Source organism: Marinifaba aquimaris (assembly GCF_013328345.1).
Classification (GTDB): domain Bacteria; phylum Pseudomonadota; class Gammaproteobacteria; order Enterobacterales; family Alteromonadaceae; genus Marinifaba; species Marinifaba aquimaris.
The window spans coordinates 57,672-115,342 of the sequence record NZ_JABULX010000003.1 but is presented as its reverse complement, the minus strand read 5'-3'; the positions used below and the strand labels follow the sequence as shown (position 1 = coordinate 115,342).

Sequence of the window (57,671 nt, the reverse complement as noted above, 5' to 3'; positions counted from 1 at the left end):
CCGTCGTGGCCCATTGCGATACCGTCATCAACAGCGATAGTATTGAACTCTTTTGCTAAACCGCCCGCTTCTTCGATAGAACGAGCAACTAATTGACCTAAGTCTTTTAAATGTACGTGACCCGGTACAAATTGTGTGAATGAGTTAGCAACTGCGATGATTGGTTTTCCGAAATCACCGTCTTTAACACCCGTTGCACGCCATAGTGCACGGGCACCAGCCATATTACGGCCTTGAGTAGAAGTTGCAGATCTTAACTTTGGCATAATTTTGTCCTGCCTTTATCTGTTTTAACTGGGCTTAGCCCAATTTAATAAAAATGAATTCCGTGGTCTTACCGCTAACTTAGTTAGCAAGAGGGCATGTTTCTTCCCTCCGACAACTCTCATCGCTTTAATTAAGCAAGATAGATGAGATTTAGACAAAGCCGTCTAGCTTTGAGACCCCATGAGCTTATGAATATAAGTGATTGGGGCGAAAAGCGACGACAATGCCGTATAAATTTCAGCTATGACGCTTCTAGTCGTTGATATAGTGCAACCAACCATGCTTATCTTCACTTACACCTTTAACAAGGTCGAAGTAAGCTTTTTGAATTTTCTCAGTGATTGGGCCACGTGCGCCATTGCCCACTTCGATTTGGTCAACACTGCGAACAGGTACTACTTCTGCGGCTGTACCACACATAAATACTTCGTCTGCTAAGTATAAAGCTTCACGTGGTAATGCTTGTTCGCGTACCTCGTAGCCCATATCTTTAGCGATAGACATTAAAGTATCACGGGTGATACCTGGTAAAATTGAGGCCGTTACTGGTGGTGTAGAGATCACACCATCGCGAACGACAAATAAGTTCTCACCTGCACCTTCAGAGATACAGCCATTTGAATCTAAACCGATACCTTCAACATAGCCGTGACGCTTTGCTTCAGTTGTGATCAGAAGCGAAGACAGGTAGTTACCACCGGCTTTTGCACCTGTAGGCATAGTATTTGGCGCTAAGCGATTCCAAGAAGTGATCGCAGCATCAACGCCTTTTTCTAAGCTTTCTTCACCTAAGTAAGCACCCCACTCTAAGGCGATAACTGATACATCTAATGGTACTTTTGGCGGGTTGATACCTAAGCCATGTGCACCTAGGAAACCAAATGGGCGCAAGTAAGCATCTTTGAAACCGTTTTCACGAACGATGTCTTTACACGCTTGATTGATTTCATCTTCAGTGAAACCTAGGTCAAAGCGGTAGATTTTTGCAGAGTCGAATAAACGACGCGTGTGCTCTTTTAAACGGAAGATCGCAGGGCCTTTAGGCGTGTTGTAACAACGCACACCTTCAAAGACTGAAGTACCATAGTGGATAGCATGACAAGACACGTGAACACTCGCCTCATCCCAAGGTTTGATTTCACCATTGTGCCAAATTAATTCTGGGTTTTGTTTACTCATAGCTGGATACTTCCTAATTATGCACGGATCGCAACGGCATCGGCTGCGCTTGTTAATTCTAAATGAGCGATATCATATAACTTATCGAGCTGCTTTTGCAGTGTTTCTATTGGTCTTACACCAGAAACTGTCAATTCAATTTCAACATTTCCAGACTCGGTGCAATCAGCCACATTTAGACTTTGTAAATTAAAACCACGATGACGGACGACGCGAAGGACACGCTCTAACATTGCCGGTTGTTGTTTCGCAATAATGTTAAATGTATGACTCATTTGTTATCCCTCTATCATTTCGTGGTTAGCTTTGCCTGGCGCAACTAATGGCCAAACGTTTTCTTTTTCATCGATGGCTACATGTAATAAAAATGGGCCATCTGTATTAATTAAAGCGTCAATACCCGCTTCAACATCAAATTTGCTGTGAATCGTTTTTGATGGAATATCAAACGCCTTCGCCAGTGTTAAAAAGTCAGGGTTATCTGACAGGTTAGTCTCAGAGTAACGCTCTTCAAAAAACAGCTCTTGCCATTGTTTTACCATGCCAAGTCTTTGGTTATCGATAAGGACAATTTTAATAGGCAAGCGGAAGCGTTTAATCGTGCCCAGTTCTTGCACATTCATCATGAATGAACCGTCACCTGAAACCACCACAGACATAGTATCTGGACGTGCAATTTGAGCGCCAATTGCTGCTGGCAAACCAAAGCCCATCGTCCCTGCACCACCACTGGTTAAGTGATTGCGTGGAGAAGTAAATTGCATATGCTGTGCAACCCACATTTGATGTTGTCCTACATCACAAGATACAACGTGATCATGAGGTAATTTGCTACTTAACTGGTTTAACAAAGCCGGCGCATAGATACCTTCACCAGGCGCGTCATATCGCCATGCATGTTCAGTTTTTAAGGCTGAACACTTGGCTTGCCACTGAGCAATATCTGTTTTAACAGCTAAAGCAGGGAGTAGCTCTCTAAAGTCACCGCGAATAGCAACGTCAGGTTGGCGTAATTTGCCAAATTCAGCTTTATCTATATCTAAGTGAATGACTTTGGCATTTGGTGCGAAAGTATCTAATTTACCCGTGACTCGGTCATCAAAACGCGCACCGGTACAAATTAGAAGGTCACACTCTTGAACAGCCATATTGGTTGCTTTTGAGCCATGCATTCCCATAAAACCAATGTAGTGTGGGTAGCTAGGGTCTATCGTACCTAAACCTTTTAAAGTGGCTGCTGCAGGAATCTGTGTATAGTCCAATAGCGCATTAAGCTGCTCGATACTGTCAGCCATGCCCACGCCTCCACCAACATAAAATATTGGTTTTTTCGCAGCGGCGATCAATGCTTTTGCTTGCTCGACTAAATCAGGTTCAAATACTGGAATTTGCTTTTCTGGTATTGGGTAAGGTTCAAAATCCACTGCACCTACTTGAATATCTTTTGGAATATCAACAAGTACTGGACCTGGTCGGCCTGATTGAGCCAATTCAAACGCTTGATGTAAAGTTGATGCAAGTTCGCTGATATCTTCAACAACAAAGCTATGCTTAGTAACCGCTAGCGACATACCAAGTACGTCCATTTCTTGGAATGCATCGGTTCCCATAAGCGAGCTAAATACTTGTCCTGTGATAGCAACAACTGGAATTGAATCAAGTAACGCATCGCCCAAACCTGTCACTAGGTTGGTAGCACCTGGACCTGATGTCGCCATGCATACGCCAACAGAGTTGGTTGAACGCGCATAACCAACTGCAGAAAATGCAGCACCTTGCTCGTGACGACATAAAAAATGCTCTACTTCAGAGTCGTATAAAGCATCATAGATAGGCATGATTGCACCGCCCGGATAACCGAACACATGCTTAATACCATGTTGTTGTAAGACTTTTAGAACCAGCTGTGCGCCTGTCATTACTTTCCTTCCCGCTTATAGCTATGCAATCCACTCTTTGTTGTTTTTGTTATTCCAGAGCGATATGTATTTTTGTTTTTTTATATTTTTTAGTTTTAGAAAGACCTAATAAAAAGCCCCCCGAACCTTGCGGTGCGGGGGGCTGGTATTCGGTTTCTTTTTCTTTAGTCCGAACAAGTCCCCCGCGATGGGATAATAATGACCACCACGTTAATAATGACTAGGACTAAAGAAAGTAATTTCACAAATGCAACCTTATGCAATTTAAAGTATATAGCTTTCGCTATTTGATTTGTAATAAATAACATACGTTTGCCATTTAAACAAAATTTTACTTATAACCTTTTGTTTTAACAATTAGCCAAAGTACAGGATTAGCTAATAGAAAATTAGTTTACTGTTAGTGTTTAAATAACTCAGGTATCGCACTATATTTATTAAATCATGTGCAATTCAATTAGTTAGAACACGGAAACGAGAATGTCTGGATTAACAGTGTTTGATAAAGAGGAAGCGCTAGAGCGCTTAGCTAACAACGAAGAAATGCTCGTTATGCTACTCAAGCATTTTGAAAAAGATGTACAAGGTTGTTTTGATGGGCTGCAAACCCTGTTAGCGCAACAGGACTTCCAGCAAGCTCATACGCATATCCACACATTAAAAGGCACGGCTGCAAATTTAAGTTTAAAGCTGTTTTCTGAGACTTGTGCGGCAATTGATAATAAGCTCAGAGCAGAGCAATTGCCTAGTGATGGAGAGCTAGCTAATTTAGAGCAAGCCCAACGAGATACTTTGGCGTTAATCGCTGGGCTATAGTCTTAATTAGAAGTTTTTAAACTGAACCGGGAAGAAGCCTTCTTCATTGGCTTGTCCCAAAAAGCTTAGGCTATTGGCTAACAGAGGAGCTGCCATTTCACCGGCTTTAATTTGGCCATTGACTTCGATTTGACCAGGACTAGGAACTTGCATTTCGACATTCATCGATAAGTACTTTTCATCCCCCTTAACCTGCGCAACGATACCACCGTCGGCGCATTTCAAATCTAAATTGATATCACCTACTTCATACAGAGCATTCATCACTGATAATTCAGCAGATTTCCATTTCACTTTGCCATCCAGCTCAGCACAGTATGGCTGATCTGGTCTAAAGTGATCCAGGTCAATTCTGATCACCCCCGTAACGCTATCAATCATACTCAAGCCAAAACGCTGTTTGAACAGAGCTGCAGGAATATTAACTTTAGTCTCATCAGTTGCAAAACCACTGAAACCTAAGTAGGCAAAACCTTCTGCACTGACATGTTTAGAGCGACGTGAATTGCTAATTTTAAAATCAACACCCAATTTGCCCGTCAGTAATGCACTGGGTGAAAAAGACCAACGAACGTTTTTCAGTAATATCCCATTTACAAGCACCGCATTAAATTTACCGTCCCATACAGTGCCAGATACCATTCCTAGCTGAACCGTTCTCGGCACAGAAATTTGACTTACAACCAGGTGAGCAGGAATCGTTGCAATAAGAAAGACAAGATATAAAACGACACCCATGCCGCCGAATTTTATCCAATTCGATTTTTTCATTACTTTTCCCTACTTAGCTAACTGTAATCGACGCACATTCACTGTACCCGGAGCGTCACCAGCATTTACATCAAGCGTAGTAATTCGAATGCCTTGTTTACTGGTTAATAATTCCAGCCAAGTGATCAAAGCATTGAATTCAACAGTGTCAATTTGCACTTGTAATTCGGTTCCTTGTGGTCGAGTACCCGTTATCTTGATACCTGCTGAGCGCGCTGTACCATTGACAATCTGCGACAGTGAACCCGAGTTATTACTCTTGCCCGCTGCGTCTGCCGCTTTTACTTTAGCCGCGTTTTCTGTGACCCAAACTAGCAGCTTTTGCTTTTTGTCTAAATCAGCTTGCGCTTTTGCTGCACCGTCATTCATCGGCCCAATCACCAACTGGAAAAACAAACCAATAATTAGTACTACACTGGCTGCCAAAACTAACTGCTGTTCGCGCTTAGCAAGCGAACCATACCAAGCTTTTAATTGTTCCATTATGATGCTCTCTTGATCGTGATCGTGCCAGCAACTTGGTTACCGGTATTGTTAAGTGAGCCTTGCTCGACTGTTAAACCCTCTTTTTCGGCTTGTGTTTTAAACTTCTCGAAACTAGCAAAGTTGCTTGCAGCCGCTTGGATTCGAATTTCTTGGCGTTTGGCATCAAATCTAAAGCTACTTGGTTTTAAATCTGGCACCGCTTTAAAAGCTGATTTACCCGAGTCAATCATCGCAAATAAGTTAGCTGAATCATCGCCATCACCGACACCTGCTAATTTTGACTTCATTTGCTTTTTAATCATCGATGTGCGGATGCGTTTGCCGTTAGGGTAAACTTCTAAGAAACGCTGACGAATTTCAGCTTCAACTAACTCTGCTTCTTTTTCTAACTGCATGGTTTTCACACCTTGCATTACCAAGTGCATAACTAAAACACCTAGCAATAATGTAGCGGCGTAACGCCATACCGACAAAAATTTAAAGTGATCGGTTTTTTGCTTGTATTGACCGACTCTTAAATTAAACATGTTCTTGTTTGCTAACACATGCTCAGCTAACACCTGCATAGGCAAATCTAAATTTTGCTGTTCAAGGTCAAAACCTTCAGCTTCAAAAGGCGAGTATTGAGCAATTTTAATCGGCTGCTCAATTAAATTGCCTTCTTCATCCTCGTGTTCGCCTTTAGGCAGTAACGATAACCAAGCATCAAGTTGAGAATCGGCTAAATTAAAGCCTGAAAACTCGCCATCGCGTATTAAATATGAATCAACTAACTTCAGCACACTGACTTGCTCTGCGTGATAAGGCAGTGCGAGATAATCTGGGATCAAGTGGTGGCAAACTAAACCAGCATCGTCTAGCCAAGTTAACCACGTTTGCATTTGCTCGTGACTGCACACAGCCACGTTAAGCATGGTTTTATCATCAACGGTAACTTTATCGCCTGGAACAAAAAACAGTTCTTCAACATCTTGAGCAAACTCTTCTTCTAACATAAAAGGAAGTGCTTGAACGAACTGTCTACCTGCTTTGGCAGGCATCTCTACTTGCTTGCAAACGACTGCCTGACCAGAAACAAATGCAGTAATTGGGCGGCCACTAGCGCGTGATTGCAAACTGGCTAATTCAGCGACGTTTGCTAGCTCTCCTGAAGCGATGATTTCTTTTTCGCTACTTGACCAAACAAGCCATGGCACAGTCGCCTGCTCGTTCTCGCCAAGCCGAATAAATAATTGTTCGGACACCTTTAAACTCCAAATTCTCGGGCAATGACTTGAACTTTGCCCGCTTGGTCTACCTTAAAGCTGGTTTTCATATCAAACCAACTCCGGTTAAACTCAGTTTTTGTTATCATTCTAAAATATTGACTTTCAACACTAAATTGCGCTTTTAGCGACGGGGATATATTTGTCAAACTGCGTAACTCGCCGCTTTGCCAAAAGTCTTCTATGTCTTTATAACCAGCCTCAGGACGGCTCGATATAATGTCTCGAGCAGCCTGCAAACTTAACTTTGGTGCCAACATAGCATGCAATACTTCAGCGTTTTCAGCTGTCACTGTATTGACATTAAGCACCATATCTAAATGTGCGGGAATAATACAAATATGCTTGCTGATTTTTTGCATAATATCAGCAGTCATTCCTTCGATAATCCTTAGCTCAGATTCATCCACCATAGGGCTATTAGCCGTGATATGTGGATTGACTCTCGCTTCATAAACATAGTCTTCAGCACCATAAGTTAATGCGACTGAATCAGGATCAAGCCAATCGATTAATCCATCGCGAATCTTTTCCGCTTCATAAGTTTCAACGCCAATAGCTTCAAGTAGTGCAAGAAATTGATCTTTCACTTCCATCTTAAATTGGTCAGCCGTTTCATTCTCATTGCCACCAACTTGTGCCCTATTGCTGTTTGAAACTCGGTTATTATTGGTGTTTTCATCAATTTCTTCGTCAGCTTCTGCTTGTTGATCTTGAGCATTAGTTACTTTTTTCTTGTAAAGCGCATTGATGTTAAAACACGACTGTAAGTCTTGCACTTCACCACTTATTTGCCCTTCCTCAACAGGAAACACCATATTTTTAATCGCCCAAGCCTGATCTAAGCTAATCACACCATCATTGGCTTCGACTGATTCTTTGAGTAATAACTTAACGTATGACTCTGCCCCCATTGCATACCAATAAGCTTGCTCATTGGCAGACAAGTTTTGACTGCGTTGTATTTGCATTTGTAGACGTAGCGCCATATCACTTGCAACCACAGTCACGATAGCCACGATCAACAGAACAGTGATTAACGCCACACCTTTTTGCTTACTTTTATTCCTGTGCAGCATCATTAGCTAGCCTCTGATGGTAAAAGGAATAAACGACGAATCTCACCTACATCTTCAAGCTCAATAGTAACGGCTATCGCTGCAGGTAACTCTTTTGTTGTCCACGTTTCCAACCATTTAAATTGACGCCCTGTACTGGCTTTACCATCGTGAAACTCAAATTTAATGCCTTTTACGCCTTCCAGCAGTGTGCGATATTTAAATTCAGCACCTACAACAGGGTCGGCAAAGTCGTAGTAAATACGCTCTAATCGACCTTCAACAACACGATACCCAAAAGATTGAACTTCTGTACGCGGTAGTAAATTCATTGGGTTAATCCAACCCACTTTTCGCATTGCTAATACCTGAGAGTCACTATCGAGCAAACCATTGCCATGAGCGATATAAAACTCAACTGGTGCTTCACCATTTATCCTGACTTTGCGCTTAGTGGCTTGTCGGATATCACGCTCAAAAGTCAACATCGCACGTTGCAAGCCTTCCATTTGCTCACTGTGTTCAATACTGATTTCATTACTATCAATGACACTGGTTAATACACCTGTCGACGCTAAACCAACAATGGCAAATATTGCCACTGCGAGTAACATCTCAATTAATGTAAAACCTAAGTGCTGTTTCATCGTTCAATAACCGCTATTTCGTATTAGCAATGTAAGTGCCCAATGTGATTACTGGGCTTTTATAACCATCGTCTTCATAGACAATGACATCAACTTTAACCATGTTAGAGTCAGCTGTTTTAGTGACTTCTTGCTGCCAATAAAACTCTTCATTGGCCATCATCATTTTGCCTTTTTTATTGTTTTCTATTGGCCATTTTTTTTCTAAATTGATTTCAACCAATCGATTACTTGCAACCCATTGCGCAAACTGGTTTTGCTTCAAAACCCCTTGATTGCTGATGTGATTGGAAGAGGCAGAAATTAAGGTCACGCCCGTTAAGGCCAAAATGGCAATGGCCACCAAGATTTCTAGTAATGTAAACCCTTTTTCCTTGTTAGCCTTCATCTTCAGCCTCTGCTAAATCTTTAACTTTAAGTGGGATCACATCGACGCCAATGACCTGAAATTCAATCGGATCAGGCGAGTCAAACGTGGCAGCATAGCTAAAAGTCAGCTCAAAAGGTGTGATATCACCACTTGAGAACAGATAAACCTGCGGAATGAGCTTTTGTTTTTTACTACCATCTTCTTCTCTTTCGTCCTCATCGCCTGAGCTAAATAAATCTTCTTCACCGAGTAATGACTGATCGTCTAACCAAGGGATCTCTCCCATCGTTAAACTCATAATAATTTGCTCAGGAATTTGATATGCAGCCAGTACTGGCTCATCAGGAAAGGACATCCATTGGTTACCGTCGTAACCAACAAATTGATAACTCTCTTCATCGACTACCAAACCAATTTGGATATTATTTAGCAAGCCATAGTCGGATGCCATATGAAAAGCAGTTTGAAAACGTTTTGCTTCTTTGTATGTGCGCTCTTTTGGGTCGCTGACATCAAAAGAAAAGGAAATGGAGCTGATGAGGATGGCCATCAAAACCAGCACCAACATTATTTCGAGTAGCGTGAAGCCGCCTTGCTTATGAGAAAAACGCGACTTCACTTTAAATACCTCGTTACGACAATTCGCTAAAACAGCGAATTATTGTAAGTACTCGTCAATGTTCCAGTTACCGATATCATCTTCTGTATCGGCTTCACCATCAGGCCCCATAGAGAAGATATCTACTTTGCCTTGCTCACCTGGGCTAACTAATTGATATTCGTTGTCCCAAGGGTCTTGAGGTAAACGCTTGATGAAACCACCTTCAGGGTAATTTTTTGGAATTGGCTCAATATCAGGAATAGCCACTAATGCATCCAAACCTTGCTCCGTTGAAGGGTACTTGTGGTTTTTAAGCTTGTACATGTCTAATGCATTTTCTAATGTGGTGATATCAACCGCAGCCTTTTTGATCTTAGCTTCATCACTTTGACCAATTAATTGAGGTGCGATCATACCCGCTAAAATACCGATAATAACCAGTACTACCATGATTTCTAGGATGGTAAAACCTAACTGCTTTTTGTTGTATTTCATAAAATTACCCTTTGAAAGATCTCTTTAACCAACCATTTGGTTTAACGCCATGATAGGTTGCAAAATTGAAATAACGATGAAAAATACGATACCTGCCATCGATAAAACCATGGCTGGACCAATAATACCTAATGTTACATCGACTAGAGATTTAAACTCTCTGTCTTGGTTGTCAGCGGCACGGCCTAGCATCTGCTCAAGCTCACCACTTTTTTCACCACTGGCAATCATGTGTAACATCATAGGTGGAAATAGCTTAGTTTCTTGCAGTGCTGCTCTTAGACTCGTGCCTTCACGAACACGATCTCTAGCCTCTTCGATGACCTGTTTCATATACACATTACTCAGGACATCTCCGGCAATACGCATACTTTCAAGTAAAGGCACAGCACTGGCGGTACAAATACTTAAAGTTCGAGCAAAACGAGCCGTGTTTAATCCCCTCGCAACTTTGCCAATGAGCGGCATACCCAGTAGTGCCTTGTGATAGGCCAACTTAGGCTTAGGTTTTTGTACTACGCGCTGAAAAACAACAGCAGCTAGCATGAAGAAAACCAACATAAATAGACCGTACTCACGTAAAAAGTCACTACATGCGATCATAAATTGAGTCGTACCCGGTAAATCGGCATTCATACGCTGGAACTGACCAACGATTTTAGGCACAACGGATGCAAGTAAATAAGAAACCACCACTACCGCAACAATCATCAACATAGTTGGGTAAATGGAAGCTTGTTGGATTTGAGATTTAGTGACTTGACGTTGCTCGGTGTAATCAGCAAGACGCTCTAAAACGGTATCTAAGTGACCAGATTTTTCACCTGCAGCGACCATAGAGCGGAATAACTCATCAAAGATATGTGGAAACTCGGCCATACTATCGGCCAAGGTGTAACCTTCAGTTACCTTAGAGCGTACCGCCATAATAACGGCTTCATGACGTGGTTTGTCACATTGTTGTGCCACCGCAAGTAATGACTCTTCAATCGGTAAGCCAGAAGCAGATAGTGTAGAAAGCTGGCGAGTAATTAAAGCGAGATCATTAGCTGAAATACCTTGTTTAAATACAGACGGTGCGCCACCTTGTTTCTTTTCTTTGCTAACGGTCTCATTCAGCTCTAGAGGCATTAAGCCTTTTTCTCTAAGCTGAGCTCGAGCGCCTTTTGCAGTGTCGGCTTCAACAATGCCTTTTTGCGTTTTTCCCGCCTTATCAAGGGCTTTGTATTCAAATGCCGCCATCTAATTAACCTTCTCGCGTCACTCGAATAACTTCTTCGATTGAAGTGATACCAGCCAATACCTTCGAAGCACCATCTCCGCGAATACTTGGCGTATTTTTACGAATTGCGCGCTCAATGGCTTGTTCACCATCAGCATTGTGAATCATTTCACGTACTTCATCAGTGACAACCAGTAACTCGTGAATACCGCAACGACCGCGATAACCATTGTGATTACAAGACTCACAACCATGAGCTCGATAAATCGTTACTTTTTCGTCAGCAGGTAAGCCAAGCACGTCAAGCTCACGGCTATCAGCTTGGTGCGGCACTTTACAATCTGGACATAAAGTACGTACAAGGCGCTGTGCTAATACACCTAATAGACTTGAAGATAGTAAGAAAGGCTCTACCCCCATATCTTCCATACGGGTAATAGCACCAACTGCCGTATTAGTATGTAGCGTAGATAATACTAAGTGACCCGTTAATGACGCTTGTACGGCAATTTGCGCTGTTTCTAAGTCACGGATTTCACCAATCATTACAACATCGGGATCCTGACGTAAAATCGCGCGAAGACCACGAGCAAAAGTCATATCAACTTTAGTGTTTACTTGCGTTTGGCCTATACCTTCAAGGGCATATTCAATTGGGTCTTCGACCGTTAAGATATTGCGTTCTTCAGAGTTCAGATCACTGAGACCGGCATAAAGGGTGGTCGATTTACCAGAACCTGTCGGACCTGTAACGAGGATAATACCGTGTGGTTTTTTCAGTAAGTCGGCAAAAGTATCACAGTTGCGCTCTGTCATACCCAAGTCAGCAAGGTTTAAACGTGCGTTATTTTTATCTAATAAACGCAGTACTACACGCTCACCGTGGTTTGATGGCATTGTACTTACACGTACATCTACCGCACGACCACCAATCAATAACGAAATACGACCATCTTGCGGAATACGCTTTTCAGCAATATCAAGCTTAGCCATTACTTTGATACGTGAAACCAGCAATGAGGCTAACTTGCGATTTGGTTTAAGAATTTCTTTTAAAACGCCATCTACGCGGAAACGAATTTTTAACTCTTTCTCAAACGTTTCGATATGAATATCTGATGCACCTTCTTTAATCGCCTCAGATAGCATAGCGTTGATCAGTTTGATTACAGGCGCATCATCTTCATTTTCAAGTAAATCTTCTGTCTCAGGCAATTCATCGGCTAAGGTAAATAGATCAGCTTCATTGCCGATGTCTTCCATCAGCTGTCGAGCTTCAGACGAATCGCGTTGATAAAAGTCAGTGAGTTTAAGCTCAAAAGCTTCTGCACTGATTTTATCAAATTCGAAATTAAAGCCTAAGAAACGTTGAGCCTCTAATAGTGCGCCAAGCGTTACATCTTCACGGCAGTGCGCCAACCATTTGTTTTCAGCACCCTCTTCGCGCTCATCTTCTGGTGCTAAAGCAGGGTTGTAAACCAAAATACCGTGGCGCTTAGCAAAACCAAATGGCAGTAAGAAGCCAGTTTGCGTCTCTTCAATAAGCGCTTCATCGGTTGCCGCTAACTGAGCACTTTCTAGTGCATCAGTTTCAGCAGCTTGAAGGGTTTGCTCCGACGTCATTACTCACTACCTTCAGCTTCTTTATTCACTGGGTTACCTTGCTCATCTAAGTACTCGTGGAAGCTAGGTGGTAAATCTAAAGGATTATCCCATGCAGGAAGTACTGGTGTTTTCTTGCTGTAATCTAAGATACCAGCCTCTTCTTGGCGCTCGATTTGTTGTGCACGCATGAAGTTGTATTTAGTGTGACTAATGGTATTTTGTGTCACACCATCACGAATGATAGTCGGACGGATAAAGACTAATAAATTACGCTTGCGCTTTGTATTTGATGTCGACTTAAAGAGTTCACCAAGAATTGGGATGTCACCTAGTAGTGGAACTTTAGAAACACTCTTTTGTACGTCTTCATCGATTAAACCACCCAGTACAATAGTACTGCCATCATCAGCCATTACCGTGGTCTTAATTTCACGCTTGTTAAAAGTAACATCAACCGCGCTTGACGTACCTGCAACCGAAGAAACTTCTTGCTCGATTGTCATTTGTACGGCATTACCTTCGTTAATTTGCGGTGTCACTTTTAACTTGATACCCACTTCCTTACGTTCAACAGTTTGGAAAGGGTTATTGTTGTTAGAACTAGAAGTAGAGCCTGTGATCGTTGGTACTTCTTGACCAACCACAAACGACGCTTCTTCATTGTCCATTGTGGTTAAACTTGGCGTCGCTAGGATATTTGAGTTTGTTGAGGTTGTAACAGCTTGTACAACAGCGCCCCAACCATTCTCAATAATACCTACAGCCATACCATTGATACCACCTAAAACAGAGGCAAGCGCGGTGAAATCACCCGGAGTGTCAGGTTCGGTGTTAGTAACTGGGTCACCCTTACTGTCTAACTGAATAGTCGTTTTACCTTCAATTGGACGAGCTTGAGTCGCAGCACCAGCAATAGCACTGATTGGTGTTACACCACCATTAGTGAACTGAACCATTCCGCCATCTTCATGTGCCCATTGCACACCTAAATTTAGGCCATCAGTGTCAAAGACTTCAACGATAATTGCTTCAACCTGTACTTGAGCTCGACGAATATCCAATTGACGAATGACATCAGATAACGAACGCATCATATCTGGCTGAGCCGTAATTACTAATGCATTTGAATCAGGATGGGCTTCAATACTAATATCGCGATTATTAGTCGTTGAACGACGATTTGAACCTTTTTTAGAACCCGCTTGCTCTTCAGCCGCAAGCGTTTGACTAACACCTTGCAGAACTTTAACTAAGTCTTCTGCTTTGGCGTATTTTAAATAGTGAACCTTAGTATTACCGTTACTTTCAAGCTCGCTGTCTAAACTAACAATCATCTTACTGATGCGTTGTCTTGCCTTTAATTCGCCAGATACAACGATGCTATTTGTACGCTCATCAGCAACCACTTTTGGAATCAAATACTGAGGAGTAGAATCTTTACCGCCGCGCTTTAACATCGCTTCGATAATACGCACTAATTCGCTTGCCGATGCGTGCTTTAACTTAATGATATCTACATCTTGGTCACCCGCTTTATCAACGCGGTTGATGATTTCAACCAAACGATTTACTACGGCAGAGCGGCCAGTGATCATGATAACGTTTGACGGGTCGTAGTGAACTACGTTACCACCACCAGCTTGGTCGTTTAACTGACGAAGTAATGGTGATAGCTCTTTTACCGATACGTTGTAAACTTGTACAACACGCGTAACCATCGCATCACCTGCGCCGCCGATATCGTCATCGACAACTGGGATTGATGATGTTTTTGCATCTTTATCACGCTTAATTTTTAGCACGCCATTTGGCATTTCAATCACAGCGTAACCATAAACTTCTAATACGTTTAAGAAGAACTGGAAATACTGATCTTCACTGAGTAAGTCGTAGCTGCGAACATTAACCTTACCGCGCACGTTAGGGTCGACAATAATGGTTTTTTGCAAGTTGCGACCAACGATATTAATGAACTCATGAATATCAGTATTTTTGAAATTAGGTGAGTAATCTGCAGCGGATACGCTACTTACTGCTGAACATATAGCAACTGTTGCAGCACAAGATAAGATCGCTAATTTTTTAAGAATGCGACGTGCAAACAACGCTCTTGTCAGGTTTAGGCCCTGCTTCTTCATATCAATTACCTAGTTAAGAGAAACAAATGTTTCTATTAATTCGCCATTGCGATTTACGATTAAGCTCGCTTCGCTGGCCGTTCTTAATTCTTGCATCGCAGTCATTGCCTGCGACAAATCCGTTAGGTCATAGCCATTAATCTCAACGGCAATATCACCAGAGCGCAATCCAAACGCTTTAAATAGTTCTACACTTTTACCTGGGCGAATACGGTAGCCAATTAAATTGCCTGTTTCTCTGTCTTTAGCAGGCGTAGCTTTTATGTATTCGTTGATTTTTCCAGGGTCAGATAAAATTTCTTTGCGGTATTCATCGACTTTAGCAGCACTGGTTTTATCTAAACGTCTTTTAGTTTTACTACTATTATCGGGTTTAGTTCGATCAGCGCTCGGTTGATTTGCATTTGCTGACACTTTTTGACTTTGGGCGAGCTTAGTATATTCGGCCCCTTCCAGCATGAGTGTTTCGCGTTTACCCCTTTGCTCTAAGATAACGCGATCGGAAAAAATTTCTTTAATAACAGCACTTGTGCCTTTTATCTTCTCTTCAATACCGTAAGTTTCTTGTTGGCCTGACTTTTCAATAATGACAGCAGCCAATTTAGGATCGTTACTCGCAACCACACCGCTCAGTTTTAAATTGAGTCGAGTGATCGGCGCTTCAGTGGTCTTAGGTTTAGGGCGAGTTACGGGTTTATTGTACTGACCGAATAAATTGAGGGATTTGATGGCCGTTAAATCATACTCATCAGCAGATGATTGTGCATAGATATCAACCTGTGCACCTGTATCGATAACAGCATTACGGCTTTGGCTATCGGCAAAGAACATCCAAGTGAGCTGAGACAGCATCCAAATTAGATAGATAGCTAACACGCATTGTGCGGTAAAGCTCAATTTGACGTGATCTAGCTTCTTGTCTTTGGTCAAGATAAAGCGATCAATTTTTAGTTGGCTTGCCACTTGGGCTATTTTGGATTCTACAGACATAAATTTTTATAATAATTATTCGCGCCGACGTAAACGAAAAACAATAACAAAGAAAAATGACAAAATTACGTTAGCAACCTAATACTACGGCTTGAGCCTAGTCACAACAAGCAAAAATGCGATAAAATCACAGTATTAATTCCATACAGTGCAACGACAGATTACACATGTTAATAAATTGTTGCAAAATAAATTTTATATCAGCATGGGCAAAGTAACGAACTCTAAAGAAAAAAGCCAGTCTACTGAGGCAGTTAGGTTGGATAAGTGGCTATGGGCTGCACGTTTTTACAAAACAAGAAGCCTCGCCAGTGAAATGATCAAAGGCGGTAAAGTAAAGTATAACGGTCAGCGTATTAAACCGAGTAGAACGGTTGAAGTGGGTGCAGTTATTACGATGCAAGCAGGCTTTGATGAGAAAGAAGTCAATGTGCTTGGCATTGCAGAAAAACGTAAAGCAGCACCAGAAGCACAAAAACTCTATCAAGAGACCGAGCAAAGCTTAGCCAAACGCGAGCAACGCGCACTTGAGCGCAAAGCGGCGGTCAATATTAACCCGAGGCCATTGTCCCGCCCTGATAAAAAGCAGCGCAGACAATTGATTCAGGTAAAACACCAATTAGACAATGAATGAGAAAGCAATGAAAACACAGGATCAACTTCATAGATACCTATTTGAAAACGCAGAAGTACGCGGTGAAATTGTTCAATTAGATGAAACCTATAAAACGATGGTCGAGAACCACGACTACCCTGCACATATTCAAACTGTGCTAGGTCACTTGCTTTCTGCTACTAGCTTGCTAACCGCTACGTTAAAATTTGAAGGTGACATAGCCGTTCAAATTCAAGGTGATGGCCCAGTTAAGTACATGTCAATCAACGGCACTGACCAACAAGATTTACGCGGTGTTGCTCGTTACCATCAAGAACCAGAGTCAAGCCGACTTTCCGATGTTATTGGTAAAGGCTTTTTAGTTATTACTATTACCCCTACTCAAGGTGAGCGTTACCAAGGTGTTGTCGCACTAGAGCACGAAACGCTAGCTGAATGCTTACAATCATACTTTGAACAATCGGAACAATTAGCTACAAAATTATGGTTATTTACCGATATTCAAAATGAAAAAGCAGGCGGTATGTTATTACAAGTATTACCTTCTAACGCAGATAGCCATTTGCAAGACTTTGAACATTTAACAGCTTTAACTGATACGGTAAAAATGGAAGAAGTGCTGGATTTAGATGCTCAAGACGTGCTTTATCGTTTATATCACCAAGAAAAAGTACAATTATTTGAACCCAAAAGCATTCGATTCAACTGTGGTTGCTCTCGAGATAAAAGCTTAAATGCCATCGCGAGTATTAACGCCAGCGAACTTGAGTCGATCATCGAGGAACAAGGGCAAGTTGCTACTCGTTGTGAATATTGCTTAACCGACTACATCTTTAGTAAAGAAGATTTATTGCCTTTGTTACAAGGCAGCGACACCCAGCAATAAACACATCGCGAAACATACGCCCAGCGATTTTATTTTGACTTAGCTCAAAGCGCAATCAGTGTTGCGAGCTAAGCTTAGATTAGGTGCTTACGTGCAATAATCTTGTCATCAGTGTAAATCTGTCAACACTGGTTTCTAGTGAGTTAAAAGGCGTTGAAATTATCCCAATTTGATTTCAACTCCTACACTGCATAGTGAGTTTTAACCAACCTAACCTAAAGGTAACATTGCTATGAACACGGCGACTCATGCCTCAGCTCTATCTAGTCTTTATCTCAACTTAACTTCCGCTGACTTGGTCAGTCACGCGATCAAAAATGACGAAGGAAAACTCAGTGCCAATGGTGCATTTGTTGCCTATACAGGTAAAAGGACAGGTCGTTCGCCTTTAGATCGATTTATTGTTAAAGAAGCGTCATCAGAAGCCAATATAGATTGGGGCAAAGTCAATCGTCCATTCGATAGCGAAAAATTTACCCAGTTATGGCAACGAGTTGAAGCACATTTAGCTCACAAAAATAAATACGTTTCAGAGTTACACGTAGGGAGCTGCAATGAATATTACATCCCTGTGCAAATGACGACAGAAACAGCTTGGCACCACTTATTTGGTCGAAACTTATTTATTAGACCAGAGCACTTTAATCCACTTTCAAAAGATAAATGGCAAATACTCAATGTGCCGAGTTTTGTCTGTCAGCCAGAGCGTGACGGTACTCATAGCGATGGCGTTGTTATCGTCAATTTTGCCGAACGCAAAGTACTACTTGCAGGTATGCAATATGCTGGAGAGATGAAAAAATCCATGTTCGCCATTCAGAACTATTTACTGCCAGAACAAGGTGTTTTACCTATGCACTGTTCAGCTAACCTGGGCGAAGATGGCTCGACTGCATTGTACTTTGGCTTATCGGGTACCGGCAAAACGACATTATCAGCCGATCCTGATCGCTATTTAATTGGTGACGATGAACATGGCTGGTCAGATAAAGGCGTGTTTAATTTTGAGGGAGGGTGTTACGCAAAATGTATCGACCTATCGAAAGAAAATGAACCTGTAATCTGGGATGCTATCCGCTTTGGTGCCATTTTGGAAAACGTGGTGATGGATCAACAAGGCGTGCCCGATTATTCGGATACCAGCTTAACTGAAAATACTCGCTGTGCTTATCCACTGGAGCATATAGAAAAACGCAGTGATACTAACCAAGGCGGTTTGCCTAGTGCCGTTATCTTTCTAACATGTGATTTGACCAGTGTGCTGCCACCCGTTTCTATTCTCGATAAACATGCTGCAGCCTATCACTTTCTCAGTGGTTACACTGCATTAGTAGGTTCGACGGAGATGGGCGCAGAAAAAGGAATAAAGAGCACATTTAGTACCTGCTTTGGTGCCCCTTTCTTCCCAAGGCCGGCAAAAGACTATGCTAATTTACTGATTAAGCATATAGAAAAAACAGGTGCACAAGTATTTCTCGTCAATACTGGGTGGACAGGTGGGCCTTATGGTCAAGGTAAACGTTTTGATATTCCAACTACGCGAGCGGTAATCAGCGCTATTGTAGAAGGTAAACTAAAAGGCGTAGCAACAAAGCACCTGGATATTATGAATTTAGCCGTGCCTGTTACCGTACCCGGTGTGGATGATAATTTATTATTACCGCAGCAAACATGGCAAAATCCGGAGCAATATCCAGCTCACGCAAAAGCGCTTGCCCAGCAATTTATTGATAACTTCAAGCAGTATGAAGTCGATCCAACAATTGTAGCCGCAGGCCCTCAGCTATAATTCACAAAAGAGTCAAAGTACTGCTTTGACTCTTCATCCCTGACTGTTTATGCTTAAATAAAAAACAATAAGCATAAACTATGAAACGGAATTTCATTGCCAAACTTGCCTTCGCATTTCTAGCTATCAGTATAAGTACTGCTTGCTTTGCCGAAAAAAACCTTATTATTACGTTAGATCGCGACGACTTATTCGATTTTCACCAAGTTGTAGGATCTAAATCACCGCTAGAAATCACCAATTTCAATCACCCGAATGCAAGACGAGAAGTCGTCGATATTATCCTGCTATTGCAGGCACTCACACTGGGTGGTGTAGACGTGAACATCAAATTTGAGCAAGGTGCTTATTACGCGCGTAATTTATACTTGCTAGAACAAGGAAAGCTCGCGTTAAGCCCTGACACCGTTTGGCAACAAGACATAGATAAAATTAGTGAGCATGTCTATATTTCCGACACCATCATAGAAGATGGAGAGTTTTATGCTGGCTTTTATACCAGCCCGAATAATCATAAAGCGCTAAAAGCGAAAAGTTTAACGGACCTTAAACAGCTAAGATTCGTTTCCAATAAACATTGGTCTGCAGATTGGAAAGCACTGAGTGATTTGTCACCTATCACTCTGGTAGATGAGCCGAAATGGCTATCAATGGCGCGCTCAATTTTGCATGACCACTACGACGCGATGTTGATTTCTTTTCGCTCTGATCCCAGCCTTCAAGTCTACGTACCTGAACTACAAGCGGTGCTAGTACCTATTCCCAATTTAAAAATTCAACTCAGAGGCAGCATGCATTACATCGTCTCTAAAAACCACCCTGATGGTGCTATGTTGTTTAAAGCATTGAACAAAGGGATTGCGATGCTGAAACAGCAAGGTAGGTACAAAAAAGCCTACCAAGAGGTAGGCTTTTTCAATCAATATGCACAGAACTGGCAGCTAATCGAACCTTAATTCACAGTGATCAGCGGAAGTTTAACCAATGCCCTTAAACCACCTTCAGCTCGGTTTTCGATAATAAATAAGCCTTGATGCCCTTCTACTATCCGCTTGATGATGGCTAAACCAAGCCCAGAACCTGTACTCGCTCTCGCTTCATCACCTTGCACAAACGGCTGCATTAGCTTTTCAATTTTCTCTTCTTCTACACCAGGGCCATTGTCTTCAACAGCAAACCAGATCCACTCTTTGTCTGAACCCGATAATACTGTAACTTCACCGCCGCCATAGCGAAAAGCATTTTCAATCATGTTGTTAAGCACGCGTTTTAAACCGACGCGTTTTGCCGGTATAGGCGGGCAAGAACGCAAATCCGTTTCGATATGCTGAGCAGGCTCAAAAGAATTAACCGTTTCAGTAATCAACTGATTAATTTGTGTCACTTCAAAATGCTGATCTTCACCTACTTTAATATAATCAATGAACTGATCGATAATAGCGTTCATATCATCAATATCATTGACGATGCCATCTTTGAAAAAGTCGTCTTCAGACATCATTTCGGTCGCTAGGCGAATACGTGTTAGTGGCGTTCTTAAATCATGTGAAACACCAGCCATTAATAAAGCTCGGTCTTTTTCCAGCTGACTGATATTTTTAGACATATGGTTAAAAGACTGTGTCACCGCAACAATCTCGGATGCCCCACGCTCAGTTAACGCTTCTGGGTATTCCCCTTCTGCAACTTGTTCTGCTGCCTGTTGTAATGCTTTTAGAGGTCGGTTTAAGTGACGAGCAAAGTACCACGCTCCAGTCACAGATAATGCGCCAACGATAAGTAAGTACATAGCCAAAGGTGAAAAGTTAGTTTCATCTAAACCCGCTAGCGGAATTCTCAGCCAAATCGTTTTATCCTGAGGCGGTTTAATCCAAAACAAGTAACGTTTACCTTTGGCAATTCTCACTTCAGTTTCACCGCCGAGTAGTTCGCTCATCTCTTCAGATAAGCTTTGATAATACTGAGCGTCATTGACACCAAGCCTCACCGCTAACTCTTCTGGAAAAACATTAATACCCGTTGCATCGTAATATGCAGCGGCCATTTTAGGATTAATTTTCATCCCCAGTTGCTCAGTAATAAATGCACTTTTAACTTGTTTGGCTAATAAGTGATTAATTTGCTGGTAAGAGGGTTTAACAACGTAGTAGGCAACTGAGACGTAAGAGACAAATTGGTTGATTAGTAGGATGGCACCAATTAAAAGTATGGTTTGACCAAAGGCGCTTTTAGGTAAGTACTTTTTCATTGGCTATTGCAGTCTTATCATTATTATTTAATAGAACAAATAGAGAACCTATTTTTGATGATTCTATTTCAAAATAAATAGCTTTTAGACAAAGCTGTCAAGAAGTGAAACCCCAGTTGCTTATTTAAATCGAACAGCTGGGGTGAAGAACAAAGACAATGCCGTATAAAAGTTATTTATAACTAAACTATTGTTTTCCGTCTGGTACGAACACATACCCTAAACCCCAAACCGTTTGAATATATCTTGGGTTAGTAGGGTCTTCTTCTAACATTCTACGTAAACGCGATACTTGAACATCGATAGAGCGCTCTAAAGCAGAGTAATCTCGGCCACGTGCCAAGTTCATTAACTTATCACGAGAGAGTGGCTCGCGCGGATGTGTCACTAGTGCTTTCAATACAGCAAATTCACCACTGGTTAGCGGCATAGGCTCATCGCCATCTCTAACCATTTCACGTGTTGCTAAATTCAGTGAATATTGACCAAATGTAACCACTTGCTCTTCAGTTGAAGGCGCACCTGGTAATTCCATTGTTTGACGACGTAAAACCGCTTTAATTCGGGCAAGTAACTCACGCGGATTAAATGGTTTTGTCAGGTAGTCATCAGCACCTAATTCTAAGCCGATAATACGGTCAACTTCATCACCTTTTGCCGTTAGCATTAAGATGCTTAAATTGGTCTCTTTTTGACGTAAGCGGCGACAGATTGATAACCCATCTTCACCCGGTAGCATCAGATCTAAAACTAATAAATGAAAGTTTTCACGTTCTAACAGACGATCCATTTGTTCAGCGTCGGCAGCAGCACGTACTACAAAACCTTGCTCAACTAAATAACGCTCAAGCAGACTGCGTAAGCGCATATCATCATCAACGACTAGTATTTTAGTTGTTTCTTGTCCCATCGTTTCAGGCCTGTTTCCATTAATTGATGAATAATATAAATAACTTAGCTCAAGAACGACAAAAAAACTAACACTTTTACATACTTGTTACTTTCTTTTTGTCGGTTTGTTTATAGCTCAGATCATTTTCGCTTAAATAAGGATAAAAAAAGGGTGTTTATAAATGTGATGAATCTATAAAATAAGGCGCAATTATTATGATTTGTCGCCCACATGCACTAAGGTTGCGGCAATTATTGAACTATAAGATCAATGGAGAACAAAATGAAAGTAGCAGTTCTAGGCGCAGCGGGCGGTATCGGTCAAGCGTTATCTTTATTATTAAAAACTCAATTACCAGCTGGTTCTGAGTTATCTTTATATGACGTTGCACCAGTAGTTCCAGGTGTTGCTGTTGATTTAAGCCACATCCCAACTGACGTTAAAGTTGCGGGTTTTGGTGCTGACGATTTAGACGCTGCTTTAGCAGGTTGTGACATCGTGTTAATCCCTGCTGGTATGCCACGTAAACCAGGTATGGACCGTGCAGATTTATTCGCTGTTAACGCAGGTATTATCAAGACTTTATCTGAAGGTATCGTTCGCAACTGTCCAAAAGCTTTAGTTGGTGTTATCACTAACCCAGTAAACGGTACAGTGCCAATCGTTGCAGAAGTATTCAAAAAAGCAGGTACTTACGATAAAAACCGTGTATTCGGTGTAACTTCATTAGACGTTTTACGTTCTGAAACTTTCGTTGCTGAATTAAAAGGCTTAGACGTAAGCGAAGTTAAAGTACCAGTAATCGGTGGTCACTCAGGTACAACAATCCTTCCTTTATTATCACAAGTTGAAGGCGTTTCTTTCACTGAGGAAGAAGTTGCTGCATTAACTCCACGTATCCAAAATGCAGGTACTGAAGTTGTTAACGCTAAAGCAGGCGGCGGTTCAGCTACTTTATCTATGGGTGCTGCTGCAGCTCGCTTCTGTATGTCTTTAGTTAAAGGCTTACAAGGTGAAGAAGTTGTTGACTATGCATACGTTGAAGTTGAAGGCGGTGATGCAGCTTACTTCGCACACCCAGTTCGTTTAGGTAAGAACGGTGTTGAAGAAGTATTATCTTACGGCGAGTTAAGCGCGTTTGAGCAAAAAGCAAAAGACGACATGCTTGCTACATTAAATAAAGACATTCAAGAAGGTGTTGATTTCATCAACGCTCAATAAGATCTTTATTGATACTAAATACTAAAAAAGCCGCTTAAACGCGGCTTTTTTATACTTGAAATAGAGTAAATTTAATCTTTGTTAACGCGTTATTAACTATCTCGCTTAACAGCAATCCAAGCCAAACTCTCCAACGCAGTTTTTGCATCTGAATCAGGTAAGATAGCTAATGAGTCGACAGCTAACTTAGCATGTAATTCCGCTTTTTCACGCGTATAGTCAAGTGAACCCGTTGAACGGATGACTTCAAGTACTGGCTCTAACATATCTAAACCGGCACCATTTTCAATCACACCGCGAATGAGCTGAGCTTGTTCTTCTGTACCATTAGCAATGGCATGAATAAGCGGTAGTGTTGGTTTACCTTCAGCTAGATCATCACCCACATTTTTGCCGATTGATTCACTATCGCCTTCATAATCAAGTAAGTCATCAGCTAATTGGAATGCCGTACCTAAATAACGACCGTATTCTTTTAGCGCGTGCTCAACTTGTTCTGATTGCTCGGCAATAACCGCGGTTAATTGCGTTGCCGCTTCAAATAATTTAGCCGTTTTGCTGTAGATGACATCCATATAGGATTGTTCAGTTGTATCAGGGTCATTGCAGTTCATTAACTGCATCACTTCACCTTCAGCAATGATGTTCGTGGCATCAGCGAGTACTTGCATGATCTTCATACGCTCGAGCGACACCATCATCTGAAAAGAACGAGTATAAAGGAAGTCCCCGACTAAAACTGATGCTTGATTACCAAATAAAGCATTAGCCGTTTCTTTACCACGACGCATGGTTGACTCATCCACTACATCATCATGCAGTAGCGTAGCGGTATGAATAAATTCAATAATGGCAGCTAAACAAAACTGTTTGTCACCTTCATAAGCTAATGCTTTAGCAGCTAAAACGGTAATTAAAGGGCGAATGCGTTTACCACCACTATTGACGATATAAAAGCCCAGTTGTTGAATTAACGCAACGTCACTGTTTAGTTGATCACTAATAAGTTCATTAACCGCTAACATGTCTTTTTCGGTTAAAGATTGGATATCTGATAATTGCATGCTGAAAGGTATAAAAATCCAGAAATTGTCGAGCAAAGTAGTAATTTTGCCCGCTAAAATAAATGATGGCTCAATCTTAATCTATTTATAGTTAAAAAACAGTGCCGTAGTCGAATTAAAACACATTTATAGGTCTTATCTTTACTTAGATAACGATGACTCATCTTCTTGCAAGAAATAACTATCAAGCGTTCCCAACTGAAGCACTCTATCGTGCAACAATAGATTGCTAAGCCGTTAAATTTTTAGTCCTTAGCTGACAGAATCGCATTTGATCATAAATTGATCACAAAACATGCAAATTAATTGATCTTTTTCTTGCGATCGTTTTCGCTTTCACTTAGAATTCGCGCCCTAAATTTAAGAAATGTGCATCAAAGTAGAGAAAAATTCGATGCACGTGAGAACAATGCGGAGTTACGTAATGTACGCAGTTTTCCAAAGCGGTGGTAAGCAACACCGTGTGGCTGAAGGCCAAACTCTTCGCCTAGAAAAAATTGAAGCAGAAGCGGGTTCAACTTTAGAATTCGACAGCGTGCTTTTAGTATCAAACGGTGAAGACATCAAAATTGGCGCACCTGTTGTTGAAGGCGCTAAAGTAACAGCAGAAGTTGTTACACACGGTCGTGGTGAGAAGATTAAGATTGTTAAATTCAGACGTCGTAAGCATTCTCGCAAACAACAAGGTCACCGTCAGTGGTTCACAGAAGTGAAAATCACTGGTATCAGCGCTTAATTATAGGAGTATAACCAAATGGCACATAAAAAGGCAGCAGGTAGTACTAAGAACGGTCGTGATTCAGAAAGTAAACGTTTAGGTGTTAAGCGTTTCGGTGGTGAATCAGTATTAGCAGGTAACATCCTTGTTCGTCAACGTGGTACTCGTTTCCACGCTGGTAGCAACGTTGGTATCGGTCGTGACCACACTTTATTCGCATTATCAGACGGTAAAGTGAAGTTCGAAGTTAAAGGCCCTCAAAACCGTAAGTTCGTTTCAATCGAAGCAGCTTAATTCAGCCTTCCAGCTAGAATTTCTAAAAAGCCTCGCTTGCGAGGCTTTTTTGTTTTCTTAAATAAACAAATCATTCAATACTTAGCGCCAATTCATCAGCGCAAGTATAATTATATAAACTCCACTCTCTTTGAGGTCACTATGAAATTTGTCGACGAAGTAGATATTAAAGTTGAAGCCGGTGATGGTGGTAATGGCGTCATTAGTTTCCGCCGCGAGAAATTTGTCCCTGATGGTGGCCCAGATGGTGGTGATGGTGGTGATGGTGGTCATGTTTTTTTAGTTGCTGACGAAAACCTCAACACACTAATCGATTATCGTTTCCAGCGCTTTCACGCAGCAGAGCGCGGACAAAACGGTCAAAGCCGAAATTGTACCGGCCGTCGTGGTAAAGATTTAGAATTAAAAGTGCCCGTAGGTACACGTGCAACAGATATTGATACTGGCGAACGCATTGGAGACTTGACCAAACACGGTCAAAAGCTGATGGTGGCTAAAGGTGGTTTCCACGGTTTAGGCAATACGCGTTTCAAAAGCAGTGTTAATCGTGCTCCACGTAAAAAAAGTAACGGAACTGAAGGTGACAAACGCAATCTTCAATTAGAGTTACTGCTTTTAGCCGACGTTGGTTTATTAGGTTTGCCTAATGCGGGTAAATCAACATTTATTAGCTCTGTATCAGCAGCTAAGCCCAAAGTAGCCGATTATCCATTCACAACATTAGTACCGAACTTAGGTGTTGTTAGAGCAGGCTCTGGAAACAGTTTTGTAATCGCCGATATTCCGGGTTTAATTGAAGGTGCATCTGAAGGTGCCGGTTTAGGTATTCGCTTCCTCAAACACTTAGAGCGCTGTCGTGTATTACTTCACCTAGTTGATGTAGAACCGATGGATCAGTCAGATCCAGTTGAAAATGCCAATACGATTTTAGCTGAGCTGGAGCAATACAGCCCTGAATTAGCCGCTAAGCCAATTTGGCTAGTCTTTACTAAATCTGATTTGATGTTAGATGAAGACTTAAAGGCAAAGCAGCAAGAAGTACTAGACAACCTTGAATGGGAAGGTCCGGTATTCAGCATTTCTTCAGTAGAGCGCAGCGGCTTGAATGCGTTAACTCAAGACATTGGCCAATGGTTAATTGATAACCCACTGGTCGAAGAAGAAGAGCAAACGGAAGAAAACGTTGAGTTTAAATGGCAGTCTTATCACGATGACGTTATTGCCCAAAGTGAAGATTGGGATGACGAAGATTGGGATGATGACTGGGATGAAGACGACTACGATGTAGAAGTTGAATACAAGCGTTAATTACTCAAAAAGGCCGGTGTGATCACCGGCCTTTTTAATTTCACAATGATAAATTCATTTGTGACTTAATAAGTACAACTCTTTGCATTAACATACCCGCAATACAGCAAACCAACTGGAATAACAAATGACAATATCTATGATAGTGGCAATGACGCCTGACCGTGCTATTGGTAAAGATAATAAACTGTTATGGCATTTACCTGCCGACCTTAAATTTTTCAAAGAAACCACACTTGGTAAACCTATCATCATGGGCCGTAAAACATTTGACTCGATTGGTAGACCTCTACCAGGACGCACGAATGTTGTTGTCAGTCGTAGTAATGAACAGCCTCATCCAGATGTCGTATTAGCCAATGATTTAGACCAAGCAGTAGAAGCTTGTGGTGATGTTGAAGAGGTTATGATCATAGGTGGCGGTTTTATCTATGAAGCATTTTTACCAAAAGCAGATAAGCTGTTTGTCACTGTTGTTGATGCTGATATTGAAGGTGATACCCACTTCCCTGATTTCTTAGCTTCGGAACAATGGCAAGAAGTTGCACGTGTAGAGGGGACTGTTGATGAAAAAAATCCTCTGCCTCATACCTTCTTTACATACCAACGCAAGTAACCTATTAATCAAAGCCAAGCTAATTTGCTTGGCTTTGTTCGACCATCAGCTCAATCTGATTAATCCGGTTTTCAGTTAAAGGATGAGTCGATAAAAACTCAGGTACATCACCTGAATCCTGATAATACTCAGACATTAACTCGAAGCTTTTAATAAAGTCATCACTCGAGGCTTGAATGACAGAATCGGCCTGATGAATTTGTTCAATCGCAAAACGGTCAGCTTGGTATTCAAACTGTCTAGAATAATCCAACTGCAACACAGCCATAGGGATACCGCTAAACACACCTGAAACATCCCCCAAATCATTGAGAAACATACCAAATAGAATAAAAATGCCGAGTTGCTGCAATACATTGCGCAAACCATGACGCTGTTCCACATGACCGACTTCGTGCAGTAACACAGACATAATCCTTTCATCATCGACTAACAATTCAACCAATTCATCGGTGATCACTATATGGCCATTTGGCAAAGCAAAAGCATTAGCCTGTAAATCATTACCTTTATAAAAGTGCAGTTGATAATCATAAGGGGTATCGAGTTGACTAATATAATGCTCAAAATACGAAGCTATGGTACCTCGCTTGGTTAAACTCAGTTCACTATCAGATAAATAGTGCTCAGCGAGTAAATCGAGTGATTGATCACTGACTTGCGCCAAAATTTGTGAGGGCAATTGCTTAGCAATAGAGTCTGCCATAGCCGGGATAGCACTATTAACGAGCCACCAAGCAGTTATACAAGTAACGGCTAAGCTAGCGAGTAAATACAGCCATTTACTCTCTAAAAAATGGGATAACTTATCGATGAAAGGACTTTGTTTAGTAAAAATAGCCGCGAGTGCATCAAAGTCTTCACTGACTAGGCGAGCGCCATTTGGCAAATCAATGTATTGAGGTGTCGAGCCAATTCTCGGAGACAATTCGCACTGTTCGAGCGAAAAATAATGCGCATTATCTGCGATAATAAAATGAATCGTTTGGTCGATTTGCTGAACGGAAACAGGGAGTAGCTGCGCACTACTCCCATCAGAAAAATGAGCGTTAAAGCGCAAAATTACAGCCCTAAGCCCACTTCCATATCAAAGCCATCTGCCACTTCTTGACCAACCGAACTATTGGCTTGTCCATTGTTTGCGGCGACACTCGATAAATCGAGCTCTTTGCTCATAGTAATGTTTTTAGCTAAATAACGGTTCATGCGAATTTTCGCCCAAGGGTAAGCTAAACCTAAGCTGAAAATAATGGCTAATGTGTTAGACAACAAAATAAAGCCATATGTCCAAGGCGAGTGTGTTGTATTAATTTTGCTGTCCGCAAGCTGCGCATTATTGAGCATAAAGCGAAGAATATAGCCGTTAGCGACAAAGCCAATTGCAAACATAGCTAGATAAATGATTGGGCCTAACACTAACATCAACGCCATCACTTGACCGCCGGATTCACTCGAAAGTGCCCCTAAGCCGAAAACAGCGCCAATAACAAAACTTAAAACGACTACGACCCCAATACAACCTAAAAATAAGCCATAAAAAGCGCCCAGAGGTGGTTCAGATTTGAACTCTTGATCGCCCCAATACAAGTTATTCGCAATAAAGCACTTTTGCTGTTTAATTGCATACGGCAATAACAAACCAAAAGGCAGAACAGCTAAAATAGGTAATAATAAAAAGTACCAATATGCCTGCCCTACCTTACCCGTAAATCTAAAACGCACATGGCGATATGACAAGTTATGGTAGTTAAACTTCAAACTTGAAAGTAGAAGTAAAGGCATTAATAAAACAAGTGCGACCATAAAACCAGCTGCGGCCATTGGATAGACACTTGATAAAACGGAATAAGTAATGATAAGTGCAAATGCAATTAAACGACCTTTTAAAATCTGCATTGGGGTCGCTAGATATTGAAATTCGTGATTATCAAAAAAGGTATTACCACACATGTATTGTGATTGGCGAACTTTCGCCCATGCTGAATAAATACCAAGCGTAACAATCGTTAAAGCTAAATTAACAATCCAAATTCTAAAAAACTCTCCCGTTTTTCCTTTAAATTGAAAAGCATAGCTAGTTGAACTGTGTTGCGGTGTTAACTCACCCTGTTGTTGTGTTTCCATGTTTATCTCCTTTTTACAACTTGGTTAATTTAACAACAGATAAACCAGTGAACAAGGGGGATTTACATAACAAAGCTGAAAATAAAAAACTTCATCAAAGATAAATAAAAAAAGCGCTATTGGTAATTATTTTTTTAGATAAGATGAAATCGATTTAAACAGCTTTAAAACCTATTTCAGAAGTATTCTGTTAAAAAGGGACAAAAAACAAACAGGTGTTCAACTAAACTAATCGCTAGCTATCTGGAAAGGGTCAACCTTGCAGTCCAGTATATGGCCCAGCCGTAAGGTTTGTAACATCAACAAAGGACAAAACGATGAAAAAGATTGCTGATTTAACCGAAGTTGAATTTCGCCAGTTGCTCGACGAATACTATGCGCCTACGCCAAAGCGAAGTAAGCTGACGCCTGCGCAAGTACAAACAATTGCCCAGCAACTGAATGAAAAAATAAATGTGCCATTAGTATCTGAATCTAAAGAAGAAAAGATATTGGTCAAAGTGGTGCTAAAAGTTGATAACTACTTATACAACAACTTACCTAATGAGCTTTACGATTTAGTTCGCAGTTTAGATAAAGGCATAGATGATGAAGAAGCTAAACGTTTGATTAAACGCTTATCTGAACTCGCCAATGACTACATAGATATCCCTTACTTACCAGAAGTGGCAGAGTATTTTGCCATACGTTTTGTCATTGCCATTATCATCAATGGTGCCAGAAAGCACTGCGACTTTGCACAAGCCAGTGAGAAGGCATTGAGCATACCCGTACCAACCTCACTACCACCTCATAACCAAACCGACGATGCGTTTTTTCTCTCTCTTGCTTGATGGATCCAGTTATGCGATATACCGACCACCCGATTATTCTCAAACCTAGCAAAGTATTTGATCCACAAACGGCACTGTCATTAGCGGTCTTATGTGCCTTGTCATACAAAGAACCGACAGAAATATCGATTCAAATCAAACGTTGGAAACTAAACCAACCGACGTGCATTTCAGTGTGTAAAAGCGTTGATATTAATACTCAGTGTTTTGTCACCAGTGATAAAGACAATATCATCATCGCTTTTAGGGGGAGCCAAGAAGTACAAGATTGGCTGAGTGATTTTCAAGCTGTGCGTGATCCAGGCCCATTAAAGGGCACCAAAGCACATGGAGGTATTCAGGATGCACTTTACCCAGCCGTGATCAAATTGACCAATGCCATTGATGTAATGCGTGATAACAATCAAAAAATTTGGTTAACCGGCCACAGTTTAGGCGGTGCATTATGTTCTTTGTATGCAGGCATGCTGATTGAAAATGATTATCCTGTTTATGGTATTTATACGTTTGCCAGCCCAAGACCAGGCAACGCAGCCTTTGCTGAGCAACTCAATGCTAAAGTGTTAGGACCTCACCACAGGGTAGTGAACGAAAATGATATTGTGCCACACTTACCTCCTGAGCCTTTTTTCAGTCACCCTGGAAATCGCATTATATTAAGGACTGACTTTTCAACCGCTGAAGATGAAACAACTTGGTGGCAACAAAGGGTAAATGCGCTTGAGGTATTTGTTGAAAAAGTGACGGAGAAATTTGATGTCATTGATAACCACACTTTAATGGGAGATGAACAAAGCTATATTCCCAAGCTGGTCGCGCTGACAAAAAACCAATAATTTACCTGCTCTGGAAGTTTAGAGCAGGTGTAGTGATGAACTAAGAATGGCCTAGTTCTGATTCCATTTCTTCCATTTGCAGCCAGATTTCATCGGCTTCATGAGTCAATTGCATGTACTCTTTTAAGTCGCCGTTGCGTTGCGCAATAGATGCTTGTTGGCGTTTGAAGTCATACTTCTCTTTTAAAAAGATACTAGGGTCACCGTTAAACAAAGAATGCATAAGTTTTCTCCTGCTAGATGATATTGCTTTATACGTAGCTCTTTAAAATTAGTTCAAAACAAGACAATTTCACAGACTAAAAAACCAACAATCGACTAACCCATTATAAAACCTAAAAATATAGTTTTTAATGACCAATAGTCGGTTTTGAGCGCTAATACCGGCAGAAGAAACAGAAAAACAGCGAATTAAAGGGCTAATTTGCTTTAAATCGCTGATTTAACATGAGTTTTAAAAATGTGTAATTAGTTAAGTACTAAATGACCCAATGATTGCGCCCCATCACCCTCTAATACTTCAATTTTAATCGTGTTGACACGTTCAAGCGGAATGTTTTTTGGCAAGCCTAAGTAGTGACGTTTTAGACCGTGGCGCTTTTTTCGATCAGGGTGAATTTTGCGTTCCCATAGCTTTTCATCGTTTTGCCAAAGCGATACGCCATATACATCATTATTATCTAACGACAAGTCGATTTGCCTAACTTGAGTAGGAGCACTAGGCAAGGCAATACTAAGTGGCTTGCGCTCTTCAAGTATCACGTTACCTAATTCATTCCATCGCGCACCATTGTTTTTAATAACCGCTAATTGCCCCAATTCAGCTTGTTGACGTGGACCGGTACGATAATATTCAAAATCAACCAAGTCATTATATTGGCCAAAATTCATCGCTAGAATCGTTTTAAAACGCTGACCAGACCATAAATCGCCTTTAGTGATCACCGATAAATGCTGATAAAACTCGCCGAGATTTTCATCGGCTAACTTTTCGCTCCCCTCAAATACAGCTTGCTGATAACCCTTAGGTACTGGGCGCATATAATGGCCTATCCGCCACTTTTTCTTATACTTAGCAGGCATTCGTGCTAATAATGGATCGGCTAGGGCACAAATATCAATATTGTGTAGGTCGGGCCCTGCATACATGCCCTTATAACCGAGTTGACCACAAGTACTTTTCACATACGTAGGACCTTTTTCAGGGTTAGACAAACGCCACTCAGGTAAGTCGAGATAACGCTGACGATCACCTGATAACAAACCGTATTTCTGGTAATAAAAACCTCTTTCATCTGCAATGCCCGACTTCGCAATTTCAACATTGTGATAACTTGAATCACTCATGATCGGCGTGCTTGGCGATGCAAAGCCAATACTGGCCGCCGCTGCTGCAAATACACCTGTAGCAGCAACCGGTAGACGACCTTGTAGTGAGAGTAAAATACAACAAGTAAATAAAGGCACAGCAAAGAAACGGCCTGACATAAAGTCACCGCCGATCTTGATGATGTAAAGTAAATACAAGGCAACACCAAGCGCTATCAAACGGCTAATGGTTTGTTTGCTCATAAACGTCGTTACAAGGGCAAAAGCAATCACGATTAACGTCAGTGGGTCGCGATTAATAGAATCTAAATAATATTGGAAGCCTTGCATCGCTAGCTCACCACCTGCAATCCCCATCCCAAGCTTGGCATAAGCAGTATTAGGCAGAGGAAAACCGTAATAGAACAGCGAGATGAGAATCCAAGTAAAGACAGGAATACCGGCTAATAACGACCATTTAATAACACTAATAGGTTGGCGCAATTGGAAGGCTTTGTAAGCGAGTAAAGGTAGCGCTACCAAAATAAGATCTGGACGGGTTAAAAACATCAAGCCCGTTAGTAATGCTAGTCTAAAGTACTGCTTAATTGCGTCTTGGCAACTAAATGCTTGCCAAATAAATGTTGCGACGAGAAGCGCAGATAAAGGGTTCTCTAAACCTGATGTTGCATAATCAGTAAAAGACTTAGAAAACAGCAAAGTCACAAAGCCAATAAGTAACCACTCGGTCGACTTAGCAACTTTCTTCGCCCAAATGTACATAGCCGCAGCCAAACAGGTAAAAGCGACGATGTAAGCGGCGTAAAATACATTGCCAATTAACCAGGTCACAGCGGAAACAATCATAAACCACAAGGGGTGAGTGTAGGCTTGAGCCCGTTCACCAACGTTATAGACTGCGCCATAACCATGAACAAAGTTTAAAACCGAGCGAAAGGTAATTGCCGCGTCATCAGAAATCCAGGCCGTTCGAATAAACACCATGACAAAACACAGAGATAAGAAGACCAATAAATAGCGATATGTTGCTTGCAAATTAAAAGAAGAGTTTGCCTGTTCCATGCTTATTGTTATTATAATGTTAAAAATATGTAGCTCAGTATATACGCATTCAAACGTGAAATGTAGTAGCGAATCGCGTCATCTGAGTAATTCATCGACTAGTTTTTCGACTAGCGTAAAGGATAATTAGCATACAATGGATTGTATTAATCTCCATGTCTTTTATTATCCTAATGCACCAAGCTCGTGCAATGCACTAAATAACAATAATAAAATGAGACAAAACAAGTGATTAAATTAAAACCCACAACACTAGTCGGCATCGGCTTAGTGGCCAGTTTCATTACCGTACTGTTTTACCACGCCAGTTACTACTATCCATTTATTTCTGATGATACGTTAATTTCCTTGCGATATTCGGCGCGATTGTTAGCTGGTGAAGGTTTGACATGGACAGAGGGCATCCCGGTTGAAGGCTATTCGAACTTGCTTTGGGTATTGCTTATTGCTTTGCTTGGTTGGTTTGGCATGGACTTGGTTGATGCCTCCCGAGTGCTCAGCTTCGCTGGTATGAGCACCATTATGATTGCCATCGCTTATTGGTACAGCCAAAAGGATAATTTCAAAACCAATACCTTTGCTATTTTCATCTCCTTAGCCTTTTTAGCGTTAAGCGGTCCTATCGCAGTATGGGCAATTGGTGGTTTAGAACAACCTTTATATGCAGCCTGTATCGCAGCGGCATTACCCTTTGCATATCACATTGTTGAATCAAACAAAGTAGAAAAAAACAGTATTATCGGTTTATCAATTGCGCTGGGGCTTGCCTGTATCACTCGCCCTGATGGCCCTTTATTTACGGTGGCATGCGCAGCCGCTTTTTTCATTTACGGCTTGTGGTCAAAACGTCAGCATATCTTTTTAACGTCATTTTTAATCTTGCCTATTACAATAGGTTTTTTCTTAGCTCAGTTAGCCTTTCGCCTCTATTACTACGGAGAATGGGTACCTAATACGGCATTAGTTAAAATTGCCCCTTCGAGCCATCATTTCTTAAATGGCTTTAATTATTTTAAAGATGGCTTTTTATCACTCGCACCTTTCTCTATTTTGGCCGTGGTGGCCATGGTAGGTTTACTGTTTAGCCCTAAATCACGCCCCAAAGCACTTATTTTATTACTGATGTTTGTACTTTGGTCGAGCTATATGGTTTTCATTGGTGGCGATATTTTCCCTGCTTATCGTCATCACGTTCCATTGATGGTTGTTTTTGCTTTTGCCATTGCCGAAGGTGCCAAATTTATCAGTTTGCAATTAGCTGAAGATAAGGCCAAATGGCACTTTGCCAGTATATTAATCGGCTGTAGTTTATTGGCACCGCTGAGCTATTTACAATTTAATGAAGAGCGCAACCACAAAGCGGTGACAGAGCGCTGGGAGTGGGATGGAAAACGCATTGCTGAAACCTTAAAAGCCGCTTTTGATAAAGAGCAGCCACTAATGGCCGTGACAGCAGCAGGTTGCCTACCCTATTGGTCGGAACTGCCATCATTAGATATGTTAGGTTTAAATGACTACTACCTGCCGCGCAACCCACCAGCTGACTTTGGTAAAGGCTTTTTAGGCCATGAATTGGGTGAAGGTAAATATGTCATTGAGCAAAACCCAGATCTCATCATCTTTCATATGGGTATGCGTCCTATCTTCAGAAGTGGCCGAGAATTAAATGATATGCCTGAGTTCCATGACAACTATATCCCACAACAGGTGCGTATTTCAGGTAACCGCCAACCGAGTACTATTTACTTCAATAAGAAAGGTAACAATATCGGTATTCAACAAGCGGACGATAAGATCATTATTCCAGGTTACTTATTCAAGAATGATAAGAGTAACCATCTATACCTGAACGAAGACAATAAGTTAGTTAATACGCTAAAAGCGAGGCAGTCTATGGTGATACATTTGGATAATGCCGAGCAGACGAAATGGGATGTCAGCATAAAATCACCTGATTCATACTCATTGATGGCTCAACAAAGCCAATCAGGCGAAAAATTAACACTGGTATTAGTCTCAAAGAGCAATCGTGCGGTAGATGTTGAACAAGTCGTGCTCACCGCTAAAACGGGTACCATGAGTCGTCAGGCAAAATAGTTTGTAGTTGTGGTTTTAGCTAACCTGAAACATTTGGGTTAGCTAAAATTTATTGATGCAGCAAACTGCTCAGCTTGTACCTGATAGCTGAACTCCCAGCCTTGCCCTATCGCCACACCCTCTACAATTTTTAATCCAATACCTAAGCCAGAGGTACTTTGCCCGACCTTGATTGAATTAGACAAAGTCAGTTGATTGGCCGTCAATTGCAGTTCAATTTCATCGTCACCACTGTGATTAATGGCATTAACAATTAAATTGGTCAGCACGAGTTCAAATTCCGCTTTTTAACCCATTAATTCAGCCGATAATTGACCTGCTACAACCAGTTTTTTATGTGCTTTTTGCAATGGTTCTTGCATTAACTCAACCACTTCTATGAGAGTCTCTTGGTAATAGGCATGCTCAGTTAACGTATTTTTCCTCTCTCGAGCTAAATTCAGTAGCACACTGATCATATCTTCCATTTGCTTGGTCGCACACTCAATTCTGGCGATGGGTTTTGCCAAATGCGGTGCATTTTTTTCAGACAGTTTCAATAGCTCTGTTGCACCTTTTATGATGGTTACAGGTGTTCTTAGTTCATGACTGGCAAACTGACTAAATGCTTGTTCGCGTTTGATAAATTGTGCGGTGCGCACCGCATAATCAGCAATTGTTTGATTTAAAAGCCCTCGTTCATTGTCGTGATAGGCATAGTGGTTTTGATAAGTTTGTTCGGGGTGTTGGGCGTGTTGCTTCACCTGCTCAATCAGCTGATACATGGGTGCTAAAGAGCGTTTTAACACCAACTGGAAAAATAAAAAGTAAGCGATGACTAGGCTAGCAAATCCAAACCAAATGAAATGCAAAAACAACTGCTCAATTTCTTCACTGAGCTCCAACTGATTAACATCATAAATAAACAACCAAGCTTTATTTGCAAAAAAACTGACTGCATAGTGATAATCTCGATCATCTGGGTGATCAATTTCACCTATACCAGCGGGCATTTCAGGCCAATTTTCGAGGGTTTTCAAATATGCTTTTGGTAGCGCATCACCTTGCTGATACAAAGAAAAATTATCATTGAGCTTTAATGGCTTCCCTTGAGTATAAGCCGACTGATATTGTTCAACCAGAGTCGATAACTGGCGTTCAAAAATATAGTCCTCCAGGTTTTTCGTCACGGCAAAAATAACAGCCAAACTCACTAAAGCAAAGAGTGTAAAACCTGCAAAAAACGTTAACTTTACCCGTTGTGACAAGCTCAAATGTTGCATTTTAAATAGCCTAGTTAATCAATACTCAAACGGTAACCTTGCCCGTGCTTAGCCACAATTTGTAAGCGCCTTGAGTTTTTTGCTAACGCCTTACGCAAATTATAAATATGGCTGCGCAGTAAATCCGTTTCAGGTTTTAAATCTCCCCAAAGCTGAAACTCTAACTCGTTTTTAGCCACCAAATGAAGTGCGTTTTTTGCCAAGTAGTAAAGCATTTTAAAAGTAGTGGGATTTAAGTTAATGGGCTTATCGTCAAAACTCTCGGTTTGCTCACTGTGATTAAGCTCAATCCCACTATAGCTAAACGTCTGTTGGTAGGTCTGCTGATGTTTCCTGACCAACGCTTGTAATCTAGCGTACAATTCAGCCATAGCGAAAGGCTTTAATAAATAATCATCCGCTCCGGCACCAAAACCTGCGAGTTTATCGTCTATCGTGTCTTTGGCCGTTAGCATTAATATTGGGGTATTAGCATTTTGATGAGGTGATTCACGCAGCGCTTTTGTTGCCGCGAAGCCATCGAGCTTTGGCATCATCACATCCATGATAATGACATCAAATATCAGCTCCTGACATAACGAAAGTACCATTTTGCCATCGTAAGCATAGTCAATTTGATAGCCCTGTACTTCGAGGTAATCGGCGATATTTTCCGCAATATCTACGTTATCTTCGGCGATCAGCACGCTTAACATCTATCAACCCTTTCTTTGCATTTAATGGACACTCAAGGCCCATGTCAACCTTGAGTGCGGTTTATTAAAACTTATAAATTAAAGTCACGCCTGCTTCAATTTCATTTTCAGTCCCCACTTCAATAATAGGGCTATCCGTTACATCTGTGGCATAAGCTTCGTAATGTCCTTCGAAGCTCACAGACCAATGATCATCCAGTGCATACACGCCATTAAAACCGACCCCATATGATTTAATACCTGAGTCAAATTCATACACTTGGTAACCCGAGCTAAGCGCTTGCTCAGGTGTGACACCAAATTCAGTTTGTAGGTGATCGGCATTGGCAAAACTCATATCGGCGCTGATATCGAGTTTAAAGTTTTTTCTATCGTACAAGCGATAATGAACCGTCGCAAAGCCCACTATACCTTTATCGGGATCACCGCCGGCATATGATTGAGCGACCAAGCCAAGTGTAAGCCTATCCATTGGTTGCCACATCACACCACCACCAAACTCTAACATCTCATCGACTGTGCCCATACCGTCTAATGAGCCATCAGATGCATGATCGGCTTCGCGTCCTTCTTCTAAATTAAGCCAGCCAGTAATAAAAAAATGGTCGCTCGCTTGATAAATAATTCGGTTAGCCAATAGATTTGACTGAAATTCCCAGTTATCAGCGCGATAGGCAATTTCAGCAAATACATCGACTTCGGCTGCGGCTTCATCAGAGCCGTGATACTCAGCTTCGTATTCCAACCCTAAGCCCGCGCTGTAACGCCAGCCGAGTTCGGCACTCATCGGGGCGACAGGACCGATTAATTGCATCGGCAAAGAACCGATATCGTTTTTAATTTCAGAGAATTGACCTGTCGCTAAAACAACGCCAGGCATAAGAGATAAAACCAAAAATGCTGCAGGTTTCATAAAAACTCCCTAATTAGTGCGTACATCAGCGAACTAGCATGCCATTTCAATTGTCAACAAATTGTCGACATTCGCCGGATTAGACTTGCACTTGAGTAATCAGTCTGAAGAAATAAAGCGTAATACTCGTCTGATAATCTAAAAAAACCTTTAAAAGAACAGGGAAAGCTGATGAAAATGGCTTACGCAAAACCAATACTACTCGCTAGTGCGTTATTGAGCACAAGTGTCATGGCCCAGCCGCCCAAGCAAACTCAACAACAACCAACAGGTTGGCTTTGGGGAATAGGCCTAAGTTACCAACAGGAAATTTATCAAGATGTTGACGATGAATTCCGTCCTATTCCGATCATTGGTTACAAAGGAGAGCGACTGCAAGTTTATGGCCCTTTTGTCAGTTACGATCTCGTTCAAACCGATGATTTTAGTTTCAGCATTAAAGCGCAGCCGCGTTTCAATGACTACGAAAGCTCAGACAGTGACTTTTTAGTCGGCATGGACGATCGCGATATGTCACTTGATGTAGGCGCAGGCTTTAGCTGGGAAGTAGCCGACTTCAAACTATCGACAGGTGCACTGTTTGACGTCTTAGATAAGTCAGGCGGTCATGAGCTCGATTTCTCAATTGGCTATCAATTTCAATACGGTCCATTCTTTTTTGAACCCAGTGTCGCTGTCGTTTATCAAGATGAAAAACTCGTCGATTACTATTACGGTGTCCAAAGTCATGAAGCGATGGATTTTCGTCCTGCTTACCAAGGCGATAGTGCGGTTAATCAAGAGCTAAACTTTAGCTTTTTTACCCCAGCTTGGTTTGGCGGTATCACTCGATTAGAGCTCAGCTATACCTTGTATGATGATGTCATTAGCGACAGTCCGATTGTCGAAGATGACAGTAACTTAGGCTTGATGCTGTTTTACTCACGCTTTTTCTAAAGTGAGATAAACAAGCGCCAATATGGCGCTTGTTTAAGCATTTTATATCTTTTCTGGGCCTTTTATGGTCGTTCATCCCAGATAGCTTGCAGTCCCTGTAGGCTCGTGATTAGATGCCAGCTGTAAAATCATCTATACACGGAAAGATTGAATTATGCTTTATCGATTCCAAACGATTCTTTCGATTATTCTTCTTAGTATTATTTCTCTATCAGCCCATGCTGAAAGCGGTGAACACGTCAAAGCACTAAAAGCACTGCAACACGCAATGTCAGATGCCACCGCGCGATACCAAACCTTACTCGATGCCAATCAGGCAATTCAATACACTGAGACACAAAAAGACGTCCAAGGTTTTCAACAAATTAAAACCTTTATTCCAAACTTAATTGAGGACAGACGCATCATAGGTCAATGGAAAACAGACCGAGAAGACGATGAATTCAATGTCGATTTAAACTTTGCGTCAGAATTTATTATCGACGGTAAACACGAAGGTCCGTTTGATGTGATTTATCTAGGTGAGCAAGACAACCGCTGGTTATTTGAATTAAAAAATGCATTGCAAATTGATTTGGAAAGCAACGAATTTGATGATGACAAGCAAGTGCCATTACACGATAGCATGTCAAAAAACCTGCAAGTACAAATGCATATCGATAAAACCTCAGAGCAACTAGTGGCGATTGAAGTCCACGCGAAAGCGCCTTTCTCACCGTCGTTTTTCTCTACGGTTGAACATTTCGAAGTGAAGATCAATTACGCACCGGCTTGGCAAGGTGGTCCCATTGTTAAACAAAATGCGACCAGTAAGGTAAAGGGCAGCTATGGTTTGTTTTTTGACATCGACCAAAGCCTATCTAGCCAAGTTAGCAATTACCAACTTATCGAATTAAAACCCTAATAACCAATACGTGCGCGCCTTTGGTGATGTAAAGCAGAGTCTACATCTCCAAAGGTAGCAGTTCCTTGTTGTCACTTGTCCTACCCGTACTTTCATACTAATTTGAGCGCCATTTTTACCTATAAGCGGTGTTTTGCTCAGTATCAGCCATAATTTTGATACCCAGTGCAAACATCCACGACAATTAGGACATTTTATTATGCAAAAAATGGCTAAAACCCTGCACGCATCTTTGATAGGTGTAGCGCTTGTTGGCTGTAACCAATCTGGCGTCCAAGACCCAAAAGTGGAGTTTAACAAAGACCCATACCCGAGCACTTACCAAGCTTTACCACAACAAAACATCATTATTAAAGGCGCAACGGTATTAACAGGTACCGGCGAGCGATTAGACAACGCAGATGTGGTATTTAAAGACGGTAAAATTATCGCGCTTGGCAGTAATTTAAATGCACCTGATGCAACGATTGTTGACGGAACGGACAAATGGATCACGCCTGGGTTGATTGACGTTCACTCTCACTTAGGTGTGTACCCTAGTCCATCTGTTGAATCACATGCTGATGGTAATGAAATGACCAGCCCGAATACCTCTGAAGTATGGGCTGAGCACAGTGTTTGGCCACAAGATCCAGGTTTTGAAACCGCACGTGCAGGTGGTGTCACTACTCTGCAAATCTTACCCGGTTCAGCCAACTTATTTGGTGGCCGCAGTGTAACGTTAAAGAATGTTCCAAGTCATACCATGCAAGGCATGAAGTTCCCCGCTGCACCTTACGGCTTAAAGATGGCTTGTGGTGAAAACCCGAAACGCGTTTACGGTTCACAAAAGCAAGCTCCGGGTACCCGTATGGGTAACATGGCTGGCTATCGCATGGCTTGGAGCGAAGCGGTTGAATACAAACGCGCCTGGGAAAAGTACGATCGCGATTATGCAGCCGGTAAAAACCCAGAGGCCCCAGCACGCGATATTGAGTTAGATACCCTGCGCGGTGTGCTAGATGGCGAGATCTTGATCCACAACCACTGCTACAAAGCAGAAGAAATGGCAATGATGATCGACCTAGGTAAAGAATTTGGTTATCACGCAGGTACATTCCACCACGCTGTAGAGGCCTACAAAATTGGCGACTTACTCGCTGAAAATGCAAACTGTGCTGCGATGTGGCCAGATTGGTGGGGCTTTAAAATGGAAGCTTACGACATGGTGTTTGAGAATGTTGCCATTGTCGACTCGTTTGAAAACTCATGTGCTATTGTCCATTCCGATTCGGACAAAACCATTCAACGCTTAAACCAAGAAGCCGGAAAAGTGTTATACAACGCTAATCAAAACGGTTTTGACTTAACCGAAGCAGATGCCATTAGTTGGATCACTTTCAACGCCGCTAAATCTCTTGGTATTGAACAAACAACAGGCTCATTACAAGTAGGTAAAAAAGCCGATATCGTTATTTGGAATCAAAACCCATTTAGCGTTTATGCACACGCAGAACAAGTCTTTGTTGATGGTGCAAAAGTTTACGATCGCTTCGATGAAAAATACCAAGCGAAAAGTGATTTTCTTTTAGGTCAGCAATAAGCATTAAGGTACAAGATCATGAAATTATTTAAAGCTTCTTTAATTGCCCTTGGCCTAGCAAGTGCAGGTTTTGCGAATGCCGCAAGCTTAGCTATTACCAATGCAAAAGTGCACACACAAACAGCACAAGGTGTTTTAGACAACGCCACTATTATTATCGAAGACGGTAAAATTAGTGCTATTAACCCAACTTCCATTTCAGCCGACTCTACACTTGATGCTCAAGGTAAAGTATTAACACCTGGTTTTATCAATTCATTAAATACACTTGGCTTAGTTGAAGTCAGTGCGGTTAAGCGCTCACAAGATGCCCATGACGACGATGCGACAATCACATTTGATCCCAGCACGGCTTTTAATCCGAAAAGTAGCTTGATCCCATTAATGCGCAAAGGCGGTATTACCAGCAATGTTACTATGCCTCATGGCGGTAAAGACATGTTTAAAGGTTTACTTTTTGCAGCAGACACATCGGGGCAATTTGATAGCCTAGTAGAAACGCGCTTAGGTGTTTTAGTTGAATTAGGTGCTGAAAGTAAAGGCTCACGCGCGATGAGCCTGCAAAAGTTAACGGAAAAATTAACCGACGCCAATAAGGCATTGGCTAAAGCGAAAAAAGACCAAGCCAAAGATAAAAAAGAGCCAAAGCGCGATGAGTTAATCTTACAACGCTTAGTAAAAGGCGAGCAAAAACTGATTGCCTATGTTGATCGCGCAACAGATATTCTTGCGTTACTAAAACTCAAGCAGCAATTTAACTTAGATCTAATCTTAGCCAGTGCTGATGATGCCATTTTAGTCACAGAGCAAATTGTTGCCGCAAAAGTGCCTGTGATTGTAAACGCCGATGCGAACCTACCAGAGGGCTTTGACTCGCTTCATACGTCTCTTTCAAACCCAGGAAAACTCGCCAAAGCCGGCGTGCAAGTTGTCTTGATGACAAGCGGTGATACCCACATGGGGTATGAACTTCGTCACCAAGCAGGTATTGCTGTTGCGCATGGCATGGATTACCAATCAGCGTTAGCTGCGGTAACCAAAAACCCAGCACAAGTATTTGGTTTATCTGAACTAGGTACTATTGCAGTGGGCCAACAAGCTGATTTAGTACTTTGGAGCGCGGACCCATTTGAACTCAGTACCAAAGTAGAGCAACTGTGGATTCAAGGCCAAGCGCATAGCACAGAAAGTCGTATCGATAAGTTACGCGATCGCTACATGGCAGAATCAGAGTTACCGCGAGCTTACATTAAATAGCTAGCGCTTGTACTAAAATACGTATTAAACAGGCCATTTATTACCTAAGGTATAAAATGGCCTATTTATTTACATTAAACCAACTTTAACCTCTTAGTTAAACGCCAAAAACAAAACTAAAAAAAAATCTAAAAAACACAAACTTACATTGTAAATCTTAAAAAATGTATATTAATCAAAAATCCATTATTCAAACCCTATAACTAACCGTTAATTAGAATTATAAACCTGAAAAGGTCTAACAGTTATTCTGTTAAGTTGTCGTGAATAATCTTCTAAACTTAAAGGTATCTGCCATTTTCGGCACCCACTGTATGCGTAATTTAGTTTTATTAATTTGTTTATTACTCCCTGCTGTTGCATACAGTTGTCAGCTAAAAGTTCGCCTTGAGCACTTTCAGCCACAATCAGTTAAACACGATGAGCAGCTCTGGCAAGGCGTTGATTATGAGATGATCAATACTTTCTTGCGTCGTGCCAAATGCGACTACGACATTATTGAGATCCCTTGGATACGCTCGCTCGACATGCTGGTAAAAGGCGAAATAGATGTCATGATGAATGTCACCAAAACACCTAGACGCGAACGCAGTTTCCACTTTATTGGCCCGATTAGCCGTGAAGTCATTGTCTTTGCCAGTAACGAAGCTTTAGTACTCAATACGATTCAAGACCTAGTCAAACTAGACCGCCCTATTGCCATACAACGCGGCGCATTTTATGGCGAGGAAATGGATAAGTTAATCAATAACCCTATATATCAACACTTCTTTTTGCGGGTTACGGACAATGATAAAAAGCTAAAATTATTAAGAACAGGGCGTATCTCAGGTTATTTAGAAGCCAAGCGAAATTTAACTTTAGGGCCTGAACAAGGTTCACGTTACGAAGGTGTCTTTATCAACCCCTTGGTGATCCACGAGACCAATATTTATTTTGCCCTCAGTAAAAAATCAGTCGATGAACCTTTGTACTTGTACTTAGAAAAGACTTATCAAAAGCTGGCAGCGGAAGGTTTTTTCCAGCGCCATTAAGCCTGCACTCCAAGCAGGCTTAAGTTTGCGCCTGTTATCCACTAACGCATAAAATTAACCCTAGGGCCAAATGTATTCAGCGTAGGGAAAAGTTGGTTAATCCGACTTTCACTTAACCCCATCCAGCTAGCAAAATTAGCGGCATATTGCTCAATCGATGTAGTGGGAATTAATCGCCCACTCCCTGCATCTAGTTCATGGCCAAAATCAGCAATAGGAATATCGCCATAAATATTGCCACCGTTAACGGCGCCGCCCATAACAAAGTGATGCCCTGCCCAACCGTGATCAGTGCCATCGCCATTAATTGCTAGGGTTCGTCCAAAGTCAGACGCGGTAAATGTCGTCACCTGTTCTGATAACCCATCAGCTACTAAAGCCTGATAAAACGCAGTTAACCCACCATCTAGTTCACTTTGCAATTGTGGTAATTCTCTGGCTTGGTCTGAATGGGTATCAAAGCCGCCCAATGTCACCACGAAGATTTGTCGGTTAGCGCCTAGTTGTGATTTTGCTTTGATCACTTTATGCACGCTTTTAAGCTGCTCACCTAAACTCGATTCAGGGAAACCTGTCTGGGTCTGTTCATCATTAATGACTGATTGTTGAAACAAGGCGTTTGCATCAAAGGCTGAACGCTGTTTATTGACTAAATCTTGTTGCAATAAATTTTGATAATTTTCCCCTGTTGCACGGAAGTGATTGAACAAACGGTTACTCAATTGACTGCTGCTCGCTTCAAGTATGCTAACGTCCAAAGCTTGACCACCAATTAAGTGATAAGGAGATGTTCGCTGGCCTGTTATCATCAGCTCCCCTCCTGACATTGTCACTGCTGAAAATGCATTTTCACTACTTAAGCCATCAGTAATCAGTGCATCGTGTATCTGACCTGCCCAACCGAATTGCGCGCCCTCAGTACTCCCAGACATCCACGTCGATTGTTGATCGTTATGGGAGAATAACCGAGCGGGTAAATTAACAGCATCATTATCAATTTGACTCTGTGTTGTTGGTGTTAACAAAGGTCCGACATTACCCACTACGGCCATATTGCCTTGTTGATAGAGCTGATGAAGCCCCGTCATCTCTGGTGGTAATGCAAAGCGCCTTTGAGCAAAACGACTAGGCGTATTTAATGCCAATAAATTGCTGTTGGTTCTTGGCGTTTGAAACCGGCTTAATAAGGACTCTCGAATTTGAGCCCAGCGCTGATAACTCGCTTGATCGTATGGAATAATCGTATCGTGATTATCCATGCCGCCGTATAAAAATACACAAACCAGCGCCTTGTAATCATCAGCATCTGCGCTGTGAGCGAGCATATTTCCAAACGAGCTTGCTAACAAAGAAGCCGAAGATAACTTGATAAAATGACGTCTATTCATAGTGATACTCCTCTACAATTGGACCAAATAAGCAGGCGAAGTCATGAACATTAAAATGGCGACTTTGACTCTTTGCTCGGTACTTTCTATCTCGGCTAAATTGCCAGCCAACTCGACTTTTTGATTCGCAGTTAAACCGCCGCCCATTAACAACTGATCTAAATGCTCAACTAAGGCGAATTCATCATCAGCCAAGGCCAACTCGGTTTGGTAACGCGCAATAAAGGCTTGGGGCGCATCTTCAGCATCAAGTGGTATGCCTTCATCTTCATAAATTTCTGCAAGCTCATCTAAATCAACTTGTTGTTGTTCGCCAAATATAAAAAAGCTCATAAAGTTGATATAGCCTGGTATGGAGGTCGCATTGGTGATTTGTAATTCAGGCGCCACTAAGCCGGCTTGACCCGTTACCGAATTAGGCGCTTTGTAACCTGGACGATAGAAGTTAAATACACTTGCAGCGCGATAGGGGTGTTGACTCAAATCCGTTGCTGAGCTGGTATCCCACAATTTAAAAATATATTCAGGGTGAATATTGTCCACGTCAAAGGCTCTTGCCCAGTGTGTAAAGCGCACAATAGGCTCTCTTATTTTTCCTGCACTGGCTCCATGGGCATTACGCGCTTCACTATCAAATAAAATGGCGGCAGCTGTCGCCGTTAAATCACCTCTTTTACCTTGGCCTACTTTCGCGTCGTTGGGTAACGTATAAACACCCAAGTTAAAAGCCGTAGCCACTCGTTCAATGTAATCAGCAGAAGGGTTACTCGTCACTAAACGCTGTATCAATTGCTTGGCGATAAAGGGCGCCACATTCGGATGAGCAAAGATGATATCAAGCGCTTGTCTTATCGATTCTTTTGCTGGCGTACCCGGTGCGATCGTTTGCCCTAAAAATGATTTTTCTTTGTCGGAGTGGTCTTGCTCAAAAATCCAAAGTGGCGTGCTGTATGCTGCGGCAACTGACTCTTCATGTGCATCTTCATCGAGATTTAAGCCGGTAAAAACGCGTGCCAAGCCTTCAATGTCGGTATTGTTATAAGTTTCAATTATTTGACCTTGCTCATCGCGTTTTACAGAACCATCGATATTGAGCGCTTCAACGCCAATGGTGAACAATTGCATTAATTCACGCGCGTAATTTTCATCAGGTTTACGACCACTGGCATCATCCCCTTTGATGTTACCCAAGTAGGTTAAGTAAAAAGCCATTGCAGGTGAGTAGGTCACCTCTTCGAGTAAATCGCGATAATTGCCAAAAGCATGGCGCAATAAAATATCTTGGTAACTGGCTACAGCTTCAGCATGTTCTGCCAATTCATCACCTGAGTTTGTCGACACTACCAAAATTTGAGACAGCGCAAAGGCAAGACGCTGTCTTAGCTGATCAGGTGCCGTAATGGCATTTTTCCAAAAGCCAAAAGAGGTCGAGTTAATATAGAGATCACTGGGCAACTCAAAATCTGATGCTCGGGTGTAACTGGCGACAATGGGCATTAAGTAATGCGGTTTAATTGCGACTTGCTGCTCAAACCAATCAGCAGCCGCTTCAGCACTTAGTGCTTTTACATCCTTTTTTTGGCTGCCAAAGGTTGCTTGATTAAAAAACTTAACACTGGCTGATTGTGTCCCCCAAAACGAATTATCCGTATCAGGTTGGAGTACAACGACTTCTGTTTCTGTTTCTGTTTCTGTTTCTGTTTCTGTTTCTGTTTCTGTTTCTGTTTCTGTTTCTGTTTCTGTTTCTGTTTCTGTTTCTGTTTCTGTTTCTGTCAGTATTTGTTCTGACGACGGTGTTTCAACATCAGTATTGGTTGGCTCCTCTGCTGCAATCGTTTCGGTTACAACATCAACAGGTACAGCAACTGAATTGGTATCACTAGCACCTGAACCACCACCGCCACAAGCAGTTAAATAAAAGCTGGTCAATACGACTAAATAAGCCAAGCTTGTTGGCTGAAAAGGTGAGCGTCTCATCATTTACCTCTATTGATTCGTTACTCAGTCTTATCAGTATAAGTAGCTAACGCTCGCCACATTGTTGGTGATTTGGTGGTTTATTGTTGGTTTATGTTTAGCCAATGTAGCTTAATGTAAGCTGACTTGAACTAATATCAGCTTTATCTCAATTAGATTTACGCGCTTATTGCACATTTATTCCGTATGTCTGTGCTAGAGTGTCGCTAAACATATCCTTTTTTCGGCTTGTTATTTAAATGATTATCAAACACTTAACAAATTTATCGCTGGTTTTAAGCATATTTTTCTACACCAGCACTTGGGCACATAGCGTTTATCTAAGCACGTCAAAAGTCGAACAAACCATTAATTTTCGTCAACAAGACGTGATGTTTGAACCCGATGGTTTAAGTGCGCAATTAAATTTAGATCTCTCTAATAATTGGTCTTGGTCCATTGATTACGCCAAATGGCAACAAGATGAAGTTATTAGCCGCCGATTAACAGCCGATTTAGATGTCACTGCATTTGGCACAAGTGTGAGTTATTACTATCAAGACTGGTCATTTACGGCCTTTTACACTCAGTGGGAAGATGAAGTCAAAGTGTATGACAGCCAAGATAATGTGACGCCGTATCGAGAGACAACTGAATCACCAAGCTATGCCATTCAAGCAGCTTGGGGCAAAGCTTATGACCTGTGGTACTTCTCATCGTCTCTAAACCTACAACGCAACGAATGGGATTATTTCAAACGCATCAAAACACGTGATAGGCCTGCAGAATTAATAGCAGAAGATGCAGATAATACCTTTGTTTCAGCCAGCGCCGATTTATCGCGCTTTATCGAGCTAAGCAACCCATTTGCCTTGATTGCTGGTAGTGAAATTAGCTGGCATGAGCTGGTTGACGAAACGGCGGATACACGCCAAAGCCGTAACTACAATCGACCTAATAATCAAAATCGCCATAATAGGAATGCTGGCAGAGCAAATAATCGCCAAGGTTCCAATCAAAATCGCTTAGCGCTTTCAAGCCAGTTTGCCAGCGAGAGTTATGGCAATATAAACCTGTATTTAATTTGTTTATTGGGTGATAACTGGAGCCTTGATGCCAGTTATAACCGTGATTTTGCCACAGATAATGACAGTAATGCTTGGAGCTTTGGTGTCGGTTATAACTTCTAGATAAGCCCCAGCGCTATGTAATTAGCGCTGGCGTTTAGGGCGTTTTTGTTTTTGTTTTTGTTTTTGTTGTTTCTTTTGCTGTTGGGCACGTTGAAATTTATCGCGCAATGCTTTTTGTTTGTCTTTAGACATCGACTTAAATTTCTTATGTGTCTCTCTGAGTGATTGCTGTTCAGACTTAGGTAGAGACTTAAAACGCTTATACTGCTTGTTGAGCTGAGACTTTTTATCTGCTGGTAAAGACTGCCATTTTTCGAATTTACGGCTAATATCCCCTCTTTGCTGATCATCCATTTTCAGCCAGCGATCAGCTCCTTTAATTAACTTTTGTTGTTGCTCTGAATTAAAATCGCCCCATTGGCTTTGTACATTTTTCAGCACTTTTTGTTGCTCGGTCGATAAATTTTGCCAAGCAGACTGAGCACAGCTAGCGTAACTAAACAAACAAAGTAGTAAGACAAACAATTGATTAATTTTCACTATTACCCTCCTCCACTTGTGTTGTTAACTCTTGTATTTCCATCGCTTTCGCTTTCATTTCTATCGACTTCTTATTGCTAACTGTTTCGTTTTCTTCAACTAATAAGTCCACTGGACTGATTAACTCACCGTCAACTTCACTCATCTCAGCCAGGTAAAATAAAAAATCTGCCGATATGGCCTGCTGTTCTTTTTTATCCGTGGCGATTGCCCCCGAACTGACAATCGAGAGCAAATAAATAATAGGTTTAAAGCTCAACTTCATTCTGTGCTAACCAAGCCATTAACTCGTAATCTTCCAATAATGCCAAATCTTCAGTGGGTACTGTTTCTGCTTGCAGTAACGCTAATGGAATAGGCTCCACCTGAGTAGAATGTAAACTAAAAAGGCTGACACCCAAAACAGTACAAATACTGAAACAGCTCGCCCACACAACTTTCCGGTAGCTAGTTGTCGCAGGTGATGCATTTGTTGCCGCAGAGATTGCTTTTAGTCGGGCTTGTAACAAAGCATTGTTGGTCGAATCAGGCAGCTGCTCTACGGCTTGATCTAGCTGTTGGCAAACGACCGCTTCATGCCGACTTTTTTGTTCAGTCATCATTGGTCTCCATCATTTGCTTTAATTTACCGCTGGCTCGAGAAAAATGCGTTTTTACTGAGCCTTCTGAACAATTCATAATTTGCGCCGTTTCTTTGACTGACAAGCCTTCCCAAGCGCGCAATAAAAAACACTGTTGCTGCTTTACAGGCAAGGTTTGTAATACTAGCAAACTTTGCTGAGTCATCTGCTCACGTATTTTTTCTTGTTCGGGTTCGGCTTTTTCATCGCTTAACCAAGGTTCAGCTTGTTCGTCATCGTCTTTCCAAAAAGTGATAATTCGTCTGACTTTTTGTCTGCGATGCCAATCCATAATCAAATTTTGTACGATGCGATAAAACAGAGGTTTCCATTCATCACTTGGCTTTTCGCTGTATTTAACTGCAAACTTTAGCATGGCATCTTGCACTATATCTAATGCCTCAGCTTCATTGCGACAAGCGATCACCGCCATCTGATAAGCTTTTTTCTCAACACTTATCAAAAATCCGTTCAGTGATGTTGGGTTCAGGCTCATTACTTGATCACAACCTTGTTGATCGAGCCTGCTGGTATTTAACTGCAACTAAAGACCTAGTCCTTACTGTTTCCATCGTTTCTACTATCCATAACGTTTGATCGCACCAGAGGTTGACAAGATACATAAAAAATTTTGTTTTTTAGCCCCAAAAGCCAAAAGTACTTTTGGAATAAATTATAAAATCATTAAATATCAATAAGATAAAAAATAATAAGTTTTTTTTAATTTATTTTGTCAACCATTGAGATCTTGTCGCGTTGTAATTATTGACACTCACAACACTAAACAGGAAATCCCATGAAAAACACTCGTATTAACAAAGTAACTCAATGTCTGGTTTTAGGCGCAGCCATGTCTGCATTAGCTGTCAGCACAGTCGCTCAAGCTAAAGGCCATAAAAAACGCGGCTCACAAGATCCAACCGCTTACTTTGAACGCTTAGACACAAACCTATCAGAGAGCTTAACTTTAGATGAGTTAACGGTAAATGTAGCGACTAAAGCACAAAGCCGCTTGGAAAAATTAGATAGTGATGAGAATGGTTCATTAAGTTTAAATGAGTACTTGGCGTCGCGTCGTGCTCAAACAGACCTATCGAGCTACGCTGCTGATATTGTTGCTTGTGTACAAGCAGAAAAAGACGCCACGGGTGATACCAATATCCAAGTACCTGATAGCAGTAAATTTGCTTCACCAGAAGATAAATTCGACGCTATTGATACTGATGACAGCACGGAATTGAGCATTGAAGAGATCACAGCGGCATTAACCAATCACGCAACAGAGAAATTTGATGCCATGGATACGGATGACAGCAATGAAGTGAGCCTAGGGGAGTTTAGCTCTGCAGCTGAAGTAAAAAAGGCAACAAAACCTGTTATCAAAGCGTGCATCGACAGCTTAGTAGATGATTCTGAACCGGTTTAAATAACGAACACACAATAGTTCATTGCACTTTCCTTATGAAGTAAAAAGCGAGCCACACCAAGCTCGCTTTTTTATTTGTCCAATTAACGATAGAGTAATCTTATTATTCTCATTTAGCTTGCAGTCATACAAGCCCCATGCAAAACACACAATCCAACATCATCAAAATCAACGGCCAGCCTGCTATGGGACGTCGCCTGTTTTATCCGCCATTGCGCTACCAAGATACCCTAGTTAATTAAGCTCGTGTTGTCCATGTGCTAAGTGGCCGTTCAACCCTAATTTGTGCTAACAAAGTTCTGCATTTATCGGCCGGTGATACCGTCGTCATGAAGGCAGATAATTTTGTTAATCAATGGCATGATGAGCAAACACCTGTCGAGTTTGTCGGTTTTTTATTAACCCGTGATCTTTTGCAATGCTTGTACTCACACGATATTCCCAATGCATTTACCACTACAACACCAATACAAACCCAATCGGCAGAAAAACTAGCGGCAAATGACCTGATGCCCAGTTTTGCGCAAAGTTTGAATCTCTATTTAAAAACACCAGACACCATCAACGAGCAACTGGCGCGTCTTAAAATCAAAGAATTAATCGAGCTCATCTTATTGACCGATCGACAAGGAGTCATCACACAGTTACTCGGTCAGCTATTTACAAGTCGTGAACACAAACTACAAGAAGTGGTACAAACGCACCTGTATACCAATATTAATCTAGAAGAGTTAGCTTTTTTGTGTGGCGCCAGTGTTTCAACTTTTACCCGTAAATTCAAACAAACCTATGGTACGAGCCCCAATAAGTACATTACCGCTAAGCGATTAGAAAAAGCCGAACAACTTATTACTCACACCGACAAACATTTAACCACGATTGCATTCGATTGTGGTTTTGATGATTTAAGTTACTTTTCTCGAACCTTTAAAAAGCACTACCTGTGCACGCCATCTGAGCTGCGCAAAAATGAAAACCATTAATTAATAAGTGAGCAAATGCTCACTTATTCTTGCCAGCTATAAATTGGTTGGAAAATAATAGTTAATTGTTGGCGGACGTTTAAAGAAACTGGCTAGTTCAGCTAACACTCCGTTTTGCTCAATAAACTGCATGTAGCTTTTGTGGGCACTGACACTTTGCCAGTCTTCATCAATCAACATATTTTGATTGTTCTGATCAAATAAAATACTGACTCGCTGGCCCCCTTCAAACCCACGAACATTTGAAAGGTTAGCAGCTAAAAAGTGTTGCAAGGCATCTAAAGATTCTGTGGCTAATTCACAAGTTAACGTTACACTGACAGTCATTTTTCTTTCCTTATTGAATGTCTAGCTCTAGCATAGGGAGAGAAAAAACTGACAACTGCTCAATACCAACAAAAATACCGTTTTTCGTTCACTCATTTAACATTTGTTGTTTTGGTGTCACACCAAAATGCGCTTTATAGGCTTTGATAAAGTGAGAGACATTGCCATAGCCAACGTCTATTGCAATATCCGTCACTGACGCTTCGCCGCGCAGTAACTGTTTTTTGGCATAACACAATCTTCGAGTTAATAACCAACGCTTAGGTGTTTGCTGATAAATAGCTTTAAAGTCGCGATTAAAACCCGATAAGCTTCGCCCTGATAGTTTCGCCAAATCAGCGACCGATAATTGCACTAAGGTATCTTGCTGTAATAAACGTTTTAAGTTGCGTTTACCCGATGCTGAATATGCATGGCTATTGAGTAAATTGTGCAAAGCAGAGTCACAACCAACATGCTCAATTAAATGCAGTAACTCGAATAATTTATGTTTAAGTAGGCTACTCAGTTCAACATCCTGCATTTGATATTGCTTAACTTGGGTAAAAAAAGTGTTGATTAAGGCGCTGTTGCGCAATGATAAATATGAATGATGAGTGGATGCTTGCTGAGCATTTAGCTTTGTATCTTCGATAGAGGCTAAATGCTGTTCAATCAAATCAGCACCGAAGAAGACCAACCAAGCTTTTAGGTCTTTGCTATAACGGACAAAATCAGAGTGTAAATGCTGGCCCCGAGCCAATAAAATGGCATCACCACAATTGAGGGACAAGGTTTGATTATCAGCCGTTGTTAAAGACTCCTGCCCTTGTTCAATAAACACCAAACACAACTGATTAGTGGAAAACTCTACATTGGTTAAATCCCGAGCTAAATCTTTGTAATAGATGGCGCAGCCTTCATTTTTCGCTACCAGCTTGATATCGGATAAGGCGTTTAACGCTTGTGGGATCACCAGTAGGTTTTGCTGGAAATAATCCGCTAAAACCTCCGTACTTTTTAGAGCTGTGCCATCTGCCATCACTGTTAGCTGTATTTTTGCTGTTGATATTTCACTATTTTTTTCATCGACGTCGGAACAATTCTTTTGTGAACTGGGCCGACAAAGGTCATGTAGACCCGGCCTAAATTATTGTGAATATGGACCACAGACGTTGCAATTAACTTAGCCTTGTTAGCTTCGCGTTCTGGTTCAACATAAAAAGACAATCGAACATTAAGGTGCTTATCTTTATCTTCGACAATTAATTCGTCTCGGCTAATGCTATAAATTCTAAATATTCCCAGTGCATCGCCAACTTGATATTCAGATTCGGGTTTGCTGACATCAAAATCTGCCATTTGACCTAAGTTTTTAAGCCCGAGTTGTTTGACGATTTTATTTCTCAACGCCATCAATTTATTGACCCAACTAGGCATGGTTTCGACCATTACCTTGTATAAATCAAATGCCGATTCTCCCTGATAATCAATCTGGCACTGAAAGCTATCTTTAAAGTAAGCATCATCCGTCAATTCAAACACTCTAGCCTGTGTTGGAGTATCAATTTCTTGTATTAATGAGGTTGCAGTCATTATTTAACCTTTGTTGTGAAATCCAAATAATCTGATTTGCCAATTCTCGACGATGCCTGCACTTAATCGCTTATCGACTTTTTCACGCCAACTTACCGACAGCCGACTTTGAGCAAGCAAGGCTTCTAATGCAGCCTGTTCTAAAGGTGTTGAAAAAAAAGCGTGGCTGGTTTGTTGCACAGACATGGCCTGCTTGGGACGCTCTATTAATTCAAGCTGCTGATCTGGTTCAACCAATCCCGGTTCGATAACCCGGTAAAGCCAGCCCGTTTTGTGATTTTGTTGCATCGCTAAGGCTAAACCATCTACTTGCCAGCGTTTATTCAACTTAAAACAAGGCGATCTCGGTTGGCTAACTTCAATAACGGCTTGGCCAAATTGATACCTATCACCAATAAAAACATCACTTTCTAACATACCTTGGCTTGAGATGTTTTCGCCCATGCCCGACACTTGCCATAAATTACCACCATAGGTTTGCTGCCAATAGGTGTAGTGTTCAGAGGGATATTGATGAAGTGCGCGCTCAGCGCCACCGTGATGTCGAGTGTCAGCACACTCATCATCAGCAAAGCCCGAATAAGAGAGGTAAATAGGCTGTTCAATCAGTGATTTATCTATCGCGGTTGTCAGACCATACTTTTGAGCTTTCTTGCCTTGATAGAGGCCAAGAACTGCCATTAGCTATTCCTTTAATCAATGAGAAAAAACACGGGGTAGAACCCGTGTTCTGGTTAAGAATTAGCTTAACTTAAGGCGTCATGGCACAAAATGGCATCTAACTTAGAAAAACGAGTATTAGCCGAATTACCCAATAAGTCTCAATGAGATAAACAAAAATTTTCAGGAATCAATACTTCGCCTATCGTCGTTTTTTAACTTTTTCCTGAACTAAACAGATGGCTTTCATCACATATATCTTTTCTAATTACTAATACTGGTAATGCGCCAAAAACTAATCACCAATATATTATTAAGCTAAATTTCTTGGTTTTAATCGAAAGCTTTACTTAGTTAATTGGCTAGTACATATAGAAACAAATAGTTACAATCACCAAACTATTAGTTTGAAATGAAGAATGGAATGGCTATGCAAGCTCATCTAAAAGGTATTTTAATTTATATTTTTTTATTAGGTTTAACTGCTTGTGGAGGCGGAGGAGGAAACTCATCAAATAACAGCACTCCGCAACAAAATACTTCCCCCTCAACCCGCGAATTGCTCGCAGAAATGATAAAAAACCCACAAGATTATAGTGAAGATGAACTAAAGCAGGCTTCAATAGCATTAGTTGATGATCTTTACTCGAAATTCGAAGCAGTAGGTGAAGCTAAATTGGGCTTAACATCCGCTCAAGAGGCTTATAATGCTATCTTTTCTACTATATTGCCTAATTACTTGGAGGAGCCGCTCCGAGATCTAAAAGATCTAAAAGGTAATGTGAATTTATTATCTGAATGTACCTCATCAGGAACGCGTTCTTATACTGGTCAATTAAACGAAGATGGTTCAGGAAGTATTTATGTTAATTTTAACAAATGCTCTGAATATAATTTTCAGGATTTAGATGGTGAGTTAGCGATCAGCATCTACCCTTATGATATAGATAATCACCATACTAAATATTTCTCAAACAACCTCAGCTGGCAAGATGAGAAAGGGAAAACCATTGAACTTTCAGGCTATTATGAATTGCAAAACGGCTTCGATGAAGGGCATTTCTTCACCAAAAAACATAACTATTCCCTCTTAACAATTAACGATGGAGAGTTATTTTTAAATACCGCCATCGAAGTACTAAACCAGCCTAATACAGACTTATCAACGTTAACTTCTACTGGTGATATATTTGTGAGTGGTTTAGGTACATTCTCTTTAAAAGCAGAGGGAAGTGCCCGATCTTACTTAAGTGATGTTACAGTATTTGAAAATGGCACTGTTAATTTTAATGGTGAAAATTCAGTATTTGTGGACTTTAATGATACACAACCTCGTTACTATGAAGATAACAATGGAGATGGCCAATATGACAGAGGTACATTTATTACCGATGAATATGAGTTGATGCATGGCTCGATCGCTAATAAAAATCTAGTCTCAATCGACGAAATGTCCAGACCACCATCTGCCGCAAGGCCCTTTTTGCAATATACAAATAACTATACAACAAACCCCATTACTGTATTCCCTGGCCAATATAGTGATCCGGACAATCGTAAAAACGAGTTGGTTGTGAGTTATCAATGGTATTTAAATGATCAAGTCATTCCTCATCAAAATGAAGATACTCTACCTGCTTTTATCGCTAAATTTGGCGACAAACTCTCCGTTAGTGTTCTGATATCAGACGGTATCAATACAGTAGAAAGCCCTAAGCTAACTATTGATATATTGGATTCACCTCCAACATTAAGCGACCAAAATAGGCCTAATGAAGTTAGTACAAATCAGTTAGTTCAGTTTACTGTTGCTACTATTGATCCGGATAATATCAATGACATAGGTGTTGCAGCTACATTAGTTTCAGCCCCCGAAGGGGCCACAATTGATGAGCAGGGTTTAGTTACATGGTTAACCCCTGAATCACAACTGTTACCAGAGCAAACTTATTACTTTACATTTAATGCTTCTAATGAAATTTCAAATAATGAGCAAGACGAAGTACAAAGTGAAACTCTGGTTTTAGAGATAAAAGTTACTACCAATACTCACTTTCCACTCACAAAAACCGGAATAAAAACACTTAAAGCCAATAACTCAATAGCTACTGCCGATTTTAATGGTGATGGTCAGCAAGAGTTGCTCTTAACTGACGGCCTACGTACTGTTTTTATTCTGGAAAACAACGGGGATACTTATCAACAAACATGGTCTTACCCATTTAAGCTGACAGAAACAGGACAAATAAACCAAGTCCTTTCTTCAAATATTGATAACGATGATGCAAGTGAGATTATTGTAGTAACAAGTAATGGTATTACCTTAATTGATGGTTTAACCAATCTGGCATCTGTAATAGTAAACGAGGAAGAAGTAATTACACATGCTGCAACTATGGTTGATATCAATCACGATGGTGTAGAAGAAATTGCTTATCTCAAAGGTAATACACTTAATGACCAGTCAGTATTCATAATTGACCTGAATAACAACTTTGACGTTTTATTTAGTGCATATGTTGGTGATACCAATAGCATTGCTTTTGGAAATGTTGATGATGACGCCAACATCGAATTAATAACCAACAATGGTTATATTTACGATACTAGCACTGCTGAGAATCAATGGCTTAGAGAGGAAGGTTTCGGTGAATCTTTTATCATTACTGGAGATTTTAATGGTGATGGTATAGATGAAGTCGCAGGTGCTAACTGGCAAAG

Annotated in this window: 59 protein-coding genes (2 of these 59 cut by a window edge); 22 read left to right on the top strand and 37 right to left on the bottom strand. The window is 41.2% G+C overall.

What is annotated here, in order from left to right; translation table 11 throughout:
- The 4 genes from ilvD to ilvG form a co-directional block, all read right to left on the bottom strand.
- Positions 1-266, bottom strand: the 5' portion of a protein-coding gene (gene ilvD, locus HR060_RS03130; RefSeq protein WP_174198815.1) for a dihydroxy-acid dehydratase. The gene continues 1,579 nt to the left of window position 1, outside the view; the window shows 266 of its 1,845 coding nt (coding positions 1-266); its start codon is at positions 264-266; the stop codon falls past the left edge of the window.
- 253 nt (positions 267-519) lie between these two features.
- Complete coding sequence (locus tag HR060_RS03125) at positions 520-1,446, bottom strand: branched-chain amino acid transaminase (protein WP_174198814.1); 927 nt, start codon at positions 1,444-1,446, stop codon at positions 520-522.
- Positions 1,447-1,463: 17 nt separating this feature from the next.
- On the bottom strand, positions 1,464-1,721 hold the full coding sequence (gene ilvM / locus HR060_RS03120) for an acetolactate synthase 2 small subunit (RefSeq protein ID WP_174198813.1): 258 nt from the start codon (positions 1,719-1,721) through the stop codon (positions 1,464-1,466).
- 3 nt (positions 1,722-1,724) lie between these two features.
- Positions 1,725-3,365 carry an acetolactate synthase 2 catalytic subunit gene (gene ilvG, locus HR060_RS03115; RefSeq protein WP_174198812.1) on the bottom strand — a complete coding sequence of 547 codons (1,641 nt, stop codon included), beginning with the start codon at positions 3,363-3,365 and terminating at the stop codon, positions 1,725-1,727.
- Positions 3,366-3,845: 480 nt separating this feature from the next.
- On the opposite strand from ilvG, the gene HR060_RS03110 reads away from it, so the two are divergent.
- Entirely contained in the window at positions 3,846-4,181 is a 336-nt protein-coding gene (locus HR060_RS03110) for an Hpt domain-containing protein (RefSeq protein ID WP_174198811.1), read from the top strand.
- A 6-nt stretch (positions 4,182-4,187) separates the two neighbouring features.
- Here HR060_RS03110 and HR060_RS03105 read toward each other — a convergent pair whose 3' ends face one another.
- From HR060_RS03105 to gspC, 12 genes are read right to left on the bottom strand one after another with little or no spacing between them, the layout of a single operon-like run.
- Positions 4,188-4,952, bottom strand: a complete 765-nt coding sequence (locus HR060_RS03105) for a type II secretion system protein N (RefSeq protein ID WP_174198810.1) — start codon at positions 4,950-4,952, stop codon at positions 4,188-4,190.
- 9 nt (positions 4,953-4,961) lie between these two features.
- Complete coding sequence (gene gspM / locus HR060_RS03100) at positions 4,962-5,435, bottom strand: type II secretion system protein GspM (RefSeq protein WP_174198809.1); 474 nt, start codon at positions 5,433-5,435, stop codon at positions 4,962-4,964.
- Positions 5,435-6,682, bottom strand: a complete 1,248-nt coding sequence (gspL, locus tag HR060_RS03095; protein ID WP_174198808.1) for a type II secretion system protein GspL — start codon at positions 6,680-6,682, stop codon at positions 5,435-5,437. Before gspL ends, gspM begins: the two co-directional genes overlap by 1 nt.
- A 2-nt stretch (positions 6,683-6,684) precedes the next feature.
- The gene (gspK, locus tag HR060_RS03090) at positions 6,685-7,785 is read right to left on the bottom strand and encodes a type II secretion system minor pseudopilin GspK (protein ID WP_174198807.1); all 1,101 of its coding nucleotides are present in this window, start codon (positions 7,783-7,785) and stop codon (positions 6,685-6,687) included.
- A complete protein-coding gene (gspJ, locus tag HR060_RS03085; RefSeq protein ID WP_174198806.1) occupies positions 7,785-8,408 on the bottom strand; it encodes a type II secretion system minor pseudopilin GspJ in 624 nt (207 codons plus the stop codon). Before gspJ ends, gspK begins: the two co-directional genes overlap by 1 nt.
- Before the next feature lie 13 nt (positions 8,409-8,421).
- Positions 8,422-8,796 (bottom strand): type II secretion system minor pseudopilin GspI, encoded by a 375-nt coding sequence (gene gspI, locus HR060_RS03080; protein WP_174198805.1) that lies wholly within the window; start codon positions 8,794-8,796, stop codon positions 8,422-8,424.
- Positions 8,786-9,397 carry a type II secretion system minor pseudopilin GspH gene (gspH, locus tag HR060_RS03075; RefSeq protein WP_174198804.1) on the bottom strand — a complete coding sequence of 204 codons (612 nt, stop codon included), beginning with the start codon at positions 9,395-9,397 and terminating at the stop codon, positions 8,786-8,788. The genes gspI and gspH overlap by 11 nt, the downstream gene beginning before the upstream one ends.
- A gap of 39 nt (positions 9,398-9,436) precedes the next feature.
- Positions 9,437-9,874, bottom strand: a complete 438-nt coding sequence (gene gspG / locus HR060_RS03070; protein WP_174198803.1) for a type II secretion system major pseudopilin GspG — start codon at positions 9,872-9,874, stop codon at positions 9,437-9,439.
- A gap of 24 nt (positions 9,875-9,898) precedes the next feature.
- Positions 9,899-11,116: a type II secretion system inner membrane protein GspF gene (gene gspF, locus HR060_RS03065; protein WP_174198802.1), complete on the bottom strand. Its 1,218-nt coding sequence runs from the start codon at positions 11,114-11,116 to the stop codon at positions 9,899-9,901.
- 4 nt (positions 11,117-11,120) lie between these two features.
- Positions 11,121-12,719, bottom strand: coding sequence for a type II secretion system ATPase GspE (gspE, locus tag HR060_RS03060; protein ID WP_246283065.1), 1,599 nt, complete (start codon positions 12,717-12,719; stop codon positions 11,121-11,123).
- Positions 12,719-14,839 (bottom strand): type II secretion system secretin GspD, encoded by a 2,121-nt coding sequence (gspD, locus tag HR060_RS03055; RefSeq protein WP_174198801.1) that lies wholly within the window; start codon positions 14,837-14,839, stop codon positions 12,719-12,721. Before gspD ends, gspE begins: the two co-directional genes overlap by 1 nt.
- A 9-nt stretch (positions 14,840-14,848) precedes the next feature.
- Entirely contained in the window at positions 14,849-15,829 is a 981-nt protein-coding gene (gene gspC, locus HR060_RS03050) for a type II secretion system protein GspC (RefSeq protein WP_174198800.1), read from the bottom strand.
- Positions 15,830-16,034: 205 nt separating this feature from the next.
- Here gspC and hslR point away from each other — a divergent pair, with 205 nt between their 5' ends.
- From hslR to HR060_RS03030, 4 genes are all read left to right on the top strand, one after another.
- Complete coding sequence (hslR, locus tag HR060_RS03045) at positions 16,035-16,463, top strand: ribosome-associated heat shock protein Hsp15 (protein WP_174198799.1); 429 nt, start codon at positions 16,035-16,037, stop codon at positions 16,461-16,463.
- Positions 16,464-16,470: 7 nt separating this feature from the next.
- Positions 16,471-17,331 (top strand): Hsp33 family molecular chaperone HslO, encoded by an 861-nt coding sequence (gene hslO, locus HR060_RS03040; protein WP_174198798.1) that lies wholly within the window; start codon positions 16,471-16,473, stop codon positions 17,329-17,331.
- 232 nt (positions 17,332-17,563) lie between these two features.
- The gene (locus HR060_RS03035) at positions 17,564-19,120 is read left to right on the top strand and encodes a phosphoenolpyruvate carboxykinase (RefSeq protein ID WP_174198797.1); all 1,557 of its coding nucleotides are present in this window, start codon (positions 17,564-17,566) and stop codon (positions 19,118-19,120) included.
- A gap of 80 nt (positions 19,121-19,200) precedes the next feature.
- The gene (locus HR060_RS03030) at positions 19,201-20,076 is read left to right on the top strand and encodes a hypothetical protein (protein WP_174198796.1); all 876 of its coding nucleotides are present in this window, start codon (positions 19,201-19,203) and stop codon (positions 20,074-20,076) included.
- Here the strand turns inward: HR060_RS03030 and envZ are convergent.
- Both envZ and ompR read right to left on the bottom strand, forming a co-directional pair.
- Positions 20,073-21,368 carry a two-component system sensor histidine kinase EnvZ gene (gene envZ / locus HR060_RS03025; RefSeq protein ID WP_174198795.1) on the bottom strand — a complete coding sequence of 432 codons (1,296 nt, stop codon included), beginning with the start codon at positions 21,366-21,368 and terminating at the stop codon, positions 20,073-20,075. The genes HR060_RS03030 and envZ overlap by 4 nt on opposite strands.
- 187 nt (positions 21,369-21,555) lie before the next feature.
- The gene (gene ompR / locus HR060_RS03020) at positions 21,556-22,278 is read right to left on the bottom strand and encodes an osmolarity response regulator transcription factor OmpR (RefSeq protein WP_174198794.1); all 723 of its coding nucleotides are present in this window, start codon (positions 22,276-22,278) and stop codon (positions 21,556-21,558) included.
- Between the two features lie 264 nt (positions 22,279-22,542).
- On the opposite strand from ompR, the gene mdh reads away from it, so the two are divergent.
- A complete protein-coding gene (gene mdh, locus HR060_RS03015) occupies positions 22,543-23,481 on the top strand; it encodes a malate dehydrogenase (protein ID WP_174198793.1) in 939 nt (312 codons plus the stop codon).
- Positions 23,482-23,573: 92 nt separating this feature from the next.
- On the opposite strand, the gene ispB is transcribed toward mdh, so the two are convergent.
- On the bottom strand, positions 23,574-24,545 hold the full coding sequence (ispB, locus tag HR060_RS03010; protein ID WP_174198792.1) for an octaprenyl diphosphate synthase: 972 nt from the start codon (positions 24,543-24,545) through the stop codon (positions 23,574-23,576).
- 424 nt (positions 24,546-24,969) lie between these two features.
- Between ispB and rplU the strand changes: the two genes are divergently transcribed.
- The 4 genes from rplU (at position 24,970) to folA (ending at position 27,481) form a co-directional block, all read left to right on the top strand.
- Complete coding sequence (gene rplU / locus HR060_RS03005) at positions 24,970-25,281, top strand: 50S ribosomal protein L21 (protein ID WP_174198791.1); 312 nt, start codon at positions 24,970-24,972, stop codon at positions 25,279-25,281.
- Between the two features lie 18 nt (positions 25,282-25,299).
- On the top strand, positions 25,300-25,557 hold the full coding sequence (rpmA, locus tag HR060_RS03000; RefSeq protein WP_174198790.1) for a 50S ribosomal protein L27: 258 nt from the start codon (positions 25,300-25,302) through the stop codon (positions 25,555-25,557).
- Between the two features lie 141 nt (positions 25,558-25,698).
- A complete protein-coding gene (gene cgtA, locus HR060_RS02995) occupies positions 25,699-26,865 on the top strand; it encodes an Obg family GTPase CgtA (protein WP_174198789.1) in 1,167 nt (388 codons plus the stop codon).
- Between the two features lie 127 nt (positions 26,866-26,992).
- The gene (folA, locus tag HR060_RS02990) at positions 26,993-27,481 is read left to right on the top strand and encodes a type 3 dihydrofolate reductase (protein ID WP_174198788.1); all 489 of its coding nucleotides are present in this window, start codon (positions 26,993-26,995) and stop codon (positions 27,479-27,481) included.
- Positions 27,482-27,500: 19 nt separating this feature from the next.
- Here folA and HR060_RS02985 read toward each other — a convergent pair whose 3' ends face one another.
- Positions 27,501-28,541, bottom strand: coding sequence for a M48 family metallopeptidase (locus HR060_RS02985; RefSeq protein ID WP_174198787.1), 1,041 nt, complete (start codon positions 28,539-28,541; stop codon positions 27,501-27,503).
- 2 nt (positions 28,542-28,543) lie between these two features.
- Positions 28,544-29,605 carry a YjgN family protein gene (locus HR060_RS02980; protein ID WP_174198786.1) on the bottom strand — a complete coding sequence of 354 codons (1,062 nt, stop codon included), beginning with the start codon at positions 29,603-29,605 and terminating at the stop codon, positions 28,544-28,546.
- A gap of 317 nt (positions 29,606-29,922) precedes the next feature.
- On the opposite strand from HR060_RS02980, the gene HR060_RS02975 reads away from it, so the two are divergent.
- Entirely contained in the window at positions 29,923-30,438 is a 516-nt protein-coding gene (locus tag HR060_RS02975) for a hypothetical protein (protein WP_174198785.1), read from the top strand.
- An 11-nt stretch (positions 30,439-30,449) separates the two neighbouring features.
- Positions 30,450-31,274, top strand: coding sequence for a lipase family protein (locus HR060_RS02970; protein WP_174198784.1), 825 nt, complete (start codon positions 30,450-30,452; stop codon positions 31,272-31,274).
- 40 nt (positions 31,275-31,314) lie between these two features.
- Here the strand turns inward: HR060_RS02970 and HR060_RS02965 are convergent, their stop codons facing one another.
- Positions 31,315-31,497: a DUF6435 family protein gene (locus HR060_RS02965; RefSeq protein ID WP_174198783.1), complete on the bottom strand. Its 183-nt coding sequence runs from the start codon at positions 31,495-31,497 to the stop codon at positions 31,315-31,317.
- A 245-nt stretch (positions 31,498-31,742) separates the two neighbouring features.
- A complete protein-coding gene (locus HR060_RS02960; protein WP_174198782.1) occupies positions 31,743-33,665 on the bottom strand; it encodes a hypothetical protein in 1,923 nt (640 codons plus the stop codon).
- A 228-nt stretch (positions 33,666-33,893) separates the two neighbouring features.
- Here HR060_RS02960 and HR060_RS02955 point away from each other — a divergent pair, with 228 nt between their 5' ends.
- Positions 33,894-35,762: a glycosyltransferase family protein gene (locus tag HR060_RS02955; protein ID WP_174198781.1), complete on the top strand. Its 1,869-nt coding sequence runs from the start codon at positions 33,894-33,896 to the stop codon at positions 35,760-35,762.
- Positions 35,763-35,800: 38 nt separating this feature from the next.
- On the opposite strand, the gene HR060_RS02950 is transcribed toward HR060_RS02955, so the two are convergent.
- The 4 genes from HR060_RS02950 to HR060_RS02935 all read right to left on the bottom strand — a co-directional run bounded on the left by HR060_RS02950 (position 35,801) and on the right by HR060_RS02935 (position 38,632).
- Positions 35,801-36,031, bottom strand: a complete 231-nt coding sequence (locus HR060_RS02950; RefSeq protein ID WP_174198780.1) for a hypothetical protein — start codon at positions 36,029-36,031, stop codon at positions 35,801-35,803.
- A gap of 18 nt (positions 36,032-36,049) precedes the next feature.
- Positions 36,050-37,024 carry a sensor histidine kinase gene (locus tag HR060_RS02945; RefSeq protein ID WP_174198779.1) on the bottom strand — a complete coding sequence of 325 codons (975 nt, stop codon included), beginning with the start codon at positions 37,022-37,024 and terminating at the stop codon, positions 36,050-36,052.
- A gap of 14 nt (positions 37,025-37,038) precedes the next feature.
- A complete protein-coding gene (locus tag HR060_RS02940; RefSeq protein WP_174198778.1) occupies positions 37,039-37,719 on the bottom strand; it encodes a response regulator transcription factor in 681 nt (226 codons plus the stop codon).
- Positions 37,720-37,783: 64 nt separating this feature from the next.
- Positions 37,784-38,632, bottom strand: a complete 849-nt coding sequence (locus HR060_RS02935) for a MipA/OmpV family protein (RefSeq protein ID WP_174198777.1) — start codon at positions 38,630-38,632, stop codon at positions 37,784-37,786.
- A gap of 171 nt (positions 38,633-38,803) precedes the next feature.
- Between HR060_RS02935 and HR060_RS02930 the strand changes: the two genes are divergently transcribed.
- The 5 genes from HR060_RS02930 to HR060_RS02910 all read left to right on the top strand — a co-directional run bounded on the left by HR060_RS02930 (position 38,804) and on the right by HR060_RS02910 (position 44,345).
- Positions 38,804-39,568: a MipA/OmpV family protein gene (locus HR060_RS02930; RefSeq protein ID WP_174198776.1), complete on the top strand. Its 765-nt coding sequence runs from the start codon at positions 38,804-38,806 to the stop codon at positions 39,566-39,568.
- A 154-nt stretch (positions 39,569-39,722) separates the two neighbouring features.
- Positions 39,723-40,472 (top strand): hypothetical protein, encoded by a 750-nt coding sequence (locus HR060_RS02925; protein ID WP_174198775.1) that lies wholly within the window; start codon positions 39,723-39,725, stop codon positions 40,470-40,472.
- 199 nt (positions 40,473-40,671) lie between these two features.
- Entirely contained in the window at positions 40,672-42,054 is a 1,383-nt protein-coding gene (locus tag HR060_RS02920; protein ID WP_174198774.1) for an amidohydrolase, read from the top strand.
- A gap of 18 nt (positions 42,055-42,072) precedes the next feature.
- The gene (locus HR060_RS02915) at positions 42,073-43,311 is read left to right on the top strand and encodes an amidohydrolase family protein (protein WP_174198773.1); all 1,239 of its coding nucleotides are present in this window, start codon (positions 42,073-42,075) and stop codon (positions 43,309-43,311) included.
- A 314-nt stretch (positions 43,312-43,625) separates the two neighbouring features.
- Entirely contained in the window at positions 43,626-44,345 is a 720-nt protein-coding gene (locus tag HR060_RS02910; protein WP_174198772.1) for a substrate-binding periplasmic protein, read from the top strand.
- 41 nt (positions 44,346-44,386) lie between these two features.
- Here the strand turns inward: HR060_RS02910 and HR060_RS02905 are convergent, their stop codons facing one another.
- Entirely contained in the window at positions 44,387-45,733 is a 1,347-nt protein-coding gene (locus HR060_RS02905) for a DUF1501 domain-containing protein (RefSeq protein WP_174198771.1), read from the bottom strand.
- 12 nt (positions 45,734-45,745) lie between these two features.
- Positions 45,746-47,713, bottom strand: coding sequence for a DUF1800 domain-containing protein (locus HR060_RS02900; RefSeq protein ID WP_246283064.1), 1,968 nt, complete (start codon positions 47,711-47,713; stop codon positions 45,746-45,748).
- Positions 47,714-47,949: 236 nt separating this feature from the next.
- Between HR060_RS02900 and HR060_RS02895 the strand changes: the two genes are divergently transcribed.
- The gene (locus tag HR060_RS02895; protein WP_174198770.1) at positions 47,950-48,879 is read left to right on the top strand and encodes a hypothetical protein; all 930 of its coding nucleotides are present in this window, start codon (positions 47,950-47,952) and stop codon (positions 48,877-48,879) included.
- 21 nt (positions 48,880-48,900) lie between these two features.
- Here HR060_RS02895 and HR060_RS02890 read toward each other — a convergent pair whose 3' ends face one another.
- From HR060_RS02890 to HR060_RS02875, 4 genes are read right to left on the bottom strand one after another with little or no spacing between them, the layout of a single operon-like run.
- Positions 48,901-49,359 (bottom strand): DUF3106 domain-containing protein, encoded by a 459-nt coding sequence (locus HR060_RS02890; RefSeq protein ID WP_174198769.1) that lies wholly within the window; start codon positions 49,357-49,359, stop codon positions 48,901-48,903.
- Positions 49,349-49,624, bottom strand: a complete 276-nt coding sequence (locus tag HR060_RS02885) for a hypothetical protein (RefSeq protein WP_174198768.1) — start codon at positions 49,622-49,624, stop codon at positions 49,349-49,351. Before HR060_RS02885 ends, HR060_RS02890 begins: the two co-directional genes overlap by 11 nt.
- A complete protein-coding gene (locus HR060_RS02880) occupies positions 49,608-49,961 on the bottom strand; it encodes a hypothetical protein (protein ID WP_174198767.1) in 354 nt (117 codons plus the stop codon). Before HR060_RS02880 ends, HR060_RS02885 begins: the two co-directional genes overlap by 17 nt.
- A complete protein-coding gene (locus HR060_RS02875) occupies positions 49,951-50,523 on the bottom strand; it encodes an RNA polymerase sigma factor (protein WP_217434856.1) in 573 nt (190 codons plus the stop codon). The genes HR060_RS02880 and HR060_RS02875 overlap by 11 nt, the downstream gene beginning before the upstream one ends.
- Positions 50,524-50,775: 252 nt before the next feature.
- Here HR060_RS02875 and HR060_RS02870 point away from each other — a divergent pair, with 252 nt between their 5' ends.
- Positions 50,776-51,405, top strand: coding sequence for an EF-hand domain-containing protein (locus tag HR060_RS02870; protein WP_174198766.1), 630 nt, complete (start codon positions 50,776-50,778; stop codon positions 51,403-51,405).
- A gap of 257 nt (positions 51,406-51,662) precedes the next feature.
- A complete protein-coding gene (locus HR060_RS02865; RefSeq protein ID WP_425487444.1) occupies positions 51,663-52,388 on the top strand; it encodes a helix-turn-helix transcriptional regulator in 726 nt (241 codons plus the stop codon).
- 36 nt (positions 52,389-52,424) lie between these two features.
- Here HR060_RS02865 and HR060_RS02860 read toward each other — a convergent pair whose 3' ends face one another.
- The 4 genes from HR060_RS02860 to HR060_RS02845 form a co-directional block, all read right to left on the bottom strand.
- Positions 52,425-52,715, bottom strand: coding sequence for an antibiotic biosynthesis monooxygenase (locus HR060_RS02860; protein WP_174198764.1), 291 nt, complete (start codon positions 52,713-52,715; stop codon positions 52,425-52,427).
- Between the two features lie 88 nt (positions 52,716-52,803).
- Positions 52,804-53,736, bottom strand: a complete 933-nt coding sequence (locus HR060_RS02855; protein WP_174198763.1) for a helix-turn-helix transcriptional regulator — start codon at positions 53,734-53,736, stop codon at positions 52,804-52,806.
- A 5-nt stretch (positions 53,737-53,741) separates the two neighbouring features.
- Complete coding sequence (locus tag HR060_RS02850; RefSeq protein ID WP_174198762.1) at positions 53,742-54,290, bottom strand: DUF2867 domain-containing protein; 549 nt, start codon at positions 54,288-54,290, stop codon at positions 53,742-53,744.
- Positions 54,291-54,293: 3 nt separating this feature from the next.
- Positions 54,294-54,971, bottom strand: coding sequence for an MOSC domain-containing protein (locus HR060_RS02845; RefSeq protein ID WP_174198761.1), 678 nt, complete (start codon positions 54,969-54,971; stop codon positions 54,294-54,296).
- Between the two features lie 403 nt (positions 54,972-55,374).
- Here HR060_RS02845 and HR060_RS02840 point away from each other — a divergent pair, with 403 nt between their 5' ends.
- Positions 55,375-57,671 carry the 5' portion of a hypothetical protein gene (locus HR060_RS02840; RefSeq protein WP_174198760.1) on the top strand. 1,375 nt of this gene lie beyond the right edge of the window, so only the first 2,297 of its 3,672 coding nucleotides appear in the window; it begins with the start codon at positions 55,375-55,377; its stop codon lies beyond the right edge, outside the window.

What these genes read in the sequence shown, in the direction of transcription:
- HR060_RS03125 (WP_174198814.1), bottom strand. Translation starts at nt 1,446, where the DNA reads ATGAGTAAACAAAACCCAGAATTAATTTGGCACAATGGTGAAATCAAA.
- ilvM (WP_174198813.1), bottom strand. Translation starts at nt 1,721, where the DNA reads ATGAGTCATACATTTAACATTATTGCGAAACAACAACCGGCAATGTTA.
- ilvG (WP_174198812.1), bottom strand. Translation starts at nt 3,365, where the DNA reads ATGACAGGCGCACAGCTGGTTCTAAAAGTCTTACAACAACATGGTATT.
- HR060_RS03110 (WP_174198811.1), top strand. Translation starts at nt 3,846, where the DNA reads ATGTCTGGATTAACAGTGTTTGATAAAGAGGAAGCGCTAGAGCGCTTA.
- HR060_RS03105 (WP_174198810.1), bottom strand. Translation starts at nt 4,952, where the DNA reads ATGAAAAAATCGAATTGGATAAAATTCGGCGGCATGGGTGTCGTTTTA.
- gspM (WP_174198809.1), bottom strand. Translation starts at nt 5,435, where the DNA reads ATGGAACAATTAAAAGCTTGGTATGGTTCGCTTGCTAAGCGCGAACAG.
- gspK (WP_174198807.1), bottom strand. Translation starts at nt 7,785, where the DNA reads ATGATGCTGCACAGGAATAAAAGTAAGCAAAAAGGTGTGGCGTTAATC.
- gspJ (WP_174198806.1), bottom strand. Translation starts at nt 8,408, where the DNA reads ATGAAACAGCACTTAGGTTTTACATTAATTGAGATGTTACTCGCAGTG.
- gspI (WP_174198805.1), bottom strand. Translation starts at nt 8,796, where the DNA reads ATGAAGGCTAACAAGGAAAAAGGGTTTACATTACTAGAAATCTTGGTG.
- gspG (WP_174198803.1), bottom strand. Translation starts at nt 9,874, where the DNA reads ATGAAATACAACAAAAAGCAGTTAGGTTTTACCATCCTAGAAATCATG.
- gspF (WP_174198802.1), bottom strand. Translation starts at nt 11,116, where the DNA reads ATGGCGGCATTTGAATACAAAGCCCTTGATAAGGCGGGAAAAACGCAA.
- gspE (WP_246283065.1), bottom strand. Translation starts at nt 12,719, where the DNA reads ATGACGTCGGAGCAAACCCTTCAAGCTGCTGAAACTGATGCACTAGAA.
- gspD (WP_174198801.1), bottom strand. Translation starts at nt 14,839, where the DNA reads ATGAAGAAGCAGGGCCTAAACCTGACAAGAGCGTTGTTTGCACGTCGC.
- gspC (WP_174198800.1), bottom strand. Translation starts at nt 15,829, where the DNA reads ATGTCTGTAGAATCCAAAATAGCCCAAGTGGCAAGCCAACTAAAAATT.
- hslR (WP_174198799.1), top strand. Translation starts at nt 16,035, where the DNA reads ATGGGCAAAGTAACGAACTCTAAAGAAAAAAGCCAGTCTACTGAGGCA.
- hslO (WP_174198798.1), top strand. Translation starts at nt 16,471, where the DNA reads ATGAAAACACAGGATCAACTTCATAGATACCTATTTGAAAACGCAGAA.
- HR060_RS03035 (WP_174198797.1), top strand. Translation starts at nt 17,564, where the DNA reads ATGAACACGGCGACTCATGCCTCAGCTCTATCTAGTCTTTATCTCAAC.
- HR060_RS03030 (WP_174198796.1), top strand. Translation starts at nt 19,201, where the DNA reads ATGAAACGGAATTTCATTGCCAAACTTGCCTTCGCATTTCTAGCTATC.
- envZ (WP_174198795.1), bottom strand. Translation starts at nt 21,368, where the DNA reads ATGAAAAAGTACTTACCTAAAAGCGCCTTTGGTCAAACCATACTTTTA.
- ompR (WP_174198794.1), bottom strand. Translation starts at nt 22,278, where the DNA reads ATGGGACAAGAAACAACTAAAATACTAGTCGTTGATGATGATATGCGC.
- mdh (WP_174198793.1), top strand. Translation starts at nt 22,543, where the DNA reads ATGAAAGTAGCAGTTCTAGGCGCAGCGGGCGGTATCGGTCAAGCGTTA.
- ispB (WP_174198792.1), bottom strand. Translation starts at nt 24,545, where the DNA reads ATGCAATTATCAGATATCCAATCTTTAACCGAAAAAGACATGTTAGCG.
- rplU (WP_174198791.1), top strand. Translation starts at nt 24,970, where the DNA reads ATGTACGCAGTTTTCCAAAGCGGTGGTAAGCAACACCGTGTGGCTGAA.
- rpmA (WP_174198790.1), top strand. Translation starts at nt 25,300, where the DNA reads ATGGCACATAAAAAGGCAGCAGGTAGTACTAAGAACGGTCGTGATTCA.
- cgtA (WP_174198789.1), top strand. Translation starts at nt 25,699, where the DNA reads ATGAAATTTGTCGACGAAGTAGATATTAAAGTTGAAGCCGGTGATGGT.
- folA (WP_174198788.1), top strand. Translation starts at nt 26,993, where the DNA reads ATGACAATATCTATGATAGTGGCAATGACGCCTGACCGTGCTATTGGT.
- HR060_RS02980 (WP_174198786.1), bottom strand. Translation starts at nt 29,605, where the DNA reads ATGGAAACACAACAACAGGGTGAGTTAACACCGCAACACAGTTCAACT.
- HR060_RS02975 (WP_174198785.1), top strand. Translation starts at nt 29,923, where the DNA reads ATGAAAAAGATTGCTGATTTAACCGAAGTTGAATTTCGCCAGTTGCTC.
- HR060_RS02970 (WP_174198784.1), top strand. Translation starts at nt 30,450, where the DNA reads ATGCGATATACCGACCACCCGATTATTCTCAAACCTAGCAAAGTATTT.
- HR060_RS02965 (WP_174198783.1), bottom strand. Translation starts at nt 31,497, where the DNA reads ATGCATTCTTTGTTTAACGGTGACCCTAGTATCTTTTTAAAAGAGAAG.
- HR060_RS02960 (WP_174198782.1), bottom strand. Translation starts at nt 33,665, where the DNA reads ATGGAACAGGCAAACTCTTCTTTTAATTTGCAAGCAACATATCGCTAT.
- HR060_RS02945 (WP_174198779.1), bottom strand. Translation starts at nt 37,024, where the DNA reads ATGCAACATTTGAGCTTGTCACAACGGGTAAAGTTAACGTTTTTTGCA.
- HR060_RS02940 (WP_174198778.1), bottom strand. Translation starts at nt 37,719, where the DNA reads ATGTTAAGCGTGCTGATCGCCGAAGATAACGTAGATATTGCGGAAAAT.
- HR060_RS02935 (WP_174198777.1), bottom strand. Translation starts at nt 38,632, where the DNA reads ATGAAACCTGCAGCATTTTTGGTTTTATCTCTTATGCCTGGCGTTGTT.
- HR060_RS02930 (WP_174198776.1), top strand. Translation starts at nt 38,804, where the DNA reads ATGAAAATGGCTTACGCAAAACCAATACTACTCGCTAGTGCGTTATTG.
- HR060_RS02925 (WP_174198775.1), top strand. Translation starts at nt 39,723, where the DNA reads ATGCTTTATCGATTCCAAACGATTCTTTCGATTATTCTTCTTAGTATT.
- HR060_RS02920 (WP_174198774.1), top strand. Translation starts at nt 40,672, where the DNA reads ATGCAAAAAATGGCTAAAACCCTGCACGCATCTTTGATAGGTGTAGCG.
- HR060_RS02915 (WP_174198773.1), top strand. Translation starts at nt 42,073, where the DNA reads ATGAAATTATTTAAAGCTTCTTTAATTGCCCTTGGCCTAGCAAGTGCA.
- HR060_RS02910 (WP_174198772.1), top strand. Translation starts at nt 43,626, where the DNA reads ATGCGTAATTTAGTTTTATTAATTTGTTTATTACTCCCTGCTGTTGCA.
- HR060_RS02905 (WP_174198771.1), bottom strand. Translation starts at nt 45,733, where the DNA reads ATGAATAGACGTCATTTTATCAAGTTATCTTCGGCTTCTTTGTTAGCA.
- HR060_RS02900 (WP_246283064.1), bottom strand. Translation starts at nt 47,713, where the DNA reads ATGATGAGACGCTCACCTTTTCAGCCAACAAGCTTGGCTTATTTAGTC.
- HR060_RS02895 (WP_174198770.1), top strand. Translation starts at nt 47,950, where the DNA reads ATGATTATCAAACACTTAACAAATTTATCGCTGGTTTTAAGCATATTT.
- HR060_RS02885 (WP_174198768.1), bottom strand. Translation starts at nt 49,624, where the DNA reads ATGAAGTTGAGCTTTAAACCTATTATTTATTTGCTCTCGATTGTCAGT.
- HR060_RS02880 (WP_174198767.1), bottom strand. Translation starts at nt 49,961, where the DNA reads ATGATGACTGAACAAAAAAGTCGGCATGAAGCGGTCGTTTGCCAACAG.
- HR060_RS02870 (WP_174198766.1), top strand. Translation starts at nt 50,776, where the DNA reads ATGAAAAACACTCGTATTAACAAAGTAACTCAATGTCTGGTTTTAGGC.
- HR060_RS02860 (WP_174198764.1), bottom strand. Translation starts at nt 52,715, where the DNA reads ATGACTGTCAGTGTAACGTTAACTTGTGAATTAGCCACAGAATCTTTA.
- HR060_RS02855 (WP_174198763.1), bottom strand. Translation starts at nt 53,736, where the DNA reads ATGGCAGATGGCACAGCTCTAAAAAGTACGGAGGTTTTAGCGGATTAT.
- HR060_RS02850 (WP_174198762.1), bottom strand. Translation starts at nt 54,290, where the DNA reads ATGACTGCAACCTCATTAATACAAGAAATTGATACTCCAACACAGGCT.
- HR060_RS02845 (WP_174198761.1), bottom strand. Translation starts at nt 54,971, where the DNA reads ATGGCAGTTCTTGGCCTCTATCAAGGCAAGAAAGCTCAAAAGTATGGT.